49 protein-coding genes and 3 pseudogenes (2 of these 52 running past the window's edge) are annotated in these 56,262 nt (G+C 72.2%); 36 read left to right on the top strand and 16 right to left on the bottom strand.

Annotated elements, in window-relative coordinates; genetic code table 11:
- The 3 genes from IPZ69_RS08015 to IPZ69_RS08005 all read left to right on the top strand — a co-directional run.
- Positions 1-2,424: the 3' portion of a sensor histidine kinase gene (locus IPZ69_RS08015; RefSeq protein WP_235453300.1), read on the top strand. The gene continues 90 nt to the left of window position 1, outside the view; 2,424 of the gene's 2,514 nt are visible here — the last part of the coding sequence; its start codon lies off the left edge, out of view; it ends in the stop codon at positions 2,422-2,424.
- Complete coding sequence (locus tag IPZ69_RS08010; RefSeq protein WP_308407435.1) at positions 2,421-3,218, top strand: DUF4118 domain-containing protein; 798 nt, start codon at positions 2,421-2,423, stop codon at positions 3,216-3,218. The genes IPZ69_RS08015 and IPZ69_RS08010 overlap by 4 nt, the downstream gene beginning before the upstream one ends.
- Before the next feature lie 81 nt (positions 3,219-3,299).
- Positions 3,300-5,213 carry an NAD-binding protein gene (locus IPZ69_RS08005; RefSeq protein ID WP_235453299.1) on the top strand — a complete coding sequence of 638 codons (1,914 nt, stop codon included), beginning with the start codon at positions 3,300-3,302 and terminating at the stop codon, positions 5,211-5,213.
- Between the two features lie 21 nt (positions 5,214-5,234).
- On the opposite strand, the gene IPZ69_RS08000 is transcribed toward IPZ69_RS08005, so the two are convergent.
- Positions 5,235-5,741 carry a hypothetical protein gene (locus IPZ69_RS08000; RefSeq protein ID WP_235453298.1) on the bottom strand — a complete coding sequence of 169 codons (507 nt, stop codon included), beginning with the start codon at positions 5,739-5,741 and terminating at the stop codon, positions 5,235-5,237.
- 276 nt (positions 5,742-6,017) lie between these two features.
- Between IPZ69_RS08000 and IPZ69_RS07995 the strand changes: the two genes are divergently transcribed.
- From IPZ69_RS07995 to IPZ69_RS07965, 7 genes and pseudogenes are all read left to right on the top strand, one after another.
- A complete protein-coding gene (locus IPZ69_RS07995; RefSeq protein WP_235453297.1) occupies positions 6,018-7,859 on the top strand; it encodes an APC family permease in 1,842 nt (613 codons plus the stop codon).
- Between the two features lie 234 nt (positions 7,860-8,093).
- On the top strand, positions 8,094-8,183 hold the full coding sequence (gene kdpF, locus IPZ69_RS07990) for a K(+)-transporting ATPase subunit F (RefSeq protein ID WP_016434100.1): 90 nt from the start codon (positions 8,094-8,096) through the stop codon (positions 8,181-8,183).
- A gap of 32 nt (positions 8,184-8,215) precedes the next feature.
- Entirely contained in the window at positions 8,216-9,895 is a 1,680-nt protein-coding gene (gene kdpA / locus IPZ69_RS07985; RefSeq protein ID WP_235453318.1) for a potassium-transporting ATPase subunit KdpA, read from the top strand.
- The gene (kdpB, locus tag IPZ69_RS07980) at positions 9,892-12,024 is read left to right on the top strand and encodes a potassium-transporting ATPase subunit KdpB (RefSeq protein ID WP_235453296.1); all 2,133 of its coding nucleotides are present in this window, start codon (positions 9,892-9,894) and stop codon (positions 12,022-12,024) included. The genes kdpA and kdpB overlap by 4 nt, the downstream gene beginning before the upstream one ends.
- 5 nt (positions 12,025-12,029) lie before the next feature.
- Positions 12,030-12,698, top strand: coding sequence for a potassium-transporting ATPase subunit C (locus tag IPZ69_RS07975; protein WP_235453295.1), 669 nt, complete (start codon positions 12,030-12,032; stop codon positions 12,696-12,698).
- Positions 12,698-13,380 (top strand): annotated as a pseudogene (locus IPZ69_RS07970) (response regulator). The gene IPZ69_RS07975 and the pseudogene IPZ69_RS07970 overlap by 1 nt, the downstream one beginning before the upstream one ends.
- A gap of 1 nt (position 13,381) precedes the next feature.
- Positions 13,382-15,925: a sensor histidine kinase gene (locus tag IPZ69_RS07965; protein ID WP_235453294.1), complete on the top strand. Its 2,544-nt coding sequence runs from the start codon at positions 13,382-13,384 to the stop codon at positions 15,923-15,925.
- Between the two features lie 200 nt (positions 15,926-16,125).
- Here the strand turns inward: IPZ69_RS07965 and IPZ69_RS07960 are convergent, their stop codons facing one another.
- Entirely contained in the window at positions 16,126-16,689 is a 564-nt protein-coding gene (locus IPZ69_RS07960) for a universal stress protein (RefSeq protein WP_235453293.1), read from the bottom strand.
- A gap of 325 nt (positions 16,690-17,014) precedes the next feature.
- On the opposite strand from IPZ69_RS07960, the gene IPZ69_RS07955 reads away from it, so the two are divergent.
- The 3 genes from IPZ69_RS07955 to IPZ69_RS07945 all read left to right on the top strand — a co-directional run bounded on the left by IPZ69_RS07955 (position 17,015) and on the right by IPZ69_RS07945 (position 20,729).
- Entirely contained in the window at positions 17,015-17,359 is a 345-nt protein-coding gene (locus IPZ69_RS07955) for an SAV_915 family protein (protein WP_235453292.1), read from the top strand.
- A gap of 16 nt (positions 17,360-17,375) precedes the next feature.
- Positions 17,376-18,710: a diaminopimelate decarboxylase gene (gene lysA / locus IPZ69_RS07950; protein WP_235453291.1), complete on the top strand. Its 1,335-nt coding sequence runs from the start codon at positions 17,376-17,378 to the stop codon at positions 18,708-18,710.
- Between the two features lie 201 nt (positions 18,711-18,911).
- Complete coding sequence (locus IPZ69_RS07945) at positions 18,912-20,729, top strand: APC family permease (protein ID WP_235453290.1); 1,818 nt, start codon at positions 18,912-18,914, stop codon at positions 20,727-20,729.
- Between the two features lie 126 nt (positions 20,730-20,855).
- Here IPZ69_RS07945 and IPZ69_RS07940 read toward each other — a convergent pair whose 3' ends face one another.
- Both IPZ69_RS07940 and IPZ69_RS07935 read right to left on the bottom strand, forming a co-directional pair.
- The gene (locus IPZ69_RS07940; protein ID WP_235453317.1) at positions 20,856-21,062 is read right to left on the bottom strand and encodes a DUF5999 family protein; all 207 of its coding nucleotides are present in this window, start codon (positions 21,060-21,062) and stop codon (positions 20,856-20,858) included.
- A gap of 327 nt (positions 21,063-21,389) precedes the next feature.
- Positions 21,390-21,974 carry a hypothetical protein gene (locus IPZ69_RS07935; protein WP_235453289.1) on the bottom strand — a complete coding sequence of 195 codons (585 nt, stop codon included), beginning with the start codon at positions 21,972-21,974 and terminating at the stop codon, positions 21,390-21,392.
- Positions 21,975-22,528: 554 nt separating this feature from the next.
- Between IPZ69_RS07935 and IPZ69_RS07930 the strand changes: the two genes are divergently transcribed.
- Entirely contained in the window at positions 22,529-24,046 is a 1,518-nt protein-coding gene (locus IPZ69_RS07930) for a glutamate--cysteine ligase (RefSeq protein ID WP_235453288.1), read from the top strand.
- Positions 24,047-24,248: 202 nt separating this feature from the next.
- Positions 24,249-25,049 carry a CPBP family intramembrane glutamic endopeptidase gene (locus IPZ69_RS07925; protein WP_235453287.1) on the top strand — a complete coding sequence of 267 codons (801 nt, stop codon included), beginning with the start codon at positions 24,249-24,251 and terminating at the stop codon, positions 25,047-25,049.
- On the opposite strand, the gene IPZ69_RS07920 is transcribed toward IPZ69_RS07925, so the two are convergent.
- From IPZ69_RS07920 to IPZ69_RS07905, 4 genes are all read right to left on the bottom strand, one after another.
- On the bottom strand, positions 25,039-25,851 hold the full coding sequence (locus tag IPZ69_RS07920; RefSeq protein WP_235453286.1) for a PhzF family phenazine biosynthesis protein: 813 nt from the start codon (positions 25,849-25,851) through the stop codon (positions 25,039-25,041). The two genes, IPZ69_RS07925 and IPZ69_RS07920, sit on opposite strands and share 11 nt — an antisense overlap.
- A 101-nt stretch (positions 25,852-25,952) precedes the next feature.
- Positions 25,953-26,654: a response regulator gene (locus IPZ69_RS07915; RefSeq protein ID WP_235453285.1), complete on the bottom strand. Its 702-nt coding sequence runs from the start codon at positions 26,652-26,654 to the stop codon at positions 25,953-25,955.
- A 102-nt stretch (positions 26,655-26,756) separates the two neighbouring features.
- Positions 26,757-27,428, bottom strand: a complete 672-nt coding sequence (locus IPZ69_RS07910; RefSeq protein ID WP_235453284.1) for a CBS domain-containing protein — start codon at positions 27,426-27,428, stop codon at positions 26,757-26,759.
- A 35-nt stretch (positions 27,429-27,463) separates the two neighbouring features.
- Positions 27,464-27,928, bottom strand: a complete 465-nt coding sequence (locus tag IPZ69_RS07905) for a Crp/Fnr family transcriptional regulator (protein WP_235453283.1) — start codon at positions 27,926-27,928, stop codon at positions 27,464-27,466.
- Positions 27,929-28,292: 364 nt separating this feature from the next.
- On the opposite strand from IPZ69_RS07905, the pseudogene IPZ69_RS07900 reads away from it, so the two are divergent.
- From IPZ69_RS07900 to IPZ69_RS07885, 4 genes and pseudogenes are all read left to right on the top strand, one after another.
- A pseudogene (locus IPZ69_RS07900) lies at positions 28,293-29,678 on the top strand (APC family permease); the annotation flags it as partial.
- A gap of 50 nt (positions 29,679-29,728) precedes the next feature.
- Positions 29,729-30,403: pseudogene (locus tag IPZ69_RS07895) on the top strand (arginine deiminase family protein); the annotation flags it as partial.
- 20 nt (positions 30,404-30,423) lie between these two features.
- Complete coding sequence (argF, locus tag IPZ69_RS07890) at positions 30,424-31,425, top strand: ornithine carbamoyltransferase (protein WP_235453281.1); 1,002 nt, start codon at positions 30,424-30,426, stop codon at positions 31,423-31,425.
- A gap of 3 nt (positions 31,426-31,428) precedes the next feature.
- A complete protein-coding gene (locus tag IPZ69_RS07885) occupies positions 31,429-32,352 on the top strand; it encodes a carbamate kinase (RefSeq protein ID WP_235453280.1) in 924 nt (307 codons plus the stop codon).
- Positions 32,353-32,380: 28 nt separating this feature from the next.
- Here the strand turns inward: IPZ69_RS07885 and IPZ69_RS07880 are convergent, their stop codons facing one another.
- Entirely contained in the window at positions 32,381-34,099 is a 1,719-nt protein-coding gene (locus IPZ69_RS07880) for a SulP family inorganic anion transporter (RefSeq protein ID WP_235453279.1), read from the bottom strand.
- 220 nt (positions 34,100-34,319) lie between these two features.
- Here IPZ69_RS07880 and IPZ69_RS07875 point away from each other — a divergent pair, with 220 nt between their 5' ends.
- Both IPZ69_RS07875 and IPZ69_RS07870 read left to right on the top strand, forming a co-directional pair.
- A complete protein-coding gene (locus tag IPZ69_RS07875; protein ID WP_235453278.1) occupies positions 34,320-35,225 on the top strand; it encodes a universal stress protein in 906 nt (301 codons plus the stop codon).
- Between the two features lie 35 nt (positions 35,226-35,260).
- On the top strand, positions 35,261-36,157 hold the full coding sequence (locus IPZ69_RS07870; protein WP_235453277.1) for a universal stress protein: 897 nt from the start codon (positions 35,261-35,263) through the stop codon (positions 36,155-36,157).
- A gap of 17 nt (positions 36,158-36,174) precedes the next feature.
- Here the strand turns inward: IPZ69_RS07870 and ppk2 are convergent, their stop codons facing one another.
- On the bottom strand, positions 36,175-36,978 hold the full coding sequence (ppk2, locus tag IPZ69_RS07865; protein WP_235453276.1) for a polyphosphate kinase 2: 804 nt from the start codon (positions 36,976-36,978) through the stop codon (positions 36,175-36,177).
- A 53-nt stretch (positions 36,979-37,031) separates the two neighbouring features.
- Between ppk2 and IPZ69_RS07860 the strand changes: the two genes are divergently transcribed.
- Together IPZ69_RS07860 and IPZ69_RS07855 are read left to right on the top strand one after the other, a co-directional pair.
- Positions 37,032-39,413: a phosphoketolase family protein gene (locus tag IPZ69_RS07860; protein ID WP_235453275.1), complete on the top strand. Its 2,382-nt coding sequence runs from the start codon at positions 37,032-37,034 to the stop codon at positions 39,411-39,413.
- A 99-nt stretch (positions 39,414-39,512) separates the two neighbouring features.
- Positions 39,513-40,136 carry a PadR family transcriptional regulator gene (locus IPZ69_RS07855; RefSeq protein WP_235453274.1) on the top strand — a complete coding sequence of 208 codons (624 nt, stop codon included), beginning with the start codon at positions 39,513-39,515 and terminating at the stop codon, positions 40,134-40,136.
- A 67-nt stretch (positions 40,137-40,203) separates the two neighbouring features.
- Here IPZ69_RS07855 and IPZ69_RS07850 read toward each other — a convergent pair whose 3' ends face one another.
- Positions 40,204-40,632, bottom strand: a complete 429-nt coding sequence (locus IPZ69_RS07850; RefSeq protein ID WP_235453273.1) for a type II toxin-antitoxin system Rv0910 family toxin — start codon at positions 40,630-40,632, stop codon at positions 40,204-40,206.
- A 260-nt stretch (positions 40,633-40,892) separates the two neighbouring features.
- On the opposite strand from IPZ69_RS07850, the gene IPZ69_RS07845 reads away from it, so the two are divergent.
- The 3 genes from IPZ69_RS07845 (at position 40,893) to IPZ69_RS07835 (ending at position 43,707) form a co-directional block, all read left to right on the top strand.
- The gene (locus tag IPZ69_RS07845; RefSeq protein ID WP_235453272.1) at positions 40,893-41,444 is read left to right on the top strand and encodes a Clp protease N-terminal domain-containing protein; all 552 of its coding nucleotides are present in this window, start codon (positions 40,893-40,895) and stop codon (positions 41,442-41,444) included.
- Between the two features lie 103 nt (positions 41,445-41,547).
- Positions 41,548-42,552 (top strand): EamA family transporter, encoded by a 1,005-nt coding sequence (locus IPZ69_RS07840; RefSeq protein ID WP_235453271.1) that lies wholly within the window; start codon positions 41,548-41,550, stop codon positions 42,550-42,552.
- 177 nt (positions 42,553-42,729) lie between these two features.
- Complete coding sequence (locus IPZ69_RS07835; RefSeq protein WP_235453270.1) at positions 42,730-43,707, top strand: DMT family transporter; 978 nt, start codon at positions 42,730-42,732, stop codon at positions 43,705-43,707.
- On the opposite strand, the gene IPZ69_RS07830 is transcribed toward IPZ69_RS07835, so the two are convergent.
- On the bottom strand, positions 43,689-44,372 hold the full coding sequence (locus IPZ69_RS07830; protein ID WP_235453269.1) for a pyridoxamine 5'-phosphate oxidase family protein: 684 nt from the start codon (positions 44,370-44,372) through the stop codon (positions 43,689-43,691). The genes IPZ69_RS07835 and IPZ69_RS07830 overlap by 19 nt on opposite strands.
- Before the next feature lie 82 nt (positions 44,373-44,454).
- Between IPZ69_RS07830 and IPZ69_RS07825 the strand changes: the two genes are divergently transcribed.
- The gene (locus IPZ69_RS07825) at positions 44,455-45,783 is read left to right on the top strand and encodes an aminotransferase class I/II-fold pyridoxal phosphate-dependent enzyme (protein WP_235453268.1); all 1,329 of its coding nucleotides are present in this window, start codon (positions 44,455-44,457) and stop codon (positions 45,781-45,783) included.
- A gap of 18 nt (positions 45,784-45,801) precedes the next feature.
- Here the strand turns inward: IPZ69_RS07825 and IPZ69_RS07820 are convergent, their stop codons facing one another.
- Positions 45,802-46,737, bottom strand: coding sequence for a DMT family transporter (locus tag IPZ69_RS07820; RefSeq protein ID WP_235453267.1), 936 nt, complete (start codon positions 46,735-46,737; stop codon positions 45,802-45,804).
- Between the two features lie 74 nt (positions 46,738-46,811).
- On the opposite strand from IPZ69_RS07820, the gene IPZ69_RS07815 reads away from it, so the two are divergent.
- Positions 46,812-47,714 carry a LysR family transcriptional regulator gene (locus IPZ69_RS07815; protein ID WP_235453266.1) on the top strand — a complete coding sequence of 301 codons (903 nt, stop codon included), beginning with the start codon at positions 46,812-46,814 and terminating at the stop codon, positions 47,712-47,714.
- Between the two features lie 297 nt (positions 47,715-48,011).
- On the opposite strand, the gene IPZ69_RS07810 is transcribed toward IPZ69_RS07815, so the two are convergent.
- The gene (locus tag IPZ69_RS07810) at positions 48,012-48,482 is read right to left on the bottom strand and encodes a pyridoxamine 5'-phosphate oxidase family protein (protein ID WP_235453265.1); all 471 of its coding nucleotides are present in this window, start codon (positions 48,480-48,482) and stop codon (positions 48,012-48,014) included.
- 76 nt (positions 48,483-48,558) lie between these two features.
- Here IPZ69_RS07810 and IPZ69_RS07805 point away from each other — a divergent pair, with 76 nt between their 5' ends.
- On the top strand, positions 48,559-49,203 hold the full coding sequence (locus tag IPZ69_RS07805; protein ID WP_235453264.1) for a cysteine hydrolase: 645 nt from the start codon (positions 48,559-48,561) through the stop codon (positions 49,201-49,203).
- A 3-nt stretch (positions 49,204-49,206) separates the two neighbouring features.
- On the opposite strand, the gene IPZ69_RS07800 is transcribed toward IPZ69_RS07805, so the two are convergent.
- The gene (locus IPZ69_RS07800) at positions 49,207-49,707 is read right to left on the bottom strand and encodes a Rieske (2Fe-2S) protein (RefSeq protein WP_235453263.1); all 501 of its coding nucleotides are present in this window, start codon (positions 49,705-49,707) and stop codon (positions 49,207-49,209) included.
- A gap of 186 nt (positions 49,708-49,893) precedes the next feature.
- On the opposite strand from IPZ69_RS07800, the gene IPZ69_RS07795 reads away from it, so the two are divergent.
- The 7 genes from IPZ69_RS07795 to IPZ69_RS07765 all read left to right on the top strand — a co-directional run bounded on the left by IPZ69_RS07795 (position 49,894) and on the right by IPZ69_RS07765 (position 55,955).
- The gene (locus IPZ69_RS07795) at positions 49,894-50,658 is read left to right on the top strand and encodes a HipA family kinase (protein WP_235453262.1); all 765 of its coding nucleotides are present in this window, start codon (positions 49,894-49,896) and stop codon (positions 50,656-50,658) included.
- Complete coding sequence (locus IPZ69_RS07790) at positions 50,655-51,104, top strand: DUF3037 domain-containing protein (protein ID WP_235453261.1); 450 nt, start codon at positions 50,655-50,657, stop codon at positions 51,102-51,104. The genes IPZ69_RS07795 and IPZ69_RS07790 overlap by 4 nt, the downstream gene beginning before the upstream one ends.
- 125 nt (positions 51,105-51,229) lie before the next feature.
- Entirely contained in the window at positions 51,230-51,991 is a 762-nt protein-coding gene (gene fabG, locus IPZ69_RS07785; RefSeq protein ID WP_235453260.1) for a 3-oxoacyl-ACP reductase FabG, read from the top strand.
- A gap of 11 nt (positions 51,992-52,002) precedes the next feature.
- On the top strand, positions 52,003-52,755 hold the full coding sequence (locus IPZ69_RS07780; protein ID WP_235453259.1) for an SDR family oxidoreductase: 753 nt from the start codon (positions 52,003-52,005) through the stop codon (positions 52,753-52,755).
- 223 nt (positions 52,756-52,978) lie between these two features.
- Positions 52,979-54,553, top strand: a complete 1,575-nt coding sequence (locus IPZ69_RS07775; RefSeq protein ID WP_235453258.1) for an ABC transporter substrate-binding protein — start codon at positions 52,979-52,981, stop codon at positions 54,551-54,553.
- A 100-nt stretch (positions 54,554-54,653) separates the two neighbouring features.
- Positions 54,654-55,337: a uracil-DNA glycosylase gene (locus IPZ69_RS07770; protein WP_235453257.1), complete on the top strand. Its 684-nt coding sequence runs from the start codon at positions 54,654-54,656 to the stop codon at positions 55,335-55,337.
- Between the two features lie 108 nt (positions 55,338-55,445).
- Positions 55,446-55,955 (top strand): hypothetical protein, encoded by a 510-nt coding sequence (locus IPZ69_RS07765; RefSeq protein ID WP_235453256.1) that lies wholly within the window; start codon positions 55,446-55,448, stop codon positions 55,953-55,955.
- Between the two features lie 54 nt (positions 55,956-56,009).
- Here IPZ69_RS07765 and IPZ69_RS07760 read toward each other — a convergent pair whose 3' ends face one another.
- Positions 56,010-56,262 carry the 3' portion of a hypothetical protein gene (locus IPZ69_RS07760; protein ID WP_235453255.1) on the bottom strand. It continues 215 nt past the right edge of the window, so 253 of the gene's 468 nt are visible here — the last part of the coding sequence; the start codon falls outside the window, past its right edge; its stop codon occupies positions 56,010-56,012.

Genomic DNA, 56,262 nt, shown 5'->3' with positions numbered 1-56,262 from the left:
CGCCGCGCGTCCCGGGGCGCCGACGTGGTGATCGGGTTCGTGGAGTGCCACGGCCGCCGCTGGACGCAGGCCATGTGCGACGACCTGGAGGTCGTGCCGCGCACCCGGTGCGGCTACCGCGGCGGCGAGTTCGAGGAGATGGACCTCGGCGCGGTCCTGGAACGCCGGCCGCGGATCGCGATCGTCGACGAGTTCGCCCACACCAACATCCCGGGCGGCGGCCGCAGCCCCAAGCGCTGGCAGGACGTCGAGGCGCTGCTCGCCGCGGGCATCGACGTCATCACGGCGGTCAACATCCAGCACCTGGAGTCCCTCAAGGACGTCGTCGAGAAGATCACCGGGGTGCCGCAGCACGAGACGGTGCCCGACGAGATCGTCCGGCGGGCCCAGCAGATCGAACTGGTCGACATCCCGCCCGAGGGGCTGCGCCGCCGGATGGCGCACGGCAACATCTACGCCCCCGAGAAGATCGACGCGGCCCTCGCCAACTACTTCCGCCCCGGCAACCTGACCGCGCTGCGTCAACTGGCGCTGCTGTGGGTGGCCGACCGGGTCGACGAGGCGCTCCAGTCGTACCGGGCCGAGCACGCCATCGCAAAGGTCTGGGAGACCCGGGAGCGGGTCGTGGTGGCGCTGACCGGCGGTCCCGAGGGCGACACGCTGGTACGGCGGGCCGCCCGCATCGCCGACCGGTCCGCGGGCGGCGACCTGCTCGCCGTGCACGTGGCCCGCAGCGACGGCCTCGCCGCGGGGGTCTCGCACGCCTCCCTGGCCCGGCAGCGCCGGCTCGTCGAGGACCTCGGCGGCAGCTACCACTCGGTCGTCGGGGACGACGTGGCCACCGCCCTGGTGGAGTTCGCCCGCACCGAGAACGCCACCCAGCTCGTCCTCGGCACCAGCCGCCGCGGCCGCCTGGAACGCTTCCTGACCGGACCCGGCACGGGGGAGACGGTCACCGAGCTGAGCGGTGACATCGACGTGCACCGGGTCACCCACGAGCGGGCCGGACGCGGCACCCTGCTGCCGTCCCGGCGGCGCACGCTGTCGACGGCCCGGCTGATCGCGGGGCCGGTCGCGGGCCTGGTGCTGCCGGTGCTGATGACCGTCGCCCTCGCCCAGGCGCGCGGCACCGTGAACCTCACCAGCGAGGCCCTGCTGTTCCTGCTCGCGGTGGTCGGCGTGGCCTGCATAGGCGGGGTCGCCTCCGCCGTCGTCGCGTCCGTCACCGCGTCCCTGCTGCTCAACTACTGGTTCATCCCGCCCATCGGGGCGTTCACCCTCGACGACCCCAACGCGCTGGTGGCGGTGGGGGTGTTCGCGGTGGTGGCCGCCACCGTGGCCGCCGTCGTCGACCGTTCCCTGCGGCTGTCGCGGCGGGCGGCGCGGGCGACCGCCGAGGCGGAGACCATGTCCTCGCTGGCGGGCAGCATCGTGCGCGGCGGCCAGACGATCCCGGCCCTGCTGGAACGCACCCGCGAGACCTTCGGCATGGACTCCGTGGAACTCGTCGACGAGGTGCCCGACACCGATTCGGCATCCACCGTGGTCCCCGCGGGCCCCGGCAACCACCTGGTGCTGCGCGGCCGTACCCCGTCCTCCTCCGAGCGGCGGGTGCTGGCCGCGTTCGCCGCGCACGTCGGCTCCGCCGTCGAGCGGGCCCGGCTCGCCGAGGCAGCCGCCGAGGTCGAGCCGGTCCGGGCCGCCGACCGGATGCGCACCGCGCTGCTGCGGGCCGTGGGCCACGACCTGCGCACCCCGCTCGCCGCCGGCTGGGCCGCGGTGACCTCGCTGCGCAGCCGCGACGTCCAGTTCTCCGCCGAGGACCGCGACGAACTCCTCGCCACCGCCGACGAGTCCATGGCCAAGCTGAGCCGCCTGGTGGAGAACCTCCTCGACCTCAGCCGCCTGGAGGCGGGCGTGCTCACCCTCAATCTGCGGTCCACCGCGCTGGAGGAGGTCCTGCCGGCCGCGCTCGCGGACGTCCCCGACGTCGATGTGCGCGACCTGGAGGACCTGCCGCCCGTGCTCGCCGACCCGCCCCTGCTGGAGCGCGTGATCGCCAACCTGGCGGGCAACGCGGCCCGGCACAGCCCGTCCGGCACGCCGGTGCTGGTGACCGCGAGTGTCCTGGCGGGGCGCGCCGAACTCCGCGTCGTGGACCGGGGTCCCGGGCTTCCGCCGACGGGCCGGGACCGGCTCTTCGAGCCCTTCCAACGGCTCGGCGACACCGACAACACCACCGGACTCGGGCTGGGCCTCGCGCTGGCCCGGGGGCTGACCGAGGCCATGGACGGCACGCTGACCCCCGAGGACACGCCGGGCGGAGGCCTGACGATGGTCGTGTCCCTGCCGCTCGCCGAGCGTGCCCGACCCGCACCGGACCCGCACCCCCGTGGTGCGCAGAGCGTAGGAGGTGCCCCATGAGCACCCTGACCGGCATCCGGAGCCCGCACCGCGTCACGCGCCGGCCCCGGGCGACCGCCCGGCCGCCCCGGGACCTACTCGCCCTCGCGGCGGGCATGGTCCTTCCGCTTCTGGTGGCACTCGCCCTCGTGCCCTTCCGCACCGGCCTGTCGCACACCAACGCCGCCCTGGTCCTCGTCGTGGCGGTCGTCGCGGTCGCCGCGCTGGGCAGCCGTACGGCGGGCGTCGTCGCGGCGCTGTCGGCGGCGGCCTGGTTCGACTTCTTCCTGGCCAGCCCGTACGGCACGTTCGACATCGGCGCCGGCGCCGACATCGAGACGGCGGTGCTGCTGCTCGTCGTCGGCCTGATCGTGTCCCAACTCGCCGCACGCGCCCGCCGGCTGGAGGTCGTCACGGTGACCGACGCGGGCTACCTCGCCCGCATCCACGCCACGGCCGACCTCGTCCGGTCCGCCAAGTCCACCGACACCGTGGTCGACCACGTCCGCGGTGAACTGACCGGACTCCTCGGCCTGCGCTGCTGCCGCTTCGAGTACGGCACGCTCCTCGGGCAGCCGCAGCGGCTGCGCCAGGACGGCGGCGTCACGGTGGGGCGCAGGCCGTACGACATCGACGCGCACGGCTGGCCGGCGGGTGAGACCGAGCTGCGGGCGTACGGCAACGGGCACTACCTCGGCCGCTTCATGCTCACCCCCGGGCCGGGCCCGGTGCCGCCGCCGCAGGCCCGCCTGGTCGCGGTGACCCTGGCCGACCAGACCGGGGCCGCGCTGGACACGGCGGGGCCGGTGCGCTGACCGACGCACTTGGCGTGATCTTGACATAACGGGAGGGTGGTCGGCGGAACCGCCCGCGCCCCGGCCACCGTTCCCTCTGGTGTGACGTCACCTCCCCCTCCCCGTACGGAACCCGGCCCGCGCTCCCAGCACATGGTGATCTGCGGCGACGACGGGCTCGCCCACCGGCTCGCCGTCGAACTGGACGCCGTGTGCGGCGAGGCGGTCACCGTCGTGCTGCCGTCCGGGCACGACGAGCACGGCGCGGAGATCGCCGCGCTGCACCGCGACCCGGACTCGTCCGTCGAACTGCTGGTCGCCGCCCGGCCGGACGAGCGGACGCTGCGGGCCGCGGGCGTCGAACGGGCCGCGGCGCTCGCCCTCACCTACGGCGACGACCAGGTCAACATGACCGCCGCCCTGGTGGCCCGCGCGCTCAACCCCACCGTCCGGCTCGTCGTCCGGATGTACGACCGCGAGCGGGGCCGGCACCTGGAGCGGCTGCTCGACCGAGCGGCCCAGCTGTGCGACGACGCGGCACGGGACATGTCCACCACCGTGCTCTCCGACGCCGACACCGCCGTACCGGAACTCGTGGCGGCCGCCGCCGTCGGCCACGGACACACCCTCCAGGTCGAGGGCAAGGTCTTCCGCGGCGTGGTACGGCCCGCGGGGACGCCGCCGCAGCCCACCGACCTGGCCACCCTCGCCGTGCTGTCCGGCGCCCACCAGGACGACCCGGCGAGCCAGGACAGCGCGGAGACACCCGGCGAGGACGGCACCCAGCTGCTGCCGGACACCCGGACCGCGTACCACCGGCAGTTCACGCACGGGCGGCTGCTGCTGGAGGAGATCACGCACCACCACCCGACCGAACCGGCCGCCCGCGCCCGGCGCGGCCGCGCCCGGAGCTGGCTGCGGGCCCGCCTGGCCCACCTGCCGTGGCGGGTCTTCCTCTCCCACCAACTGGCCGCCGTCTACGGCACGCTGGCGGCGATCGTCGTCGCGCTCTCGACCGCCACCGCGCTCTTCGCCGACGAGCACCCCTGGTGGAAGAACACCTACCTGCCCCTGCTCGACATCTTCACCATGGGCGACCCGGCCACCGACGAGTCGGTCGCCCGGCGGGTGCTCCAGCTGATCGCCGGCTTCGTGGGCCTGGCCATCCTGCCGATGGTCGTCGCCGCGACGATGAACGCCACCGAGGCCTTCCGCGCGGCCTCCGCCGGCCATCCGCCCGACGACGACGTGACCGGCCACATCGTGCTGGTCGGGCTCGGGAAGGTTGGCACCCGGGTGCTCGTCCGGCTGCACACCACGGGCCACCAGGTGGTGGTGATCGAACGCGACCCGCACGCCCGCGGCATCGCCCTGGCCCGGGAACTCGGCGTCCCGCTGATCCTGGAGGACGCCACCGCCCCGGGCGTGCTCGACCGCGCGCGGGTCCGAGAGTGCGGCTCGCTGCTCGTCCTCACCCGCGACGACGGGCAGAACCTCGACATCGTCATGGCCGTCCGTGAGCAGAATCCCGCCGTGCGGGTGGTGACCCGGCTCTACGACGACGACTTCGCCGCGACCGTGCAGCGCACCCTGCGCGCCTCCTACCCCGACGCGCTGACCCGCAGCCGCAGCGTCTCGGCGCTGGCCGCGCCCTCCTTCGCCGCCGCCATGATGGGCCGCCATGTGCTCGGGGTGATGCCGGTGGAGCGGGGCTCGCTGCTGTTCACCTGCGTGGACGTGGCCGGGCATGCCGAGCTGGAGGGGCGGTCCGTGCACGAGGCGTTCCGGGAGAACGAGTGGCGGGTGCTGGCGGTGGGGGCCGCCGCCGGGCCCGTGCCGTCGTCGGAGTCGGACACCCTCGCCGGGCTCCGCCTCGACCGGCAGGGCTTCGACTGGCGGCCGGTGCAGGGGCGGGTGCTGCGGTCCGGCGACCGCGTGGTCCTCGCGACGACCCGGCGGGGCCTGGACATCCTGATGACGGGGGTGCAGCCGCATCCGACGGGGCGGCGGGGCTGACGGGACCGAGCGGCCGGGGGACTACCCCAGGCCGGACGCCCGGAACACGCTCAGTGCCGTCTCCCGGTCGACGCGCTCCGCGACGCGGCGCAGCGCGGTCGTCCCGCACATCAGGAACCCGGCCTCCGAGGACCTGCGGGCGTCCTCGTCGAGCCGGAACCAGAGGTCCGGGTTGTTCACGAAGACCTCGGGGTCGAGCTCGACCCGGTCGCCGAAGGCGTCCCGCAGGACGAGACGCCGGGAGACCCCGTCCAGACAGCGCACGGACACGAGTATGTCGGTGCGGACCCGCCGGGTGCGCAGCAGACGGCGGGAGGCGAGCCAGCCCTCGCCCGCCGAGACCCGGGCCGGGAACAGCACCACGAACAGCAGCAGCGCGAGCGTGGCCCACAGGGTGCCGCGCCACCAGCTCAGGTCGCCCGTGCCCCAGTCGATCAGGAACAGCAGGCCCAGCAGCACGCCGGAACAGCGGACCGAGCTGTACAGATCCTCGGCCCAACGGCGGTCGTACAGCACGCGGCGCTCCATGCGGGCGAGCGTAGAGACCCCGGCAGCCGGGACGGCACGGCTGCGCCGCGCATTGACGGGACTCTGACGAGCCCGCCTCCGTTCTTGACGCGACCGGAGCGAAGACGGGCCGTTGCCCGCGTCACACACCCGTCAAGGACACGTCAAGGTCATCGGGTTCGGCGCGAAGAACGCGCAAGGAGCCGCGGGGGCCGGCCGGAACGGGACAGAACCTTGGTGCACCGCGCGCGGTCCTCGGCGCGCGGCCGTTCGTCCCGTACTAAGGAGCAGCCGCTCATGTCCCAACTCACCGTCGAACCGGGCGCCGTCCCCTCCGGCGAGGAGCCGCCCGATACCGGCGAGCGGCACCGTCTGACCGCCGTCACCGGCCTCGCCGCCCTGTCCCTGGACGCGATGGCCTCGGTGGCGTACGGCCCCGAGGCCATCGTGCTCGTCCTGGCGGCGGCGGGCGCCCACGGCCTGGGCTTCACGCTCCCCGTCACCCTGGCGATCGCCGCCCTGCTCGCGGTGCTGGTCGCCTCCTACCGCCAGGTGATCGCGGCCTTCCCGGACGGCGGCGGCTCCTACGCGGTCGCCAGGACCCACCTGGGTGCGCGGACCAGTCTGGTGGCGGCCGCCTCCCTGGTCCTGGACTACGTCCTCAATGTCGCCGTCGCCGTCACGGCCGGCGTGGCCGCGCTGACCTCCGCCTTCCCGGCCCTGTACGACGACCGCCTGTGGCTGTGCCTGGCGGTCCTCGTCCTGATCACGGCGGTCAACCTGCGCGGCATAGTCGAGTCGGCCAGGGCATTCATCGTGCCGACCGTCGTCTTCGTCGGCTCCATCTTCGTGCTGATCGTCGTGGGCCTGTTCCGGTCCGCGCCGGCGAGCACCGCCACCGCGGCCGGACACGCCTCGGTCGTCGCGGACAACGCCACCACCGTCGGCGCGCTGCTCCTGCTGAAGGCCTTCGCCTCCGGATGCAGCGCCCTGACCGGGGTCGAGGCCATCGCCAACGCCGTCCCCTCCTTCCGGGTGCCGCGGGCCAGGCGCGCCCAGCGCGCGGAGGTCGCCCTCGGCGCCGTGCTCGGCGCGATGCTCGTCGGCCTGTCGGTGCTGATCTCCCGCTTCCACCTCCAGCCGGTCGCGGGCGTCACCGTCCTCGCCCAGCTCGCGGACGCCTCGCTCGGCCACAACTGGGCCTTCTACGTGATCCAGTTCGCCACCATGATCCTGCTGGCGCTGTCCGCGAACACCTCCTTCGGCGGCCTCCCGGTCCTGCTGAAGCTGCTCGCCCGGGACAACTCCGCGCCGCACGTCTTCGCCCTGAAGGCCGACCGCCAGGTCCACCGGCACGGTGTGCTGGCCCTTGCCGCGGTCTCCGCCGCGCTGCTCGTCTTCTCCGGCGGCGACACCAACACCCTCGTGCCGCTCTTCGCCATCGGCGTGTTCGTCGGCTTCACCATCGCCCAGGTCGGCATGGTCCGGCACTGGCGCCTGGAACGTACCTCCGGTTGGCGCGGAAAGGCGCTGCTCAACGGCTTCGGCGCCGTTCTGACCGGCGTTTCGACCGTCGTCGTCACGGCGAGCAAGTTCACCGCGGGCGCCTGGCTGATCGTGGTCGCGCTGCCGCTGCTGGTGGCGGCCTTCGTCGCCGTCCACCGGGCCTACGCACGCATCGGACAGCGCCTGGGCCTGGGCAGGATCCCCGACGTCCCGCACCGCGAGCGCTCGGTCGTGATCGTGCCCGTCTCGTCCCTGTCCCGCCTCACCTCCGAGGCCCTGAGCGCAGCCAGCTCCCTGGGCGACGAGGTCCGCGCCGTCACCGTCTGCCACCCCGACCCTGAAGACCGGGCCCAGCTGCACGCACTGGAGCGCGCCTGGGCCGAGTGGAACCCCGGCGTGCCGCTGGTCCGGCTGGCGTGCGAGCGCCGCAGCCTGGGGCGCCCCATCGCCGCGTACGTCCGTGAGGTCGCGGCGACGGAGCCGGCCACCCAGGTCACGGTGCTGATCCCGGAGACCGAGCCGGAGCGGCTGTGGCAGCGGCTGCTGCAGAACCAGCGGGGTGCCGTCGTCGCCCACGCGGTGCGGCGGGAGACCGACGCGGAGATCTGCCGACTCCGGTTCCGGCTGTTCTGAGGCGCCGGTCACGGTCTCCGTATGGGTCCCGTCAAAGCCGTATCGGCCGCCGTAAGGGACCCGTCAACGGCGCTCGAATCCAGCCGGTCAGGCGGTTTCCTCTAAGCGTCCGGACTTCCCCGTCCTCATCCGCACCTCATCCCAGGAGTTCACGATGGCCGATCTGGCCTTCGTCGTCACCACGCTCGCGGTCTTCGCGCTGGTGGCCCTCGTCGCCAAGGGGGTGACGAAGCTGTGACCGCCGAGAACATCGTCGGCCTCGTCGTGGCCGTCGCCCTGCTGGGCTATCTCGTCCTCGCCCTGATCTTCCCGGAGAGGTTCTGACCGTGACATCAGCTGCTACCGCAGCGGGCGACATGGGTCCCGTACTCGCAGGCGTGCTCCAGCTGCTCGCCCTCATAGGCGCCCTGGCGCTCTGCTACATCCCCCTCGGCAACTACATGGCCAAGGTCTACACCTCCGACAAGCACTGGCGCGTCGAGAAGTGGATCTACAAGGGCATCGGTGCCAACCCCGACACCGAGATGCGCTGGCCCGCCTATCTGCGCGGCGTCCTCGCCTTCTCCGCCGTCGGCGTCCTCTTCCTCTACCTGCTGCAGCGGATCCAGGGCTCTCTGCCCGGCTCGCTCGGCTTCAAGGCCATCGACCCGGACCAGGCGTTCAACACCGCCGCGTCCTTCGTGACCAACACGAACTGGCAGTCCTACTACGGCGAGCAGGCCATGGGCCACGTCGTGCAGACCGCCGGTCTGGCCGTCCAGAACTTCGTCTCCGCGGCTGTCGGCATCGCCGTCGCGGTGGCGCTGGTGCGCGGCTTCGCGCGCTCGCGCACCGGTGAGCTCGGCAACTTCTGGTCGGACCTGGTGCGCGGCACGATCCGCATCCTGGTGCCGGGCGCCGTGATCGCCGCGGTCGTCCTGGTCGCCTGCGGCGCGATCCAGAACTTCTCCGGCATCCACGAGGTCGGTCAGTTCTTCAATGGGCACAGCATGGGCGGCTCGCAGCAGTGGAACGGCGGCGCGGTCGCCTCTCAGGAGGCCATCAAGGAGCTGGGCACCAACGGCGGCGGTTACTTCAACGCCAACAGTGCCCACCCGTTCGAGAACCCCACCCCGTTCACGAACCTCTTCGAGATCTTCCTGCTGTTGGTGATCCCGTTCGCGCTGACCCGCACCTTCGGCATCCTGGTCGGCTCGGTCAAGCAGGGCTACGCGATCCTCGCGACCATGGCCACGATCTGGCTCGGCTTCACGGCCCTGATGATGTGGACCGAGTTCGCCCACCACGGCCCGGCGTTCCAGATCGCCGGCGGCGCGATGGAGGGCAAGGAGACCCGCTTCGGGGTCGGCGGCTCGTCGATCTTCGCGGTGGCGACCACGCTCACCTCGACCGGCGCGGTGGACTCCTTCCACTCCTCGTTCACCGGGCTCGGCGGCGGCATCACCATGCTCAGCATGATGCTGGGCGAGATCGCGCCCGGTGGTACCGGCTCCGGTCTCTACGGCATCCTGATCATGGCGATCATCGCGGTGTTCATCGCCGGTCTGATGGTCGGCCGTACGCCGGAGTACCTGGGCAAGAAGATCGGTACCCGTGAGATCAAGCTGGCGGCCTGCTACATCCTGATCACGCCGGCGCTGGTGCTCATCTTCACCGCGTTCGCGATGGCCCTGCCGACGCCGGCGAACTCGATGACCAACAGCGGGGCGCACGGGTTCGGCGAGATCCTGTACGCCTACACGTCCGCCGCCAACAACAACGGCTCGGCCTTCGCCGGCCTGAACGCGGACACCCAGTGGTTCAACAGCACCCTGGGCCTGGCCATGCTGCTCGGCCGCTTCCTGCCGATGGTGTTCGTGCTGGCGCTGGCCGGCTCGCTCGCCGAGCAGAAGCCGGTCCCGGTCACCGCGGGCACCCTGCGCACCGAGAAGCCGCTGTTCACCGGTCTGCTGGTGGGCGCGATCCTGATCATCACCGGTCTGACCTACTTCCCGGCCCTCGCGCTGGGTCCGCTGGCCGAGGGGCTGGCGTCATGACCACTCGCACAGAGAAGCAAGAGGACTCGATGTCCACAGCCACCCCGACCCGGGCGCCGCACAGCGACGTGCCCACCGGTCACAAGCCCGCCGAGGGACGTGTCGGCGCGGGCCTCTTCGACCCCAAGCAGCTGCTCAAGTCGCTGCCGGACGCCGTCCGCAAGCTCGACCCGCGGGTGATGATCAAGTCCCCCGTGATGTTCGTGGTGTGGATCGGGTCGGTGCTGACCACGGTCTTCTCCTTCAAGGACCCGGGCGACTGGTTCGGCTGGGCGATCAGTGCCTGGCTGTGGCTGACCGTGATCTTCGCCAACCTGGCGGAGGCCGTCGCCGAGGGCCGCGGCAAGGCGCAGGCCGACACCCTGCGCAAGGCCAAGACGGACACGGTGGCCCGGCGTCTGGTCGGCGACCGCGAGGAGCAGGTGCCCGGCACCGACCTGAAGATCGGTGACCTGGTCGTCTGCGAGGCGGGCGACATCATCCCCGGCGACGGTGACGTCATCGAGGGTGTCGCCTCGGTCGACGAGTCGGCGATCACCGGCGAGTCGGCCCCGGTCATCCGCGAGTCCGGCGGCGACCGCTCGGCCGTCACCGGCGGTACGAAGGTCCTCTCCGACCGCATCGTCATCAAGATCACGACGAAGCCGGGCGAGACGTTCATCGACCGGATGATCAACCTCGTCGAGGGCGCGGCCCGGCAGAAGACGCCGAACGAGATCGCGCTGAACATCCTGCTCGCGTCGCTGACGATCGTCTTCCTGCTGGCCTGCGCCACGCTGCCGCCGTTCGCCGACTACGCGGGCACCCACCTGACGATGGTCGTGCTGGTGGCCCTGCTGGTCTGTCTGATCCCGACCACGATCGGCGCGCTGCTCTCGGCGATCGGTATCGCGGGCATGGACCGTCTGGTCCAGCGCAACGTCCTGGCGATGTCCGGCCGCGCGGTCGAGGCCGCCGGTGACGTCTCCACGCTGCTGCTCGACAAGACCGGCACCATCACCCTCGGCAACCGTCAGGCCGCCGAGTTCGTGCCGGTGCGCGGCACGACGGAGGCCGAGGTCGCCGACGCCGCCCAGCTCTCCTCGCTCGCCGACGAGACGCCCGAGGGCCGCTCCATCGTCGTCCTGGCGAAGGAGAAGTACGGCCTGCGCGAGCGCCACCAGGGCGAGCTGGCGCACGCCGAGTGGATCGCCTTCACCGCCCAGACCCGTATGTCGGGTGTGGACGTGGACGGCAGGAAGATCCGCAAGGGTGCGGCCGGTTCGGTCATCGCCTGGGTCAAGGAGCAGGGCGGGGCCGTCGCCGACGACGCGGACGCGATCGCCGACCGGATCTCCGAGTCCGGCGGTACCCCGCTGCTCGTCGCGATCCACGACGAGGAGGGCGCCCGGATCCTGGGCGTCATCCACCTCAAGGACGTCGTCAAGGAGGGCATGCGGGAGCGGTTCGACGAGCTGCGCCGCATGGGCATCAAGACCGTCATGATCACGGGTGACAACCCGCTGACCGCCAAGGCGATCGCCGAGGAGGCGGGCGTCGACGACTTCCTCGCGGAGGCCACTCCCGAGGACAAGATGGCCCTCATCAAGCGGGAGCAGGCAGGCGGCAAGCTCGTCGCGATGACCGGTGACGGCACCAACGACGCGCCCGCGCTCGCGCAGGCGGACGTCGGTGTGGCGATGAACACGGGTACGTCGGCCGCCAAGGAGGCCGGCAACATGGTCGACCTCGACTCCAACCCGACCAAGCTCATCGAGATCGTCGAGATCGGCAAGCAGCTCCTGATCACGCGCGGCGCGCTGACCACGTTCTCCATCGCCAACGACGTCGCGAAGTACTTCGCGATCATCCCGGCGCTGTTCGCGGCGGTCTACCCGGGCCTGGACAAGCTCAACATCATGGGGCTGTCCTCGCCGGACTCGGCGATCCTGTCCGCCGTCATCTTCAACGCGCTGATCATCATCGCGCTGGTGCCGCTGTCCCTGAAGGGCGTGCAGTACCGGCCGGTGAGCGCCGACAGGATGCTCCGCCGCAACCTCACGATCTACGGCATCGGCGGACTGATCGCCCCCTTCATCGGAATCAAGATCATCGACATGATCATCTCCATCGTCCCCGGGATCGGCTGAACGCCATGAACAACTCCGCTATCAACACGGCCCGGTTGCTCTGGGCGGGCCTGCGTGCCCTGCTCGTGCTCACCCTGGTGACCGGCGTCGTCTACCCGCTGGTCGTCACCGGCATCGCCCAGGGGCTGTTCAACGACAAGGCGAACGGCTCCGAGATCAAGGCGGACGGCAAGGTCGTCGGCTCCTCGCTCATCGGCCAGGCCTACAACCTGCCGCTGAAGAAGGGCCAGGAGACCCCGGAGCCCGACCTGAAGTGGTTCCAGGGCCGCCCGCAGAACGGCCTCGGCACGAACTCCGTCAACACCCAGTACAAGCTGATCCTGTCCGGCGCCACCAACCGTTCCGGTGACAACGCCGACCTGATCGAGTGGGTCAAGGACGCCAAGGCCGCGGTGATCAAGGACAACTCGGTGGCCGGCTACACGGTCAAGCCCTCGGACGTCCCCGCCGACGCGGTGACCTCCTCCGGCTCCGGCCTGGACCCGGACATCTCCCCGCGGTACGCGCAGATCCAGGTCCACCGGATCGCCGACAAGAACGGCCTGCCCGTGGCCGAGGTGGACAAGCTCGTGAAGGACCACACCGAGGGCCGCACCCTCGGCTTCATGGGCGAGCCCCGCGTGAACGTCCTCGAACTCAACATCGCGCTCAAGGAACTGATCAAGGGCAACTGATGACCCGGGTGCTGGTCGTGGAAGACGACCCACAGCTCGTACGGGCACTCGTGATCAACATGCAGGCACGCCAGTACGGAGTGGACGCGGCGCCCGACGGCGCCACGGCCCTCCGGCTGGCGGCCGCGCTTCAGCCGGACGTGGTGATGCTCGAGCTCGGGCTCCCCGACATGGACGGGGTCGACGTCATCAAGGCACTACGCGGCTGGACCCGCGTACCGATCCTGGTGCTGTCGGCGCGTCAGGCGTCCGACGAGAAGGTCGCTGCGCTCGACGCGGGCGCGGACGACTACATCACCAAGCCGTTCAGCATGGACGAACTCCTGGCCCGGCTGCGGGCCGCCGTGCGCCGGACCGAGGACGCGCCCGTCGCCCCCGGCACGACGCTGGGGAGACGGCCGACTTCACGATCGACCTGCTCGCCAAGAAGGCCGTGCGGGGCGGACGCGACATCCGTCTCACCCCCACCGAGTGGCATCTGCTGGAGATCCTGGTCACCAACCCGGGCCGGCTCATCACCCAGAAACACCTGCTGCGCGAGGTCTGGGGCGTGTCGCAGAGCAACAAGACCAACTACCTGCGGGTCTACATGGCCCAACTCCGCCGCAAACTGGAGGCGGACCCCGCACACCCCAGGTATCTGATCACCGAGCCCGGCATGGGCTACCGCTTCGAAGGATGACATGGCACGCGGCAGACTCCGGATCTACCTCGGTGCGGCGCCCGGCGTCGGCAAGACCTACGCGATGCTGTCCGAGGCGCACCGCCGAGTGGAGCGGGGCACCGACTGCGTGGTGGCCTTCGTGGAGCACCACAACCGGCCACGGACCGAAGTGATGCTCCACGGGCTGGAGATGATCCCGCGCAAGGAACTGGAATACCGCGACGCCGTCTTCACCGAGATGGACATCGACGCCGTCCTCGCGCGCCGCCCGCAGGTCGCCCTCGTCGACGAGCTGCCGCACACGAACATCCCCGGTTCCCGCAACGCCAAGCGCTGGCAGGACGTGGAGGAGCTGCTGGCGGCCGGGATCGACGTGATCTCGACCGTCAACATCCAGCACCTGGAGTCGCTGGGTGACGTCGTCGAGTCGATCACCGGGGTGCGCCAGCAGGAGACCGTCCCGGACGAGGTCGTACGCCGTGCGGACCAGATAGAGCTGGTCGACATGTCGCCACAGGCGCTGCGCCGCCGCATGGCCCACGGCAACATCTACAAGCCCGACAAGGTCGACGCGGCCCTGTCCAACTACTTCCGGCCCGGCAACCTCACCGCCCTGCGCGAGCTGGCGCTGCTGTGGGTGGCCGACCGCGTCGACGAGTACCTCAACGAGTACCGCAGTGAGCACCGCGTCTCGGCGATCTGGGGTTCGCGCGAGCGGATCGTGGTGGGCCTGACGGGTGGCCCGGAGGGCCGGACGCTGATACGGCGGGCCGCCCGCCTCGCCGAGAAGGGCGCCGGCGGCGAGGTGCTCGCCGTCTACATAGCCCGCAGCGACGGCCTGACCTCCGCCTCCCCGAAGGAACTCGCTGTCCAGCGCACCCTCGTCGAGGACCTGGGCGGCACCTATCACCACGTCGTCGGCGACGACATACCCGCCGCCCTCCTCGACTTCGCGCGCGGCGTCAACGCCACCCAGATCGTCCTCGGTGTCTCCCGCCGCAAGACCTGGCAGTACGCCTTCGGGCCCGGCGTCGGCGCCACCGTCGCCCGCGAATCCGGCCCCGACCTCGACGTCCACCTGATCACGCACGACGAGGCGGGCAAGGGGCGGGGCCTGCCCGTGGCGCGCGGCGCGCGGCTCGGCCGGTCGCGGATCATCGGCGGCTGGCTCGCCGGCGTGCTCGGCCCGGTCCTGCTCACGCTGCTGCTCACCGGCGCGGCGCCCGAAGTGGGCCTGGCCAACGACATGTTGCTGTATCTGTCGCTGACGGTGGCGGCCGCCCTGGTCGGTGGCCTCCTCCCGGCGCTCACCTCGGCGGTCGTGGGCTCGCTGCTGCTCAACTGGTACTTCACCCCGCCCGTCCACACGCTCACGATCGCCGACCCCAAGAACATCGTCGCCATAGCGATCTTCGTCGGGGTCGCGGTGTCCGTGGCCTCCGTGGTGGACCTCGCGGCCAGGCGCACCCACCAGGCCGCCCGGCTGCGCGCCGAGTCGGAGATCCTGTCGTTCCTCGCCGGCAGTGTGCTGCGCGGCGAGACCAGCCTGGAGGAACTCCTGGAGCGGGTCCGGGAGACGTTCGGGATGGAGTCCGTCGCCCTCCTGGAGCGGGACGGCGACGTGGCGCCGTGGACCTGCGCGGGCAGCGTCGGGCCCCGGCCGTGCCGGACGCCCGAGGACGCGGACGTCGACATGCCGGTGGGCGACCACCTGGCGCTCGCGCTGTCGGGACGGGTGCTGCCCGCCTCCGACCGGCGGGTGCTGGCGGCCTTCGCCGCGCAGGCGGCGGTCGTGCTGGACCGGCAGCGGTTGCGGCAGGAGGCGGACCAGGCCAAGGAGCTCGCCGAGGGCAACCGCATCCGCACGGCGCTGCTCGCCGCCGTCAGCCATGACCTGCGTACGCCCCTGGCGGGCATCAAGGCCTCGGTGTCGTCGCTGCGTTCGGACGACGTCGAGTGGTCGGAGGAGGACCGGGCCGCACTGCTGGAGGCGATCGAGGCGGGCGCCGACCGGCTGGACCACCTGGTCGGGAACCTGCTCGACATGTCCCGGCTGCAGACCGGCACCGTCACGCCGATCGTCCGCGAGGCCGACCTCGACGAGGTGGTGCCGATGGCGCTGGGCGGGGTGCCCGAGGACAGCGTCGAGCTCGACATCCCCGAGACCCTGCCCATGGTCCACGTGGACAAGGGGCTGTTGGAGCGGGTCGTCGCCAACATCGTCGAGAACGCGGTCAAGTACAGCCCCGCGGACACGCCCGTGCTGGTGCGGGCGAGTTCCATCGCCGAGCGGGTGGAGGTCCGGGTGATCGACCGCGGGCCGGGCGTCCCCGACGAGGCCAAGGACCGCATCTTCGAGCCCTTCCAGCGCTACGGCGACTCCCCGCGCGGCGCCGGCGTCGGCCTCGGCCTCGCGGTGGCCCGTGGGTTCGCCGAGGCGATGGGCGGCACGCTGAACGCCGAGGACACCCCGGGCGGCGGCCTCACCATGGTGCTGAGCCTCAACCTGGCACCGGGCCGCCGACCGGAACGCCCGGACCTGTCGGCCGCGGTGACGTCCTGACACTGCCGCGGGCTTCGGGGGCGTACGGAGTACGGACGCGAGCGAGGCCTTCGGCATCGTACGGACGCGAGTGAAGTCGCCGGCATCGTACGGACGCGAGTGAAGCCTTCGGCGTCGTACGGACGCGAAAGCCGGCGCCGTACGGACATGCGCCGGCCTGCCTCCGTCCCGGACGTGCGCTAGGCCCGCCCCGCCCGGTCTCACACGCCGGGCGGTACCGGCTCCTCCCTCAGCAGCTGCCGGGGGTCCAAGCGCATGCGCCACGCGTTGCGCCGGTGCACCGCGGCCAGTTGGGTCTCCAGCGGTGACGGGGGAACCGCGAGGACCGGGCAGGCGGCGTGGGTGAGGCAGTAGCGGGAGACCCAGCCGGAGAACGCGCGCGGGCGGTGGCCGCGCCGGCCCGCGCCGACGACCAGGATGTCGTGCTCGCGGGACGCGGTCTCCACCAGCGCCGGGCCGGGGACGCCGCGCACGACGAGCGCGCGCATCGGCAGCCCCGGGCCGTCGTCGCCGAAGACCTCGTCCAGGACCGAGACCAGCCGCTGCCCCGCGAGGCGCTGCCACTCGTCCACCATCAGGCACGCGGCCGGCGAGCGACGGGCCGCGAGCTCTCCGCCGGGCGGCTCCCAGGCCAGCACCGGCCAGAGCTCGGCCCCCCTGGTCCTGGCCTCCGCCGCGGCCCGGCGCAGGGCCGTGACGCTGCCGAGGGATCCGCTCACGCCGACCACGACACGAGCGGTCGCCGAGGCGTCGTCACCGGACATCACTCCACCGTTCGTCGCGCGTGCCCCCGAGGTCCGTCGAGGGCGGCACCAGATGTGGGACCGCTTCCATCACACTCCCGGCCGGACCCCACGACCAGCCCCGCGACCACTTTTTGGCACGCCTCTGACGGCCCGCGCCGGTGCTCGCGGCCCGGCCGTCAGCATCCCGTCAGCGTCGACCCGATCGCCGTCAGCATCGCGTCATGAGGCGTCGGAAACCCCGGGGGCCCGGGCATAGCGTCGAGGACGAGTCCCGGTCCGCCTCCCCGCGTCCGGGGCCTCAGATCCAGTTCACGTATCACCCGGATCCTCCAGGAGGCATCCCATGGCAGAACTCTTGTGCGGTGAAGACCCGGAGCCTTCCGATCGCTCCCCGGCCGGGCCACTGTTCGTCCCCGTCCGGCCGGGACCAGCGGGATGTGCGGCCCGACTCTTCCGCACCCCGCTCGGCGAACGCACCGCCGTCGGTTTCACCTCCGCCCGCAGGCTCGCCGAGACCCTCGGCCCCGACCAGGCGTGGATCCGGCTCGCCGAGCCCGCGCTGCGCGCGCTGACCGCACCGCTCGGCGTCACCCGCGTCACGGTCGACCCTCCGTTCTCGGCGCCGGCCCCCGCGCCGGTCACGCCCGTCCCGTCCGTCACGCCCGCCGTGGCCCTGCGGATCGCATGAGAGAGGGAAGCCCGCGATGACGACCCTGCACGAACCCACCGTCACCACCACCCCGGACGAGCTGTCGGTGTGGCCCGCGTCCACCACCGAACTCCGTCCGGGCGACCTGGCCGTGGGCGGCGTACCGCTCGCCGAGGTCGCGGAGCGCTTCGGCACCCCCGTCTACGTCCTCGACGAGGCCGAGGTCCGCGAACGCTGCCGCACCTACCGGCACGTCTTCCCCGACGCCGAAGTCCTCTACGCGGCCAAGGCGTTCCTGTGCCGGGCCATGGTCCACTGGGTGGAGGAGGAAGGCCTCGGCCTCGACGTCTGCTCGGCCGGCGAGCTGGAACTCGCGGTCACCACCGGGTTCCCGCCCGAGAAGATCGTGCTGCACGGGAACGCCAAGTCCCCGCGCGACCTGGAGACCGCCCTGCGCCTGGGCGTGGGCCGCATCGTGATCGACAGCCCGTCCGAGATCGCCCGGCTGGCCGCCGCCGTCGGCCCCGACGGCCACCAGAAGGTCATGGTCCGCGTGGTGCCCGGCATCAGCGCCGGCGGCCACGACAAGATCCGCACCGGCACCGAGGACCAGAAGTTCGGCCTGTCCATCCGCGACGGCTACGCCCAGCACGCCATCGCCCGGATCCTGGACCAGCCGCAGCTCGAACTCACCGGCCTGCACTGCCACCTGGGCTCGCAGATCACCAGCGTCAAGCCGTACCTCGCCGCCGTGCGCCGCGTGGTCGGCCTGATGGCCCGCCTGCACGAGCAGCACGGACTGGTGCTGCCCGAACTCGACCTGGGCGGCGGCCACGGCATCGCCTACCGCCCCGGCGAGGAGGCGCTCGACCTCACCGCCCTGGCCCGCAAGGTCCGCACGGAGCTGACCGAGGCGTGCGGAGCGGCCGGGATTCCCGTGCCCCGCCTGGTCGTCGAGCCGGGCCGGGCCATCGCGGGACCGGCCGGCATCGCCCTGTACCACGTGCTCGCCGTCAAGCGCACGGGCGACCACATCTTCGTGGCCGTCGACGGCGGCATGAGCGACAACCCGCGGCCCGCGCTGTACGGCGTCCGCTACGCGCCCCGTCTGATCGGCAGGGCCAGTGCGGAGCCGATGGCCCCGGTGACCGTGGTGGGCCGGCACTGCGAGGCGGGCGACGTCCTCGCCGCCGACGTCGAGCTCCCCGCCGACGTACGCCCCGGCGACCTGCTCGCCGTCCCCGTGGCCGGTGCCTACCACCTGTCCATGGCCTCCGGCTACAACCTGGTCGGCCGCCCGCCGGTGGCCGCCGTGCGCGCGGGCCACGCCCGCCTCCTGGTGCGCCGCGAGTCGCTGGACGACATCCGCAGCCGGGACGTGGGTCTGTAGCCCGTCCCCTCTTTTCTGCCGGCCGCCCCTGGGCCCGCCGGCGGAGGGGCTGCTGCAGAGACTCCCGGGCGGGCCGGCTCATCTCCCTCACTCACGCGGGGCCGGCCCGCCCGGGCCACCAACGGACGCGCAGGGCCGCGCCGGGGCGGACAGACTGGTGCAGATCGTCCGATCCGTTCGACCGACCCTGGTGAGGTCCCGATGGCTTATGGCCTGGCGCATCGTGAGCTGCGACCCAGAGTTCCGCTGCGCCCCGGTGAGGGGGAGAAACACCATCTCACCAGCCTGGAGGGCCTGGCCGCCCTCTCCTTGGACGCGCTCAGTTCGGTCGCGTACGGTCCCGAGGCGATCGTGCTGGTGCTGGTGGTCGCGGGCACCGGAGCGCTGACGGCGACCCTGCCGATCACCCTGGCGATCGTCTTCCTGCTCGCGGCGCTCGTCGTGTCGTACACCCAAGTGATCGCCGTACACCCGGACGGCGGCGGCGCCTACGCCGTGGCCAAGAAGGACCTCGGCCCGACCGCCAGCCTGCTCGCCGCGGCCAGTCTGGTCGTCGACTACGTCCTCACCGTGGCCGTCAGTCTCACCGCCGGGGCCGACGCCCTCGTCTCCGCGTTTCCCTCCCTCGCCGGGGACAAGCTCTGGGTCTGTCTGATCGGCCTGGTCCTGCTGGCGGCCGTGAACCTGCGGGGCATCACCGACAGCGCCCGGGTGCTCATGCTGCCCACCGCGCTGTTCATCGTGGCCATCCTCGGCATCGTCGTCCTCGGACTCCTGCGCGGGCACCCGGTGGCGGTCGTCGGCACCGCGGAGTCCTTCCCGGCGCAGGAGTCGCTCGGCCTGCTGCTGATCCTCAAGGCGTTCTCGTCCGGCTGTTCCGCCCTGACCGGCGTCGAGGCCATCGCCAACGCCGTGCCCACCTTCCGCACCCCGCGCGTCAAGCGGGCCCAGCGCACCGAACTCATGCTCGGCGCGCTGCTGGGCCTGATGCTGATCGGCATCGCCGTACTGATCCGCCGCGACCACGTGGCCCCGCGCGGAAACGTCACGGTGCTCGCCCAGCTGACGGCGGGCGCCTACGGCGACGGCTGGGCCTACTACGCCACCAACATCATCGTCACCCTGGTCCTGCTCCTCGCCGCCAACACCAGCTTCGGCGGACTGCCGGTCCTGATGAGCCTGCTCGCCCGCGACCACCGGCTGCCGCACCTGTTCGGGCTGCGCGCCGAGCGCCCCGTCTACCGGTACGGCGTGCTGGCCCTGGCCCTGCTCGCCACGCTGCTGCTCATCGCCACCGGCGCCGACACCCACCGGCTGATCCCGCTGTTCGCGATCGGCGTGTTCATCGGTTTCACCCTCAGCCAGGTCGGCCTCGTCCGGCACTGGGCCACCCAGCGGCCGGACGGCTGGGTGCACCGGGCCCTGATCAACGGCACCGGCGCGGTGCTGACCACCCTGGCCGGGCTCATCCTGCTCACCACCAAGTTCCTGGAGGGAGCCTGGGTGGTGGTGGTCGCCGTACCGCTGATGATGCTGATGTTCGCCCGCATCGAGCGCTACTACCGGGCCGTCGGCGCGGAGCTCGGCCTGGGCCGGATCCCGGAACCGCCCGACCGGCGCGCCGGCAGCCTGGTGATCGTCCCGCTCGGCGAGGTCAGCAAACTCGCCCGGCACGCCATCACCGCCGCCCTCGCGCTGGGCGACGAGGTGGTCGCGGTCGCGGTGCACGCGGACCCGGCCAAGACCCGTGCGCTGGAGGAGGACTGGGACCGCTGGAACCCCGGGGTACGCCTCGTCGTCATCGACAGCCCGCACCGCTCCCTGGTCCAGCCGATCGTCGACTACGTGCAGCGGGTCGCCCGGGACGGACGCCAGGTCGCCGTACTCATTCCCGAGGTGGAACCGCGGCACCGCCGCTACGAGATCCTCCAGAACCAGCGCGGCCTGCTCCTCGCGACCGTGCTGCGGGCCCGCACGGACGTGGTGGTCTGCATGCTGCCGTACCGGCTCCACGTCTGAGGCGACTCGACCGACTACGGGGAGTAGCCGCCCTCACTCGTGCGTCGGGGCCGGAGCGCACCGTGTGCGTGCGAGCCGGCCCCTTGGATCGCCGGGCGGAGCGGCGGAGCCGCCCGGGGGTGGTGCTCAGGCGGCGGTCATCACCCGGGCGGCGCCCACCGGGCGGTGCGGGGCGATGATCTGGCCGTCCGGCAGGAGCTCACCGGTGTCCTCGAAGAGCAGAACGCCGTTGCACAGCAGGCTCCATCCCTGCTCCGGGTGGTGCGCCATGAGTCGGGCGGACTCCCGGTCGGCGGATTCGGCTGTCGGGCACGGTGGCTGGTGCTGGCACATGGGTGGGATCTTTCGCTGTGTCGTGGTCATGGCCGTCCCCCGTTGTGATTCGTCGGTCGGAACCCAGTGTTGCTCTCCGGGCGTCAATCCGCAGGGATTTCGCGGCACCGCTTCTTCACAGATTGATGACGCGTCGGCCACGCGGATGGTTCATCCCAACTGGGCGGCCACTTCGGGTGGTTCGTGATGGCCGGATGGGGCTAGTCCGGCCGGTACCAGCCGTTTTTCGGCTCGTCGGAGCAGTGAATTGCTCGTACGAGCGGAATGCTTCCGGAAATACGAGGTACCCCGTCTCCGAAAAGGGAGACGGGGTACGAAAGGGTCGGATCAGGCGGGCGAGCCGAGCAGGGGCAGGGGTGTCGCGCGATGGGTCAGGACCGGGAGCAGTTCGGCGACCCGGAGCGGGCGGTGCGCCGCGATGCCGGGCGGTGCCGGGGCCAGCGGGACGAGCAGGTCGGTGGCCGCGGGATGTCCCTCGGAGCCGTCCGCCGCGCAGTCGCCGTGCAGCCACAGCGTCAGCATGTACAGGCCGGGCACGGACAGCAGGCGCGGCTGGTACGCCTGCGGCATCGCCTCGGCCTGGCGCAGGGCGCGTTCGGTCGAGGAGACGTAGGGGCCCTCGAAGAAGTGCGAGAACGCCCAGCCGTCGGGGGTGAGCATGGTCTCGGCCGCGGCCACCGCGCGGTCGCCGCAGCGGATCAGGAAACGCCAGCCGGCCAGCCGGGTGGCCGACACGCCCTTGGCGGTGATCCGGTCCAGCACATGGACGGGGAGCGGGAGTTCGGGAGTGGCGGGTCCCTGAGCGGCACGCAGGGAGGGAGTTCGGGCCTCGCGGACCGCGGTGGGGGAACCGAGGGCCGTGAGGACGGAGCGCAGGGCAGGCGCGGGGGCAGGGGGGACTTGCAGCGGCATGGTGGGTCGCCTCTCGTTCGACAGGCGCGGTGGCGCGAGGGAGGGGGCGGACGACGCTGTCAGCTCATGTGGTCAGGGAGGCGGGGGCCCGAGGCGGTGAACGAGGGTGCGGACGAGGCCTGCCGTACGTCACCTTGACGGCAGGAACCAGGACCATGGGCGCCAACCTTCTGCCTTGGTAGCGGAGTTTATACGACGCGTGTTCAGACGTTGTTTCCACTAGCCGTTTCCGGCGAACAAAACAAGGCGCTATTCGGCCGCTGATTCGCGGGAATCATCCCGATTTCCCGGCCGGCGGGACCGTGCTGACCTCGAAATACGCTCCGGTGGCGGTCGGCCGATTGTCGTCGGCGTTTTTCACGAGGCCATCGGGGCACCCGAAGTTGCGTGATGCCCCATGCCCCGTGAATGTGCCCCGGGACACATTCCAACAGAGTATCGGGCGACGGGTCGGCGCGGGACGTTATCGATCGCTTCGGCTGGGCATCATCCCACCTGACCCGGGACACCGGCGGCCGGATCTTCGGCCCGCCCATCCGAGGAGGGACACTTCGATGGGGGAGAAGGTCGTGGCGGGGCCGTTCGACCTGTCCGATCGCCAGCGCTACCGTGAGAAGCTCCGTATGTGCCTGACGGGGCTGGAGCGGTTGCTGGTCGAGAAGCGGTTCGACCGCCCGAAGAACCTCATGGGAGTCGAGATCGAATTGAATCTCGCGGGCTCCGACGGCATGCCGAGAATGCTGAACGGACAAGTACTGGAACGCATCGCGAGCCGCGATTTCCAAACAGAACTCGCCATGTTCAACCTGGAAGTGAACATCGCCCCACACCGGTTGGGCGGCCGGGTATTCGACCGGCTCGCCGAGGAACTGCGGACCTCGCTGGCCTACGCCGACCGCAAGGCGCAGGAGGTGGACGCCGGCATCGTGATGATCGGCATTCTGCCCACGCTGGAGCGGGACGACCTGGTCTCCGCCAACCTCTCCGAGGTGGACCGCTACACGCTGCTCAACGACCAGATCGTGGCGGCCCGGGGCGAGGACTTCGTCGTCGACATCGAGGGCGTGGAACACCTCACCTGCACATCGAAGTCCATCGTGCCGGAGGCCGCGTGCACCTCCCTGCAACTGCACCTCCAGGTCACCCCGGGCCGCTTCGCCGACGTGTGGAACGCGGCACAGGCGGCCTGCGCGGCGCAGATCGCCGTGGGCGCCAACTCGCCCTTCCTCTTCGGACATGAGCTGTGGCGCGAGTCCAGGCCGCCCCTGTTCCTGCAGTCCACCGACACGCGCCCGCCCGAGCTCCAGGCCCAGGGGGTGCGGCCGCGCACCTGGTTCGGCGAGCGCTGGATCTCCTCGGCGTACGAGCTGTTCGAGGAGAACCTGCGCTTCTTCCCGGCGCTGCTGCCGATCTGCGACGAGGAGAACCCGCTCGCGGTCCTCGACGCGGGCGGCGTGCCCAAGCTCGCCGAACTCGTCCTGCACAACGGCACGGTCTACCGCTGGAACCGGCCCGTGTACGGCATCGCGGACGGTGTCCCGCACCTGCGCGTGGAGAACCGGGTCCTGCCGGCCGGACCCACCATCGCCGACGTCATCGCCAACGCGGCGTTCTACTACGGCCTGGTCCGCGCCCTGGCCGAGGAGTCCCGGCCGGTGTGGACGCGCCTGCCCTTCGAGACGGCCGCCGCCAACTTCGACGCGGCCTGCCGGTACGGCATCGACGCCCGCTTCGTGTGGCCGCGGCGCGGACGCTACTCCGGTACCGCCGAGGTCGACGCGGTCTCGCTCGTACGCGACGAACTGCTGCCGCTTGCCGCGGCCGGACTGGACGCCTGGGGCGTGGAGTCCGCCGACCGCGACCTCTATCTGGGGATCATCGAGGAGCGCTGCCGCCGTCGCACCAACGGGGCGAGCTGGCAGGCGGCGACCTTCCACCGTGCCCTGGAACAGGGCATGAGCCGCCCGGCCGCCCTCGCGGCCACGACCCGCCGCTACCGCGAGCTGATGACCCTCGGCGAGCCGGTGCACACCTGGCCGGTGGGCCTGCCCGAACCGGTGCCACTGGGCTGAGCGCCGGTCACCGGGTCCGCCGTCGGCCTCGGACCGGGGTCGGTCACGCATGTCCCGCACCGATCGGGCAAGCTGTGACGACCCATGACCGTGGCGCACCTCCCTGTCCCGCGACAGCCTGTGGCGCACGATCCCCGTCACGTCCTACGGGATGCCGACGGGCGAAGATGTGCATGGGGCGGGACTACCCAAGGAGGCAGGTGTGCACGTGGAGGCGGACTCGGTGGCCGATTCACAGCCGCTGGAGCGGCCCTCGCGACGGATCTTCCGGGACGAGACGCTGCTCGTTCTGGGGCTCTCGCTCGGCGCGAGCGGAGTCTCCGCCCTGATCAGCTTCGTCGGATCGGTCACGAAACCGGGCGGCCTCAAGGACCAGGCGGCCACCCTCAACGCCTCGGCCGCGCCCGGCCGCCCCTGGCTGGACCTCGCCTGGCAGCTGTTCGGCATCGCCTCGGCGCTCGTGCCCGTCCTGCTCGTCGCGCACCTCCTGATGCGCGAGGGCCACAGCATGCGCACGCTCGGCTTCGACCGCACCCGGCCCTGGCCCGACCTCGGCCGCGGAGCCGCCATCGCGGCCGTGATCGGCAGCACCGGCATCGCCTTCTACCTGGCCGCACGCGGCCTCGGCTTCAACCTCACCGTGGTGCCCGAGGCCCTGCCCGACGTGTGGTGGAAGTACCCCGTGCTGATCCTGTCGGCGCTGCAGAACGCGATCCTCGAAGAGGTGATCGTGGTCGGCTATCTGCTGCGCCGACTGGGTCAGTTGGGCTGGACACCCGGCACCGCCCTGGTGGCGAGTGCGGTGCTGCGCGGCTCGTACCACCTCTACCAGGGCGTCGGCGGCTTCGTCGGCAACATGGTGATGGGCGTGGTGTTCGTCCTGCTGTACCGGCGCTGGGGCCGGGTGGGTCCCCTCGTGGTCGCGCACTCCCTGCTCGACATCGGGGCGTTCGTCGGCTACGCCCTGCTGGCCGGCAAGGTGGGCTGGCTGCCTACGGCGTGAGCAGCTCACCGTCGATCACGGTGACCGCGCGGCCGGTGAGCAGGGTGCGGTCGCCGCGCAGCCCCGTACGGACGAGACCGGAGCGGCGCGAGGCCTGCAGACCGGTGAGGTCGGCGCGGTCCAGACGCCCGGACCAGAACGGGGCCAGCGCGGTGTGGGCGCTGCCGGTGACCGGGTCCTCGTCGATGCCGACGTTGGGGAAGAAACAGCGGGAGACGAAGTCGTAGCCCCGGGACGGGTCCTCGGCGCGGGCGGTGGCGATGATGCCGCGCGCGGAGTGGACACCGAGCGCCTTGTGGTCGGGGGAGAGGCCGAGCACGGTCTTCTCGTCGGAGAGCTCCACGATCAGGTCGCCCACGTTCGGCCCGGTGTCGAAGGCGACGAGCGGCTCGGCGCCCAGCGCCTCGGAGATCCCGGCCGGGATCTCGACGGGGGTCAGCGGGGCGGTCGGGAAGTCCAGGGTGATCCAGCCGTCAGCGCCGGGCGTCGCGACGAGCACGCCGCTGCGGGTGGCGAACCGCACCGGGCCCTCGTGCGCGCCCGTGGTGTGCAGGACGTGGGCCGTGGCGAGCGTGGCGTGCCCGCACATGGCGACCTCGGTGGCGGGCGTGAACCAGCGCAGCGCCCAGTCCGCCTCGCCGCCCTCGGGCAGGCGGTGCGCGAACGCCGTCTCGGCGTGGTTGACCTCCAGCGCGACGCTCTGGAGCCAGTCGTCGTCCGGGAACGCGTCGAGGAGCAGGACCCCGGCCGGGTTGCCGGCGAAGGGGCGGTCGGTGAAGGCGTCGACGATACGAATCCGCATGCGCCGACGCTAGACGTCGTGCCGCCCGCCCGGCCAAGGCCAATTCCGGGTGACTGGCCCGATTCCTCCTACCGGCGGCCGATGCTCGCCGCGCGGGGCGCTCACCGCGCGGGGCGGTCCCCAGGGCTCGGCTGGTCCAGGTGGGAGGCGAGCACCGCGGCCTGGACCCGGCGCTGGACACCGAGCTTGGCCAGCAGACGGGAGATGTGGTTCTTGACCGTCTTCTCGGAGAGGTAGAGCTTCTTGCCGATCTCGCGGTTGGTCAGCCCGTCCCCGATCAGCGCGAGGATGTCCCGCTCACGGGGCGACAGGCTCGCCAGTTCGGGCGCGACCTCCGGCGTTTCCGCGGGATCGGCGCGCAGCGAGCGCATCAGCCGGGCGGTGGTCGCGGGGTCCAGCATCGACTGGCCGGAGGCGACCGTGCGGACCGCCGAGATCAGGTCGGAGCCCTTGATCTGCTTCAGGACGTAGCCGGAGGCCCCGGCCATGATGGCGTCGAGCAGGGCCTCCTCGTCGTCGAACGAGGTGAGCATCAGGCAGGACAGCTCCGGCATCCGGCTGCGCAGCTCACGGCAGACCGTGATGCCGTCGCCGTCCGGCAGACGTACGTCGAGGACGGCGACGTGCGGGCGCAGGGCGGGGCCGCGCACCAGCGCCTGCTCGACGCTGTCCGCGTCGCCGACCACGGAGATGTCCGGCTCGGCGTCGAGCAGGTCGGTCAGACCACGCCGGACGACCTCGTGGTCGTCGAGCAGGAACACGCGGATGGGATGGTGCTCCGTGAAAGTGCCGGTGTCGGCCATGACGACCTCTCGCTCCCCGATGACGGACGGACTGCGGGTTGTCCGCGACGACGATCATCACCCGCCCGGGGCCGGACGCACTAGGGCCGACCGGCCCAACCCTCAGCTCGCCGGGCGCGCGGTCGAGGCGCCGTCCAGGTCGAACTCGACGTCGACGACTCCCTCGATCGCCCGGATCAGGCGGGCGGCGACGGGCACCAGCGAGGTGTCCCGTACCCGTCCGGAGAGTTTCACGACGCCGTTGCCGACGTCCACCCGGACGGCCGAATCCGGCCTGGGGAACAGATAGGACACCAGCTCGCGCCGGACCTGCTCGGCGATGTCCTCGTCGTCGCGCAGGAACACCTTCAGCAGGTCCGCCCGGCTGACGATGCCCTCCAGCACACCCTGTTCGTCGACCACCGGCAGCCGCTTGACCTTGGACTGGGCCATGATCCGCGCGGCCTGCGCGAGGGTCGTGTCCGCCTGGACGGTCAGGGCGGGCGCGTTCATCAGCTCCTCCGCGGTGACGGCGTCGGCCTTCGCGCTGCCGGGCAGGTCGCGCAGCCGCCGGGCGCGCTCGGGGTCGCTGTCGCCGTCCCGGAACGCCTCCTTGCGCAGCAGATCGGCCTCGGTCACCACACCGACGACCCGGCCCCCGCCCGCCAGGACCGGAACGCCGCTGACCTTCCGGTCCTGCATCAGCCGCACGATGTCCTTGAAGGCGGCCCCGCGGTCCACGGAGGCGACCGTCCGGCTCATGACGTCGCCGACGATGTGCGGAGTGCCGTGCATCGTGACTCCTTCCTCGCTCGGGTCCGCCGGACGGCTCAGGCGACCGATCCGGCCCCGTACGGGGCGTACAGGTCCAGGAGCCGGGTCCGGGCGGCGCGGAGGCGGTGGGCCAGGACCTCGCCGACCCACTGGGTGACCGCGTGGCCCAGTGCCGGGTCCTCCTCGCACATCAGGCGGACGGCCGTGGCGTCGAACTCGTACGCCCGTACCGGTGTCGTCGCCTCGGCGCCCAGGTACCAGACGCGCGGCGGGAACAGCCAGGAGCAGCCGACGAGCTCGTTGTGCCGCAGGGTCTCGATGACGGCGGCCCGCCGGCCCGGCACGTGCATGTCGAGCTCGATCGTGCCGGTGCGGATGACCCAGAACCGGTCGGCGCGCGCGCCCTCGTCGAAGATGCGCGTCCCTTGCGGGAAGGACACCTCGCGGGCGATCCGCAGCAGCCGCTCCCGGTGCTCGGCGGGAAGGGCCTGCAGCATGTTGCGGGTGGGGGTGATCGGCATGGCGTGCCTCCCGGCGGCGAGTAGGAAGTGCCGAGACCAGCGTGTGCCCGTCCCGGTCCGCCCGACCAGGGGCCACCCGGCCCCCCGCCCGGGCCACTCGGCTCTCGCCCGGCGCGGGCCGGCCCAGGGCCGCGAGGCGGCCCGCTGCCGCCCTGGGCCGAACGGGACGTCCGCGGTGGGGACCATCGGTCCGGACCGGGACCTTCGGCCGCTGACCCCGCCCGGCCGGCGCGCTGAATGATCGCTGCGCATCGCCCCATCCACAGCGATCCGCACCAGGAGCACAGCCATGTCCAAGGCCGCCAGGAGCGGGGGAAGAGCGGCGCCGTCGGCGTCGCTCGGCCTCCCCGCCGCCTCCGCGCTCGTGATCGGCAGCATCATCGGGACCGGCGTCTTCGCCCTCCCGTCCGCGCTCGCCCCCTACGGTCCCGTCGCCCTCGTCGCGTTCGTCGTCGTGACCCTCGGCGCGCTCGCGCTGGCGCTGACCTTCGGCGCCCTGTCCGGGCGCGTCCCGGCGAGCGGCGGACCGTACGTCTACGCCCGCGAGGCATTCGGCGAGTTCGCCGGATTCCTCACCGCCTGGTCGTACTGGATCACCGCCTGGGCCGGGAACGCGGCCATCGTGGTCGCGTGGGTCGGCTACGTCGAGGTCTTCGTCAACACCGGCCACCGGACCGGGGTCTCCCTGCTGATCGCGCTGATCGGGCTGTGGATCCCCGCCGGGATCAATCTCACCGGGGCGCGGAACACGGGCGCGTTCCAGGTGATCACCACGGTGCTGAAGTTCGTCCCGCTGGTCTTCATGGCCACCGTCGGGCTGCTGTTCGTCGACCCGTCCAATTTCGGCGCCTTCAACGCGAGCGGGCAGTCGGACCTCGGCGCGATCTCGGCCGCGGCCGCCATCGCCCTGTTCAGCTACCTCGGCCTGGAGGCCGCCTCGGTGGTCGCCGGCCGGGTCCGGGACCCGCGACGGAGCGTGCCGCGCGCCACCGTCTACGGCACCCTCGCCTGCGCCGTCATCTACATCCTGGGCACCCTCGCCGTCTTCGGCACCGTCTCGCACGCCGACCTCGGCTCGTCCACGGCGCCGTTCACCGACGCCGCCAACAACATCTTCGGCGGCACCTGGGCCGGTGACCTCGTCGCCGTCGCGGCCGTCGTCTCCGGCATCGGCGCCCTCAACGGCTGGACCATGCTGTGCGCCGAGATGCCGTACGCCGCCGCCCGCGACGGCCTCTTCCCGGCCGCCTTCGCCCGGCTGCGCGGACGGGGCGGGGTGCCCGCCTTCGGCATCGTCGCCTCGACCGTGCCGGCCTCGCTGATCACCGTGTTCAGCTACACGCGCTTCGACGACGTCTTCACCAAGATCGTGCTGCTCAGCGTGCTCACGGCCGTGATCCCCTACCTGTTCTCGGCCGCCGCGCAGCTGTACTGGCTGCTGGTGCGCGGCCGCGAGAGCCTCACCCCGCGCCGCCTGGCCCGGGACGTCACCGTCGCCGGCCTGGCGCTCGTCTTCTCGTACTGGTCGATCCAGGGCAGCGGCTACCAGACCGTCTACTACGGACTGTTCGTGCTGCTCCTCGGCCTGCCGGTCTACGTCTGGCTGAAGCGCGGCCAAGGCGCCTACGGCGACCAGGCCCCGGTCGTCCCCGGCCCCCGCGGCGCGGACGAACCGCGGGCCCCCGAGACCCCGGCCCCGGCCCGGCGGACCTCCCGCGGAGCGCGCCCCGGCCCGTTCGGCGGGAGCCGGCTGCCGCACATCTCGCGGCGGCGGGCGGGCTTGGCCATGGGGTTGATGGACAGCGGCTGCACGCCGAGGCCATCTACCGCTTCCACCCGATGTTCGCCGACGCCGCCACCGAACCGCTCTTCGACGGCGCGGTCGGCACCCTCGAAGGCGGCGACGTGCACGTCCTCGGCAACGGCGCCGTCATGGTCGGCATGGGGGAGCGCACCACCGCCCAGGCGGTGGAGAACCTGGCCGCGCGGCTGTTCGCCACCGGCACGGCGCGGCGGCTGATCGCCGTCCAACTGCCCGCCCTGCGCGCCTACATGCACCTCGACACCGTGCTGACCATGGTCGACCACGACGCCTTCACCATCTACCCGGGCCTGGCCGACTCCCTGCGCTCGTGGACGCTGCTGCCCAGCACCGCCCGCGCGACCGGCTTCGACGTCGTACCCGACTCCGACCTGGCCACGGCGCTGGCCGAGGCCCTCGACCTGGACAAGGTGCGCATGCTGTCCGCCCCGCAGGACAACCGGGGCGCGGAGCGCGAGCAGTGGGACGACGGCAGCAACTTCCTCGCCCTGGCCCCCGGTGTCGTCGTCGGCTACGAGCGCAACGTCACCACCAACACCTACCTGCGCAAGCAGGGCATCGAGGTCGTCACCGTGGCCGGCGCCGAACTCGGCCGCGGCCGTGGCGGCCCGCGCTGCATGAGCTGCCCGATCGAACGCGGCCCGGCCGCCTGAGCCGAGAAGGGCGAACCACCATGACCGTCGACCTGCGAGGCCGCTCCTACTTGAGCGAACTCGACTTCACCGCCGCCGAGATGCACCACCTCCTCGATCTGGCGGCCCACCTCAAGGCGGCCAAGCGCGCCGGCACCGAACGGCCGCGGCTGACCGGCCGGAACCTCGCGCTGATCTTCGAGAAGACCTCCACCCGCACCCGCTGCGCCTTCGAGGTCGCCGCCGCCGACCAGGGCGTGAACACCACCTGCCTCGGCCCCGGCGACACCCACCTCGGCCGCAAGGAGTCCCTCCCCGACACCGCCCGCGTCCTCGGCCGCATGTTCGACGCCATCGAGTACCGGGGCTCGGCCCAGACCCTCGTCACCGAACTCGCCGCCCACGCCGGCGTCCCCGTCTACAACGGGCTCACCGACACCGCGCACCCCACCCAGAGCCTGTGCGACGTCCTCACCATGCACGAGCACAGCCCCAAGCCACTGCCGGACATCGCCTACTGCTACCTCGGCGACGCCCGTAACAACATGGGCAACTCCCTGCTGTCCATGGGCACCCTCCTCGGCATGGACGTCCGTATCGCCGCCCCCAAAGCCCTGTGGCCCGACCCCGCGCTCGTCGCCACCTGCCGCACCCTGGCCGAGCGCAGCGGCGCCCGCCTCACCCTCACCGAGGACGTCGAGACCGCCGTACGCGGCGCCGACTTCCTGCACACCGACGTGTGGGTCTCCATGGGCGAGCCCGCCGACACCTGGGCCGAGCGGATCGAACTGCTGCTCCCGTACCAGGTCAGTGACAAGACACTGGCGCTCACCGGCAACCCGGACGTCCGGTTCATGCACTGCCTGCCGTCCCTGCACGACCGGCGCACCCGCCTGGGCCAGGACCTCTTCGACACCTACGGCCTGGACGGTCTGGAGGTCACCGACGAGGTCTTCGCCTCGCCCGCCTCGATCGTCTTCGACCAGGCCGAGAACCGGCTGCACACCATCAAGGCCGTGCTCGTCGCCACCCTGGAGGACTGACCCATGCGCATCGTCGCCGCCCTCGGCGGCAACGCCCTGCTGCACCGCGGCGAACGCCCCGACGCGGCCGTCCAGCAGGCCAACATCGACCGGGTGGCCACCGCCCTGGCCGCCCTCGCCCGCGACCACGACCTCGTCATCACGCACGGCAACGGCCCCCAGATCGGCCTCCTCGCCATGGAGAGCGCGGCCGACCCCGCCCTGAGCGCCCCCTACCCGCTGGACCTGCTCGGCGCGCAGACCCAGGGCATGATCGGCTCCCTGCTGGCTCGCACCCTGCACGACGCCCTGCCCGGCCGCCGGGTCGCCGCGCTCGTCACGCACACCCTCGTCCGCGCCGACGACCCGGCCCTCGCCCGGCCCACCAAGTTCGTCGGCCAGGTCTATCCCCGGGACGTGGCCCAGGCGCTGGCCCGCGAGCGCGGCTGGCACATCGCCCGGGACACCGGCGGCTGGCGGCGGGTGGTGCCCTCCCCGGTGCCGGAGCACGTCGTCGAGACCGACACCATCCAGGCGCTGCTGTCCGGCGGCACGCTGGTCGTGTGCGCCGGGGGCGGCGGCGTCCCCGTCACCGCCGACCGCGACACCGGGGCGCTCGGCGGCCTCGAAGCCGTCATCGACAAGGACCTCACCGCCGCCCTGCTCGCCGAGGACCTCAAGGCGGACTTCCTGCTCATCCTCACCGACGTGCCCCATGTGTACGAGGCCTTCGGCACCCCCGGGCAGCGCGCTCTGCTGGACGCCACGCCCGCCGAGCTGCGCCGCGGACGCTTCCCCGAGGGCTCCATGGGGCCCAAGGCCGAGGCGGCGGCCCGGTTCGTCGAGCGCACCGGAGGCCTGGCCGCGATCGGCGCCCTGGACGCGGCGTACGAGATCGTCCACGGCAGGTCGGGCACGCTGATCCGCCCCGACCTGATGGGCGGCTGACCTCGGGCCGGAGTCGGTCGGGCCGGAGTCAGTCGGGCCGGGTCCCGGTCCAGCGGCGGTAGGCGGCCACCGCCGTCGGCAGCGTCGGGAAGACGAGATCCGGTCCGACGGAGTTCATGAGGCCGTATGCCGTCAGGTCGTCCAGCAGGTCCTGCTTGACCCGGGCGAGCGCGAACACGATGCCGCGGCCGGTGAGTTCGCGGCGCAGCTCGTCGACCGCGTCGAGGGCGGTGATGTCGACCTCCACATTGGCCTCGGTGTTCAGCACGAACCAGCGGACCGGTTCGGTCTGTTCGTCGACGGCGGCCAGGGCCCGGCGCCGGAAGTCCTCCGCGTTGGCGAAGAACAGCGGCGAGTCGTAGCGGTAGACCAGCAGCCCGGGGATCGTACGGGCCTGGGGGTAGTCGTCCACGTCGTGCATGCCCGCCATCCCGGGCACCAGCCCCTCGACCGCGTCGTGCGGGCGGGCCACCCGGGCCAGCAGCTCCGCCACCGACAGACCGACGGCGACCAGCACGCCGTACAGGATGCCGAGGACCAGCACCCCGGCCAGGCAGCCCAGCGCGAGCAGGAGTTCGCGACGGCGGAAGGACGCGAGCCGGCGGAAGCCCGCGACGTCGATCATGCGGGCGGCGGCGTAGATCACGAGCGCGCCGAGGACGGCCGAGGGCGTACGGCTCATCAGCGGGCTGAGAAAGAGCAGGACGGCGAGCACCGCGGCGCCCGCGACCAGGGAGTACGCCTGGCTGCGCGCGCCCGCCGAGGAGGCGAGCGCGGTGCGGCTGGCGCTGCTGCTCACCGGGAAGCCGTGCAGCAGACTCGCGCCGAGATTGGCCGTTCCGAGCGCGAGGAACTCCTGGTTGGCGCGGAGGGTGGGCCCCTCGTCCTCGTGCCCGGCGAACGCCCGCGCGGTGAGGATGAAGTCCGTGTAGCCGACGATGAGCACGCCCAGCGCGGGCAGGACCAGCCGGGGCAGCTCGCTCAGCTCCGGGACGGCGAGGTCGGGCAGCCCCGACGGGATCTCACCGATGACCTTGATGCCGTACCGCCCGTCCAGGTCGAAGGCCACCACGGCGGCCGTGCCGAGGACCACGGCGAGCAGCGGTCCCGGTACGGCGGGGAGGTACCGGGCCACCACGAAGAGGAACACCAGCGCGACGGCGGACAGGACGACCGTGGCCGGATCGGCGTCGGACAGGTGCGTGACGAAGGACCACAGTTGCGGGAAGAACTCGGCGCCCGTCGTCTCGACGCCGGTGAGCTTGGGCAGCTGGTCCACCGCCATGATGAGGGCCACGCCCGCGAGATAGCCGATCAGCACCGGCCGGGACAGCAGGTCCGCGAGGAAGCCGAGCCGGACGGCCCACGACACCACGCACAGCAGGCCGACCGTGATCGCGAGGGCGGCCGCCAGCGAGGCGTACCGCCCGGGGTCGCCCGCCGCGAGCGGGGCGACCACGGTGGCGGTCATCAGGGCGGTCGTGGACTCGGGGCCCACCGACAGCAGCCGCGAGGAGCCGAACAGCGCGTACAGCCCGAGCGCCGGCAGGATCGCCCACAGCCCGGCGACCGGCGGCAGCCCGGCCACCCCGGCGTACGCCATGACCTGCGGCACGAGGTAGGCGGCCACCGTCACGCCGGCCAGCAGGTCGCCCCGCAGCCAGGAGCGGCGGTAACCGAGCAGGACGCCGAGCCCGGGCGCCAGGCGGTGCCACCCCGCGACGCGCTCGGCCGAACCCTGGGTCATGAGCCGCCTCTCTCCGTGCCTGACCTCATGATCCACCGAGGTACGGCGCCGTCGCCAGCCGTGCGACGGGCTTCGCGCCCGGCACATGGCCCCTGTGCCGCGGAGCGTCCAAGGGCCGGTCGGGCCCCTTCGGGGACCTGCGGCCCCTGCCCCCAACTCCGTTCGCGCAAGAGGCTCGTAGCAGATCCCCGATGCAGCCCGACTCAGGAGGTTGGAGATCATGACCCGGACCGTCACGGTGGGCCTCGACGGCTCGCCCGAGAGCCGTGCCGCCGCAGAGTGGGCGGCCCGCGAGGCCGAGCTGCTCGGGCTGCCGCTGACGCTGCTGCACATATGGGAGCCGGTGCCGGAGCCCATGGCCCAGGCGCCGCTCCTCGGGGCCGAGACCCAGCAGCACTGGAGCGAGAGGATTCCGCGCGAGGCGGCCGAGGGCCTCGCCCTGCGCCATCCCGGCCTCGACGTCAGGACCGAGCAGCGGCCCGGCCGCCCCGCCGACCTCCTGGCCGCCGCGGCCCGCGACACCGAACTGCTGGTCCTCGGCTCGCGCGGACTGAGCGGCATCGGCGGGTTCCTCGTCGGCTCGGTCGGACTCGCGGTCGTCGCCCACGCCGAGCGGCCGGTCGTCCTGGTCCGCGCGGGCGAACAGGCCGCCGACGAGCACCGGATGGACCCGGCCGGTATCCCGTCCGCCGCGACCCCCTTCCGGCCGGTCGTCCTCGGCCTCGACGCCGACTCCCCGAGCGCCGAGCTGATCGAGTTCGCGTTCACCGCGGCCGCCCGCCGGGGTACGGCCCTGCGCGTCGTCCACGGCTGGAACCCGCCGCCGTCCTACGCTTACGGCCTCTCCGTGGACCTCGAACTCCACGGGGCCCTGGCGCTGCGGGAGACCACCCTGGTGACCGAGGTGCTGCGCCCGTGGCGGCAGAAGTTCCCGGACATCGAGGTCACCGAGGAGTCCCACTGCGGCACCCCCGCCGACCACCTCGTCGACGCCGCCCGCGCGGCCTCGCTGGTCGTCGTGGGCCGCCGGGTCCGCCGCGCTCCGCTCGGCACCCGCATCGGGCCCGTCACCCACGCCGTCCTGCACCACTCCACCGCCCCGGTCGCGGTCGTCCCGCACGACTGAGCCCCCGTCGGCCCACCCCCTGAGGAGCAGCCACCATGACGAACCCTCCGGACCGCCCGCTGGTCGTCGGCGTCGACGGGTCCGAGCCCAGCCTGCGGGCCGTGGACTGGGCGGCCGACGAGGCCGCCCTGCGCGGCGTACCGCTGCGGCTGGTGTACGCCTCGCTGTGGGAGCGGTACGAGGGTGTCGCCCTCGGCCAGGACCGGGGCAAGCCGTCCGAGCAGGTCCTGGCCGAGGACATCGTCGCGACCGCCGCGCGGCGCGCCGAGCGCCGCCACGCCGACCTGAAGACCTCCACCGACATCCTGCCCGAGGAACCGGAGTACGCGCTGGTGCGGGCCGGCCGCGACGCCGCTGCGCTGGTGGTGGGCAGCCGCGGGCGCGGCACCCTCGCCGAACTGCTGCTCGGCTCCGTCAGCCTGGCCGTGGCCGCCCACGCGGACTGCCCGGTGATCGTCCTGCGCGGCAGCCACGACAACCGGGCCGCGCCCGCCACGCGCGGCCGCGTCGTCGTGGGCGTCGGCGAGGAGCCCGGCGTCTCGGCGGCGGCGGTGCGCTTCGCCGCGCGGGAGGCCGCACTGCGCGGGGTGCCGCTGGAAGCGGTACGGGCCTGGCGGTGCCCCGCGCACGAGAGCGCCGGCCGTCCCCCGCTCACGGGCGAGCCCGCCCGGTTGCACGAGCGGCGGGCCGCCGAGACGCTGGAAGCGGCCGTGCGCGAGGCGGCCGAGCGGTACCCGGACGTCGACCTGCGGCGGCGCACCGTCGAGGGCCAGGCCCGCCGGGCGCTGCTGGACGCCTCGCTCGACGCCGACCTGCTGGTCGTGGGTGCCCGGCGCGATCCGGGGCACCACGGACTCCAGCTGGGACGCGTCACGCACGGCGTACTGCACCACTCCGCCTGTCCCGTCGCGGTCGTACCCCACCGGGTGTGAACGCGACGGCCGGCCGCTCAGAGGCTCGCCGCGTGATCGGGGACGTATGTCTGCAGATCCCGCGGCGGACGCTCGTAGCCGGTCGACTGCGGCCGCTCGGGCAGGGCGAGCACGTTCGGGGTCACCTCGTGGTACGGAACGGAGCCGAGCAGGTGGGCGATCATGTTCAGCCGGGCACGGCGCTTGTCGTCGCTCTCGACGACGTACCAGGGCGCGTCGGAGACATCGGTGTGCACCAGCATCTCGTCCTTGGCCCGGGAGTAGGCCTCCCAGCGGGTGATCGACTCCAGGTCCATGGGCGACAGCTTCCAGCGCCGCACCGGATCGTCGAGGCGCCGCCGGAACCGCTCCTGCTGCTCGGTGTCGCTCACCGAGAACCAGTACTTGCGCAGCAGGATCCCGTCCTCCACCAGCATCCGCTCGAAGATCGGGCACTGGCGCAGGAAACGCTGGTACTCCTGCTGCGTACAGAAGCCCATCACATGCTCGACGCCGGCCCGGTTGTACCAGGACCGGTCGAACAGCACCATCTCCCCGGCGGCCGGCAGGTGCTCCACATACCGCTGGAAGTACCACTGCGTGCGCTCGCGCTCGGTCGGCCTGGGCAGCGCCGCGACGCGTGCCACACGGGGATTGAGGAACTGGGTCACCCGCTTGATCGCGCCGCCCTTGCCCGCCGCGTCCCGCCCCTCGAAGACGACGACCAGCCGGGCGCCCTCCGCCCGCACCCACTCCTGCATCTTCACCAACTCGGTCTGCAGGCGCAGCAGTTCCTTCTCGTACACCTTCCGCGGCAGCTCCGCCGCCTGTTTGTCGGCCATGCCGCCTCCACCGCCCGATGACCCCTACGTCGACGACTTCCGGAGTCTCACCCATGTCCAAGGTCGAACACCAGGACGCCACCGTACTTTCCGACGCCGAACTGCGCACCCTGGACGCGCACTGGCGCGCCGCCAACTACCTGGCGGCCGGTCAGATCTATCTGATGGCCAACCCGCTGCTGACCGAGCCGCTGAGGCCGGAGCACATCAAGCCGCGGCTGCTCGGCCACTGGGGCACCTCGCCCGGCCTCAACCTCGTGTACACCCACCTCAACCGTGTCATCAGGGCGCGGGGCCTGGACGCGCTGTGCGTCTGGGGGCCGGGGCACGGCGGGCCGTCGGTGGTCGCCAACTCCTGGCTGGAGGGCAGCTACAGCGAGACCTACCCGGACGTCTCGCGCGACGCGGCGGGCATGGAGCGGCTGTTCCGTCAGTTCTCGTTCCCCGGCGGGGTGCCCAGCCACGTGGCCCCGGAGACGCCCGGTTCGATCCACGAGGGCGGTGAGCTCGGCTACTCGCTCGCCCACGCCTACGGCGCCGCCCTGGACAACCCGGACCTGGTGGTCGCCTGCGTGATCGGCGACGGCGAGGCGGAGACCGGGCCGCTGGCCGCCTCCTGGCACTCCAACAAGTTCCTCGACCCGGTGAACGACGGCGCCGTCCTGCCGATCCTGCACCTCAACGGCTACAAGATCGCCAACCCGACCGTGCTGGCCCGGCTGCCCGAGGCCGAACTCGACGCGCTCCTGAGGGGATACGGCCACCACCCGATCCAGGTGAGCGGCGACGACCCGCACCAGGTGCACCGCGCGATGGCCGCGGCGCTCGACGAGGCGCTGGACCGCATCGCGGTGATGCAGCGCACCGCCCGGGAGGAGGGGGTCGGCGAGCGCGTGCACTGGCCGGTCATCGTCCTGCGCACGCCGAAGGGCTGGACCGGTCCGGCCGTGGTGGACGGCGAGCCGGTCGAGGGCACCTGGCGGGCGCACCAGGTGCCGCTGGCCGGCGTCCGGGAAAACCCGGAGCACCTGCGGCAGTTGGAGGCGTGGCTGCGCTCGTACCGGCCCGACGAGCTCTTCGACCCGTCCGGCCGCCCCGTGGCCGACGTCCTGGCCTGCGTGCCCGAGGGCCGCAAGCGGCTCGGCGCCACCCCGCACGCCAACGGCGGTGTGCTGGTACGGGACCTGCCGATCCGGTCCCTCGACGACTTCGCCGTACCGGTCGACAAGCCGGGCGCGACGCTGCACGAACCGACCCGGGTCCTCGGCTCCCTGCTCGAACAGGTCATGAAGGACACCGCAGGGCGCCGCGACTTCCGTCTGGTCGGACCCGACGAGACCGCCTCCAACCGGCTGCAGGCCGTCTTCGACGCCAGCGGCAAGGCCTGGCAGGCCGAGACCCTGCCGGTGGACGAGCATCTGGACCGGCACGGCCGGGTGATGGAGATCCTCTCCGAACACCTCTGCCAGGGCTGGCTGGAGGGGTATCTGCTGACCGGCCGGCACGGGCTGTTCTCGTGCTACGAGGCGTTCGTGCACATCGTCGACTCGATGGTCAACCAGCACATCAAGTGGCTGAAGACCTCGCGCGAGCTGACCTGGCGGGCCCCGATCGCCTCCCTCAACTACCTGCTGACCTCGCACGTGTGGCGCCAGGACCACAACGGCTTCTCCCACCAGGACCCCGGCTTCGTCGACCACGTCCTCAACAAGAGTCCGCAGGTCGTCCGCGTCTATCTGCCGCCGGACGCCAACACCCTGCTGTCCGTCGCGGACCACGCCCTGCGCAGCCGGGACTACGTCAACGTGATCGTGGCCGGGAAGCAGCCGTGCTTCGACTGGCTCTCCATGGACCAGGCCCGCGTCCACTGCGCGCGGGGCGCCGGGATCTGGGAGTGGGCCGGCACCGAGAACGGCGGCGAACCGGACGTGGTGCTGGCCTGCGCCGGCGACGTGCCGACCCAGGAGGTGCTGGCCGCCGCGCAGTTGCTGCGCCGGCATCTGCCGCGGCTGGCGGTGCGGGTGGTGAACGTCGTCGACATGACCACGCTGCTGCCGCGCGAGGACCATCCGCACGGGATGACCGACGCCGAGTTCGACGGCCTCTTCACCACCGACAAGCCGGTCATCTTCGCCTACCACGGCTACCCGTGGCTGATCCACCGCCTCGCCTACCGCCGCACCGGTCACCACAACCTGCACGTCCGCGGCTACAAGGAGTCGGGCACCACGACCACACCGTTCGACATGGTCGTCCGCAACGACCTCGACCGCTACCGGCTCGTCATGGACGTCGTCGACCGCGTCCCCGGCCTCGCGGTGCGCGCCGCCGCCGTACGCCAGGAGATGGCCGACGCCCGCACCCGCCACCACGCCTGGATCCGCGAACACGGCGTCGACCTGCCCGAAGTCGCGGACTGGAGCTGGCACGGCTGAGTCCCACGGCCACGGTCGTCGAAGAGGGTTGTCATCCGAACAGTTCCGATATATCGTTGACGCATCGCGACAGATCAACGATGGAATGGAGTGATGGCGATGCGTTCCCACGGACACGAGCGTGGACATCGACACGAGGGCTTCTCCCGGCGCGACCGGGGCGACTTCGAGGGGCTCCGCGCCGCCTTCGGACCCTTCGGTCCGGGCGGCCCCGGTGGTCCCGGCGGTCCCGGTTTCGGACCGGGCCCCTGGGGGCATCGAGGGCGCGGCGGCCCGAGGGGGAGGGCGCGGCGCGGTGACGTACGGGCCTCGATCCTGGCCCTGCTCAAGGACCGGCCGATGCACGGCTACGAGATGATCCAGGAGATTGCCGAGCGCAGCGGCGGCGCGTGGAAGCCGAGCCCCGGCTCGGTCTACCCCACGCTCCAGCTGCTGGAGGACGAGGGCCTGATCGCCAGCGCGAGCGAGGGCGGCAAGAAGCTGTTCTCGCTCACCGAGGCGGGCCGCGCCGCGGCCGACGAGGGTCCCGAAGCCCCCTGGGAGGAGGCCTCGCGCGGGGTCGACTGGGAGGCCCTCGGTGAGATCCGCCAGGCCGGCTTCGGCCTGATGGAGGCCTTCGGCCAGGTCTGGAAGACCGGCAGCAAGGAGCAGCGCGACAAGGCGGTGACCGTCATCAACGAGGCCCGCAAGAAGCTGTACCTGATCCTCGCCGACGAGGACTGACCGTACGAACAGGGCGCCCCGCGGACTCGTCCGCGGGGCGCCCTGTTCGTGGGTGAGGGGTGGTCCGTCAGGCCACCAGCCCGGCCAGCTTGCGCAACGACTCGTTCAGCGCGGCCGTGGCCGAGTCCTTGAGCTTGCCCGCCATCAGGGAGACCGCCGCGCCCGTGAACTCCCCGTCGATGCGCACCGTCGTCGCGTCGCCGTCCGGGGTGAGCGTGTAGCGCGTGAGGAGGCTCACCGCCATCGGACCCTTGCCGCGGATCACGAACAACCGGGCCGGCTCCAGCTCGTCGATGGTCCACTCGACCTCGGCCGGGAAGCCCATCAGCTTCATGTTCTCCTGGAAGGTGCCGCCCGCCGCCAGGGTCTCGGGGCCGCCCTTGGGGAAGCTGGTGTGGGTCGCGTTCCACTCCCCGTACGCCGACCAGTCCGTGAGCCGGGCCCACACCTTCTCGGCCGGTGCCTGGATGCGTGCCTCCGCGCTGACTTCGGCCATGCGACCACCTCTTCGTGTCGGGCTGACGTGTCGCGGAACGTAGCCGCAGGGCCCCGAACATTCAATACTGATGAACCGTCAGGAAATGTGGAGAGGTGTGGACGGGCATCGACGGCCGTGGAGCGGCGCGGAGGGCCCTGTCTCGGCCTGATCTCCTCCGCAAGGAGGATATTCCGATCGGTGATGTCCACTTCTCGTGGGACGTGAAAATGCTTCCCCCCGTGGATGACCGGCGCCGGTGAGGCTGATGAGCTGGGAGCGTGCCACCGCGTATTCCCCACCAGTCCGCCGAGGACCAGGGCAGCCGCCGCGCGGACGACGTCGCCGGGCTCAGTGCCGAGCTGGCGGCGGTGGTCGCCGGTGCCCGCCGCCGGGCCGTACGGGACGGGGACCGGCAGATCGACACCGCCCACCTCCTGCACTCCCTGCTGGAGTCCGACCCCGACGTGCGCGCCGTCGTCGGTGACGTCCCGCAGCTCGCCCGCCTGCTCGGCTATCTCGTGCAGCGCAGCATCGGCTACGGCCTGCGCTGGCAGGGCTCGGTGGAGGACTCGGGCGCGCTGTCCGTCCTGAAGGGCGTCGACGGCTGGTCGCCGCTGGCCGCGGCCGCCATGCGGCAGGCCGCCGAGCGCGCCGGACTGCGCGGGGACGACGAGGCGCGGGGCACCGATCTGCTCGCGGCCATCGTCGTGGACCCCGAGGCGCGCGCCGTCGAGGTGCTCGACCGCGCCGGAGTCGCGGTGCCCGAGCTGCTCGCCCGGATCGCCGGCCACTCGGGGGAGTTCGCGGGGGACGGCGGCGCGGCCTGCTGAGTGCTCGGGCCCGGCGGGTCGAGCGCGGGCGCGGGCCCGGCCCCGTCCAGCCGATGAGACAGGTGTCATCGGGGGTGACGGTCATGTCGTCGCCTGTCATCATGTGCCGGTGCATACGTCAGACAGCAGTCACAGCGGTCGCGGCAAGGGCGTCGGGCTCGGTCTCGCGCTCGTCTCGTCGCTGGCCTTCGGGGGATCCGGTGTCGCGGCCAAGCCGCTGATCGAGGCGGGGCTCGACCCGCTCCATGTGGTGTGGCTGCGGGTGGCCGGCGCCGCCCTGGTGATGCTGCCGCTCGCCGTGCGCCACCGCGGCCTGCTGCGCCGGCGTCCCGCGCTGCTCGTCGGGTTCGGACTGCTCGGTGTGGCCGGTGTCCAGGCCTGCTACTTCGCCGCGATATCGCGGCTCCCGGTCGGCGTCGCGCTGCTCGTGGAGTACCTCGCCCCCGCCCTGGTGCTCGGCTGGGTGCGGTTCGTGCAGCGGCGGCCGGTGACCCGGGCCGCCGCGCTCGGCGTGGTCCTCGCGGTCGGCGGCCTCGCCTGCGTCGTGGAGGTGTGGTCGGGGCTCGGCTTCGACGCCCTGGGACTGCTGCTCGCGCTCGGCGCGGCGGGCTGCCAGGTCGGCTACTTCGTCCTGGCCGACCAGGGCAGCGAGTCGGGGGAGGAGGCGCCGGACCCGCTCGGCGTCATCGCCTACGGACTGCTCGTCGGCGCGGTCGTCCTGACCGCCGTCGCCCGCCCCTGGACCATGGACTTCTCCGTCCTGGCCGGCACCGCGCACATGGACGGCACCCCGGTCCCGGCGGCCGCGCTGCTGGCCTGGATCGTCCTGGTCGCCACGGTGATCGCGTACGTCACCGGTGTGGTGTCCGTGCGGCGGCTGTCTCCGCAGGTCGCCGGTGTCGTGGCCTGTCTGGAGGCGGTCGTGGCGACCGTGCTGGCCTGGGTGCTGCTCGGCGAGCACCTCTCGGCGCCGCAGGTCGTCGGCGGCGCGGTCGTCCTGGCGGGCGCGTTCATCGCGCAGTCCTCGACCCCCGCCAAGGGCTCCGCCCAGCCGGTGGCGAGCGGTGCCCCGGAACGCGAATTGTCCGCCCGTGAAACCATCGCCTAAGCTCACGTCCATGCCGTCGAACGCACTCGTCCTTCCGCCTCCGGCCGCCTGAGGCGGGCCTCCGGCGACACGCCCGGCCAGTGGCCGGGCAAGACGGTGCTGCCCGCAGAAGAAGTCCGCGCGCCCCGCTGATCCGGGGTCGCCTTCCGAACTTCTGCACATCTGCGGAGACAATTCGTGTCGAATGCTTCTTTCGGTCTGCCCGTCGGGCGTGGCCTCCTGTATCTGATCGTCGCCGGTGCCGCCTGGGGCACCGCGGGCGCCGCCGCCTCGCTGGTCTACCGCGCCGGCGACATGGGTGCCGTCACCCTCTCCTTCTGGCGCTGCGCGGCCGGGCTCGTGCTGCTGCTGGCCGGCCGCCTGCTGCGCCCCCGGGTCCGTCCAGCGGCCACGCCCGAACCGCTCGGCCGCAGGACCTGGAAGGCGGTGGCCACCGGCCTCGCGCTCGCCGTCTTCCAGACGGCGTACTTCGCGGCCGTGTCCACCACCGGTCTCGCCGTCGCGACCGTCGTCACGCTCGGCGCCGGACCGGTCCTCATCGCCCTGGGCGCCCGGCTGGCCCTGGGCGAGCACCTCGGCCGGGGCGGGGCCGCCGCCGTCACCGGGGCGCTCGCCGGGCTGGCGGTGCTGACGCTCGGCGGCTCGGGCGCGACCGTCCGGCCCTCGGGCGTGCTGCTCGCGCTGCTGTCCGCGGCCGGCTACTCCGTCATGACGCTGCTCACCCGCTGGTGGGGGCGCCACGGCGGCACGGACTCCTCGGGTACGACCGTGGGGGCGTTCGCGGTCACCAGCCTCTGCCTGCTGCCGTTCGCCCTGGCCGAGGGCCTGCTCCCGCACACCGACCACCCCGGCCGGATCCTGGTGCTGCTGATCTACATCGCGGCGGTTCCCACCGCCCTCGCCTACGCGCTCTACTTCGCCGGTGCCGCCGTCGTACGGTCCGCCACCGTCTCCGTGATCATGCTTCTGGAGCCGGTGAGCGCGGCCGGCCTGGCCGTCGCCCTCCTCGGTGAACACCTCACCGCCTCCACCGTGGCAGGCACCCTGCTGATGCTGGGCTCGGTCGCGGGGCTGGCGGCGGCGGAGGCCCGTGCGGCACGGGCCGTCGCCGTACCTCGGCCGGTGTCGGACCGGCCTCAGAGCGCCTTGAGGTAGCCCGGCAGTTCGACACCGGCGGAGAGGTCGGCGTTGTAGACCGGGGCCTCGTACCCCTTGCGGAGCGGCAGGACGCCCGCCCAGTGGGGGAGGTCGAGGTCCTCGGGCTCGTCGATCGCGCCGCCGGTGCGGACCTTGGCCGAGACCTCCTCCAGGTCGAGGCGGATCACCGAGGTGGCGGCCAGTTCCTTCCGGTTGGCGGGCCGGGAGTCGGCGGAGCGGCCCGGTACGGCCTGGTCCACCAGGGCGTCCAGGGCCAGCCGCCGCTCCTCGGGGTCGGTGACCTGGTGGGCGGTGCCGTGCACCACCACGGAGCGGTAGTTGACCGAGTGGTGGAAGGCCGAGCGGGCCAGGACCAGGCCGTCGAGGTGGGTGACCGTCAGACAGACGGCGAGCCCCGGGTTCGCCTCACCGGTCATCCGCAGCGGGCGCGACCCGGTGGAGCCGTGCACGTACAGCCGCTCGCCGACCCGGGCGTACAGCGTGGGCAGCACCACCGGCGCGCCGTCGCGCACGAAGCCGAGGTGGCAGACGAAGCCCTCGTCGAGTATCGCGTGCACCAGTTCCTTGTCGTACGACGCCTTGTGCGCGGCGCGCGTGGGGACGGTGCGGTCGGTGGGGGCGTAGGCGGCGGGCTGCGACGGCGTCGGCTCGGTGTCCTGCATGGTGCTCTCCTGGCGGTCTGGCCGGCGAGATGGCTGGCGTGCTGACTGGCGTTGTGTATTGCACTAGTGCATAATGTGCTTTGTGCTAGGAGAGTATCCGATTCAAGGGCGTGGTGCGGCGGAGATCGCGGCCAGCGTCGAGTGCGCGGTGAGCGCCGGGGACCTGGAGCCGGGGCAACTGCTGCCGCCGATGCGGGAGTTGGCGACCCGGCTGGGGGTGAATCCCAATACCGTCGCGGCCGCCTACCGCAGCCTGCGCGAGCGCGGGGTCATCGAGACCGCCGGCCGCCGAGGCAGCCGTATCCGGTCGAAACCTGCCACGACGGGCCGCGAGCGGCCGCACGTCGTGCCCGTCGGGGTGCGGGACCTGTCCAGCGGCAACCCCGACCCCGCCCTGCTCCCGGCGCTCGCGTCCGCCCTGGCCGCCGTGGCGAAGGAGGGGGACCGGGAGCCGATCCTGTACGGCGCGGAGCCCGTGGAGCCCGAGCTGGCCCGGATCGTGCGGGCCGAACTCGACGCCGACGGGGTGCCCGACGGCCCGCTCACCGCGACCTCCGGCTCGCTGGACGCCGTCGAGCGCGTCCTCGCGGCCCATCTCAGGCCGGGGGACGCCGTCGCCGTGGAGGACCCCGGCTGGGGCCGGACCCTCGACCTGATTCCGGCGCTCGGGCTGCGCACGGTCCCCGTGGGCGTCGACGACGACGGGCCGCGCCCCGAGGACCTGCGGCGCGCGCTGGAGTCCGGCGCCCGCGCCTTCGTCGTCACGGACCGCGCGCAGAACCCCACCGGCGCCTCGGTGAGCGGCCCCCGCGCGCGGGCCCTGCGCGCCGCCCTGCGCGAGCACCCGCACACGCTCCTCGTCGAGGACGACTACGGCCACGGCACCGTCGACCTGCCCCTGCACCCCCTGGCGGGCGTCACCCACCACTGGGCCTTCGTCCGCTCCGTCGCCAAGACCTACGGCCCCGACCTGCGCCTCGCCGTCCTCACCGGCGACCCCGTCTCCGTCGACCGGGTCCGCGGACGGCAGCGGCTGGGCCCGGGATGGGTGAGCCGGCTGCTCCAGCGCACCGTGGTCCGGCTGTGGACGGACGGCGCGGTGGACGCGGCGGAGGTGGCGGCGGCCTATCGCGGCCGCCGGGAGCTCCTCGCCGGGGCCCTGGCCGAGCGCGGTGTCCGCTCCCACGGCCGCAGCGGCATGAACCTGTGGGTGCCGGTCCCCGACGAGACCGCCACGGTCGCCGCCCTGCTGCACGCCGGCTGGGCCGTCGCCCCCGGCGCCCGCTTCCGGCTGAGCTCCCCGCCCGCCGTTCGGATCACGGTCTCGACCCTGACCGAGCCGGAGGCCGTGCCCCTGGCGGAGGCGGTGGCCGCGGCGGTGGGCCCGGGACCGGCGCGGAGTTACGTGTAGTCGAGGGGGTCCGTGCGCTCACGCACCCCGCTTCGGCCGGGCCTGGGTGAGCGCCGCCCCCGCCAGCACGATCACCGCGCCCACCGGTGTGGTCCAGCGCAGCGACTCCCCGAGGATCGCGACGCCCGACGCCGTCGCGATGACCGGGATGAAGTACGTGACCATCTGGGCCGTCGTGGGGCCGACCTCGGCCACCAGCCCGTACTGGATCAGCACCGCAAGCCCCGTGCCGAGGGTGCCCAGGGCGGCGATCGCCAGCAGCGGGACGAGCGAGACATGGGCGGGAAAGTCGGTGAACAGCGGGGTCACGAAGGCCAGTTGGACCGTGGCCAGCAGGAGCTGCGCGCCCGTCATGGACAGGTGGGAGCGGCCCGAGCCGGCCAGGGTGCGGCGCACGTAGATCCAGCCGACCGGGTAGCTGAGCGAGGCCAGGAGGGCCATCGCCGTGCCCGTGGCGTCCAGGCCGCTGAAGCCCTGCCAGGCGCCGAGGACCGTCAGCACGCCCAGGAAGCCGAGGCCGAGCCCGGCCACCCGCAGTCGCGTCGGCCGGTCCTCGGACAGCGCCACCAGCGACAGGGCCATGCCCCACAGCGGGGAGGTGGCGTTGCAGATGCCGGCCAGCGTGGACGGGATCGTCAGCTCCGCGTAGGCGAAGAGCGAGAAGGGCAGGGCGTTCAGCAGGAACGCGGCGACGGTCAGATGGCCCCAGGTGCGGGCGCCGCGCGGGAGCCGTTCCCGCTTCACCGCCATCGCCGCCGCGAGCACCGCCGTACCGAACACCAGCCGGCCCAGGGTGACCTGGAACGGCGCGTACCCGTCCGTGCCCACCTTGATCAGCAGGAAGCTGAAGCCCCAGATCAGGGAGAGCGCGCCGAACCGCAGTCGCCAGTCGAGGCGCGGGCGGGTGTGCGGGGCGGTGGGGGACTCGGTGCGGGTCGCGGCGACGGTCGTCATGACCCCAACGATGCGGGACCCGACCTCGTAGCACAATCGAGAATTCGCACGCGATACCTCGTAGTATCGCTTACATGTTGAACCTGGAGCGCCTGCGCACCCTCGACGCCCTCGCCCGGCACGGTTCGGTCAGCGGCGCGGCCGAGGCCCTGCACGTCACCACCTCCGCGGTCTCGCAGCAGCTGGGCAAGCTGGAGCGGGAGGTGGGCCAGCAGCTCCTCGCCAAGAACGGGCGCGGTGTGCGCCTTACCGACGCCGGGCGGCTGCTGTCCGAGCACGCGGCGCGGATCCTGTCCCAGGTGGAGCTCGCCCGGTCGGAGCTGGAGGCGCACCGGGGCCAGGTCGTCGGCGAACTCAGGCTGTCCGCGTTCCCCACCGCCGCCCGCGGCCTCTTCCCCACCGCGCTCGCTGCCCTGCGCGCCCAGCACCCGGCGCTGCGCGTGCGCTCCAGCGAGCTGGAACCGGAGAGCGGGATCGCCTCGGTGGTGCGCGGCGACCTCGACCTCGCGGTCGTCCTCGACTGGTACAACAAGCCGATGCCGGTACCCGACGGCCTGGTCAAGGCGTCCCTGCTGGACGACCCGGCCGACGTGGCCATGCCCGCCGGTCACCGGCTGGCCGGCCGGGACGAGGTGGACCTCGGGGAGTTCGCCGAGGACGAGTGGATCACCTGGGGCGAGGGCGAGTTCTGCCACGAGTGGCTGATGTTCACGCTCCGCTCGCGCGGCGTCGAGCCGATCGTCGGCCACCGCGCCGCCGAGACCCACACCCAACTCGGCCTCGTCGCTGCCGGGTTGGGCGTGTGCATCGCGCCCCTGCTGGGCCGCTACCCGGTACCGCCCGGAATCGTCACCGTCCCGCTGAAGCAGGGCGTACGCCGTCATGTGTACGTCGTCTGGCGCGCGGACGCCGACCGCCGCCCGTCGATCCGGGCGGCGGTGGAGGCCCTGCGCGCGGCGGCCGCGGCGGTCGGCTGACCGTCGAGCGGCCCGTCGGGCCGTCCGTAGGCTGCGCCGCCGCGCCGCTGGCTGCGCTGATCCCCCGTCAACTGCCCTACGGTGCACCGTCCTGTTCAAGCAGGCGTATGCCGCCATGTGTACGTCGTCTGGCGCGCCAACGCCGACGCCGCCGCCGACCGCGCCCGTCCATCCGGGCCGCGGTTGAGGCACTGCGCGCGGCGGCCGCGGCGATCGGCTGATCGTCGAGCGGTCCGCCGGGCTATCCGTCGGCTGTGGCGCCGCGCGGCCTGCCGCGCCGAGACACCGTCAACTGCCCTATGGCGCACCCAGTTTGCGGAAGTCCCAGGAGACGATCTTGTCCGGCCTGAGCCGTGCCCAGGCGTGGCGCCCGTCGTGCGGCATCTCGTCCAGGCCGAAGTTCTTGCGGGCGAACAGCGTCTCCGCGGTGTCGAGTTCGGCGCACAGCTGCCCGGTGCGCGGGATCTCGCCCACGAACTCCACGGAGCCGGACAGCTCGACGCCGCGCAACTGGTCGTACTCCTCACCGGAGTCGACCACGATCGCCACCCGTGGATCCCGGCGCAGGTCGGTCCACCGCTTGCTGCGCACCACCGAGTAGAGCCACATCGCGCTGCCGTCCCAGGCGAACCACAGGGCGCTGACGTGCGGGGCGCCGCCCGTGGTCACGGTGGCCACCCGGCAGGTCCGCTGGGTGGTCAGGAACTCGTCCAGCTCGCCCGGCGTCATCATGATCTTCCGGCCCCGGCGCTGCTGAGTGACTGTCATGCGGCCCCCTCTTCTTCCCCTCGCACGCAATGCTGGTTAGTCTCGCCCGCTCCGCATCCCGGCGAAAGGGGGCGTCATGGCGTCGCACGAACAGCTCACCGAACTCCTCGACCCCGCGAGCACCGTTCTACTCACCGTGGAGTGCCAGCAGGGGGTCGTCGGGCCCGAGAGCGCGCTGCCCGAACTCGCCCAGGAGGCCCGCGCCTCGGGCGCCCTGGGCAATGTCGCCCGGCTGGTCGCCGCCGCGCACGAGACGGGCGTCCAGGTGATGCACGCGATCGCCGAGCGCCGCCCGGACGGCCTGGGCGCGAACCGCAACGCCCGGCTGTTCCGCGCCGCCGAGCGCCTTCCCGTCCAGCAGTTGACCGGCACCACCGCGGTGCGCGTCGCACCGCCCATCGAGGTCGCCGACGAGGACCTGGTCGTACGCCGGCTCCACGGCCTGTCGCCCGTCCAAGGCACCGACGTCGACGCGCTGCTGCGCAACCTCGGCTGCCGCACGCTGATCGTCACCGGGGTCTCGGCCAACGTGGCGATCCCCAACACGGTGTTCGACGCCGTGAACCGCGGCTACGGCGTCGTCGTGCCGAGGGACGCCATCGCGGGGGTGCCCTCGGACTACACCCCCGCGATGATCCGTCACACCCTCGCGTTGGTCGCCACGGTCGCGACCACGGACGAGGTGCTCGGCTGCCTCAAGCGGCCGCGCCGCCGGGCCTGACGGTCAGGCGAGCTTGATGTCTTCGCCCGACACCGTGATGTTCGCGGCCGGCAGCGGCTTCGTCGCGGGCCCCTTCTTCACGCTGCCGTCCTCGGCGGAGAAGTGGCTGTTGTGGCAGGGACAGACGATCACGCCGTCGGCGACGCTGCCCACCGCGCAGCCCTGATGCGTGCACTTGGACGAGAACGCCTTGTAGGTGCCCGCCTTCGGCTGCGTGACGACCACGCCCTGGTCCTTGAAGATCTTCCCGCCGCCCTCCGGGATCTCGGAGGTCTTCGCGAGCGCGGTGCCCCCGGCCGCGGCGTTGTCGCCGCCGCCCGAGCCACCGGCGCTCGACGCGTTGCCGTCCTGCGAGCCGCCGGAACCGGAGACCGAGGAGGAGTCGGACGAGTCGTCGCCCGACCCGCAGGCGGTCAGCGCGGCGGCGAGCCCCGCCGCTCCGGCCGCCGCCACGACGGTGCGGCGGGCCGGTCCCGTTGCGGGCCTGAACGATGCGCTGCTCATGAGGGGTTTCCCTTCCGCGAAGCTTTCCTGATCCGTCCAGGGGTACGGGCCGCGGGCACCACCCGTTCAGACGGCGTCGAGATCTTGTCGACTTCGAGATGGTGTCGCCTTCGAGATCAGGCGACCGTAAGCCAGAGCTGTCGTTCCGCTGTCGGACACCCGCCGACTCCCCAGTAACCTGGGGCGATGCTCAAGGAAGTCATCGCGACCCGCTACATCACGCCCCTGCGTGAGGGCGGCTCGCTGCCGGGACTCGTCGAGGCCGACGACTTCGGGACGTACGTCATGAAGTTCACCGGCGCCGGACAGGGCCGCAAGACGCTGGTCGCCGAGGTGGTCTGCGGCGAGCTGGCCCGCCGGCTCGGATTCCGGATGCCGCGCCTGGTGACCATCGAACTCGACCCGGTCCTCGGGCTCGGCGAGCCGGAGCAGCAGGTGCAGGAACTGCTGCGGTCCAGCGGCGGCACCAATCTCGGCATGGACTTCCTCTCCGGCGCCCTCGGCTTCGATCCGCTCGCCTTCCCGGTGAGCCCCGAAGAGGCCGGGCGGATCGTCTGGTTCGACGCGCTGGTGAACAACGTCGACCGGTCCTGGCGCAACCCCAACCTGCTGATGCACCAGGGCGAGTTGTGGCTCATCGACCACGGGGCGACCATGATCTGGCACCACAACTGGCCCGGCGCCGAGGCCTCCGCCGCCCGCCCGTACGACGCCTCGGACCACGCCCTCGCCCGCTTCGGCCCCGATGTCGCGGGCGCCGCCGCCGACCTCGGCCCGCGCGTCACCGAGGACCTCCTCGCCGAGGTCACCGCCGAGATCCCGGACGCCTGGCTGGCCGACGAGCCCGGCTTCGACACCCCGGACGACCTGCGGCGGGCGTACGCGCGGCCGCTGCTGGCGCGGGCCGGCACCGTCCACGAACGCGTCACCGGCATCGAGGAGGGCAAGTGAGCGAGCGGCTCATCCACATGGCCGGCCATGTGACCGAGCGTCACATCACCCGGACGGATCAGGGCGGCGACCGGGACGTGTTCGAGTACGCCCTGCTGAAGGTCGTCCCGCGCGTCGAGCGCGGCGAGTGCATCAACGCGGGCGTGATCGTGTACTGCCGCGCCCAGGCGTACCTCGGCGCCCGCACCCATCTGGACGAGGCCAGGCTGCTGGCCCTGGACCCGGACGCGGACGTGGCCGGTGTGCGCGCCGCGCTGGGTGCCGTCGAGGGTGTCTGCGGCGGCGGGGCGGCGGCCGGTCAGGCGGCCGACGACGACGCCGGGCGGCGTTTCCGCTGGCTGATCGCGCCCCGCTCGACCGTCGTGCAGCCCGGTCCGGTGCACACCGGGCTCACCGCCGACCCGGCGGCCGAGACGCGACGGTTGCTCGACCTCCTGGTGAGGTAATGGATCACATGCACCGGGTGTGCCGTTGACACCGGGTGCCAGGGCTTCTAGCGTCACGTCTGCTGAAGGTACTAAGCGGTCGCTCACCGCAGATCAGGCTTTCTCAAGGGCGAGGAGAAACAGCAATGTCCACCACTGAGCAGCGGGTCGCCGTCGTCACCGGTGCCGCGCGCGGCATCGGCGCCGCCACCGCCGTACGACTGGCAGCCGAGGGCCGCGCCGTCGCCGTCATCGATCTCGACGAGGCCGCCTGCAAGGACACCGTCGAGAAGATCACCGCGGCCGGCGGCCGGGCCGTCGCGATCGGCGCCGACGTCTCCGACGAGACCCAGGTCGAGGCCGCCATCGCCCGGGTCGTCGAGGAGCTCGGCGCGCCGACGATCCTCGTCAACAACGCGGGCGTGCTCCGCGACAACCTGCTGTTCAAGATGACCGCGTCCGACTGGGACATGGTCATGAACGTGCACCTGCGCGGCTCGTTCCTGATGACCAAGGCCATCCAGAAGCACATGGTCGACGCCGGTTTCGGCCGCGTCGTCAACCTGTCCTCCTCCTCGGCGCTGGGCAACCGCGGCCAGGCCAACTACTCGGCCGCCAAGGCCGGTCTGCAGGGCTTCACCAAGACCCTCGCCATCGAACTCGGCAAGTTCGGCATCACCGCCAACGCCGTCGCCCCGGGCTTCATCGCCACCGAGATGACCAAGGCCACGGCCGAGCGCGTCAAGATGGGCTTCGAGGAGTTCAAGGCCGCCGCCGCCACCCAGATCCCCGTCCAGCGCGTCGGCGAGCCCGAGGACATCGCCAACGCCATCGCCTTCTTCACCGGCGAGGCCGCCGGCTTCGTCTCCGGCCAGGTGCTGTACGTCGCCGGCGGACCGCTCGACTAGGGATCACGGACATGACTGAACTCTCCGGCAAGGTCGCGCTCGTCACGGGCGCCAGCCGAGGCATCGGCTACGGCGTCGCCGAGGCGCTCGTCGCGCGCGGCGACCGCGTCTGCATCACCGGCCGCAACGAGGAAGCCCTCAAGGAGGCCGTCGACCGGCTCGGCGCCGACCGGGTCATCGGTGTCGCCGGCAAGGCCCACGACCTGGACCACCAGGCCGAGGCCGTCGAACGCACCATGGAGGCCTTCGGACGCGTCGACTTCCTGGTCAACAACGCCGGTACCAACCCGGTGTTCGGACCGATCGCCGACCTCGACCTCGGCGTCGCCCGCAAGGTCTTCGAGACCAACGTGATCTCCGCGCTCGGCTTCGCCCAGAAGACCTGGCACGCCTGGCAGAAGGACAACGGCGGCGCGATCGTCAACATCGCCTCGATCGCGGGCCTCGCCCCGTCGCCGTTCATCGGCGCGTACGGCGTCAGCAAGGCCGCGATGATCAACCTGACCCAGCAGCTGGCGCACGAGTTCGCGCCCAAGGTGCGGGTCAACGCGATCGCCCCGGCCGTGGTGAAGACCAAGTTCGCCCAGGCCCTGTACGAGGGCCGCGAGGAGGAGGCCGCCTCGGCCTACCCGCTCGCCCGGCTCGGCGTGCCCTCCGACATCGGCGGCGCCGCCGCGTTCCTCACCTCGGAGCAGTCCGACTGGATCACCGGCCAGACGCTCGTCGTCGACGGCGGCATCTTCCTGAACGCCGGCGTCGTCTGAGCAACCGCTTGGGCCGACCGCCGCGCGGCATAACGATCGGGCGCACAAGGGCGCCGTTTCCTTGACGGAAACGGCGCCCTTGTCATCGTTTCAGGGGATCACGGCCCCATGACAACGTAGTCAGAAACAAGCTGATCAAGCCCGTGTACGAAGCAGGTTGACCCGGCGTGTTGCTGCGGTATGGTCGGCCGACCCTTGGTATGGCAGATCGAGGAGCGTGCGCGTGTTCAACCGGAACCGATGCCTGCAAAGTGCGGCGGCGGTTGCATCCATAACCCTGGTGGCCGGGTGCAGCGTCTTTTCCGACGGTGGCCCGGACAGCAAGGACCCGATCGTCGTGGGCACCACCAGTGCCCCCAGCACGCTGGATCCTGCCGCCTCCTGGGACCAGTCCTGGGAGCTCTTCCGCAACATTTACCAGACCCTGCTCAGCTACCCCGACGGCGCGACCACCCCGCAGCCCGACGCGGCCGAGAAGTGCAGCTTCTCGCAGTCGAACACCGTCTACACCTGCGAGCTGCGCGACGGCCTGACCTTCTCCAACGGGAACAAGTTGGACGCGCAGGCCGTCAAGTACTCGATCGACCGGATCGAGAAGATCAACGTCAGCACCGGCCCCGCCGGCCTGCTGGGCAGCCTCGACCGGGTCCAGGCGCTGGGCGACCGCCAGGTCGTCTTCCACCTGAACAAGCCGGACGCCACCTTCCCGTTCGTGCTGGCCACACCCGGCATGTCGATCGTGGACCCCGCCGAGTACCCGGCCGACAAGCTGCGCAAGGACGGCAAGGTGCTCGGCTCCGGGCCGTACAACCTGCAGTCCTACCAGGAGGGCAAGCAGGCCGTCCTGGTCGGGAACAAGCACTACAAGGGTTTCGCGGACCGCAAGAACAACGCGGTCACCATCCGCTACTACCAGGACTCGGGCGCGCTGGCCGACGACCTGCGCAACAAGAAGCTCGACCTCACCTTCCGCGGCCTGGCCGCCGACGACGTGATCGCCTTCCAGGGGCAGGGCGCCAAGGACATCGACCTCATCGAGGGTCCGAGCATCGAGATCGAGTACCTGGTGTTCAACCCGAAGGACCCCTGGGTCGGCAAGGCCGCCGTCCGCCGGGCCATCGCGCAGCTGATCAACCGCAGCGAGATCGCGCACCGGATCTACAAGGACACCGTCGAGCCGCTGTACTCCATGGTCCCGGCCGGCCTGACCGGGCACAGCACCGCCTTCTTCGACGACTTCGGCGACCCCAGCGTCACCAAGGCCGCCAAGATCCTCAGCGGCGCGGGCATCCACCAGAAGGTGCCGCTCACCCTCTGGTACACCACCGACCGCTACGGCTCGGCGACCGCGAAGGAGTTCCGGGAGATCAAGCGCCAGCTGGAGGCGTCCGGCCTGTTCACCGTCACGCTGCAGGGCCGCCCCTGGAACAAGTACGTGGTGGGCTACCAGAAGGGCGAGTACCCGGTGTTCGGCCGCGGCTGGTCCCCCGACTTCCCCGACGCCGACAACTTCATCGCGCCGTTCGTCGGCGAGCAGAACGCCGTCGGCACGCCCTACGCGTCGCCCCGGATCACGAACGTCCTGCTGCCCCAGTCCCGCCGGGAGAGCGACCGTGCCCAGGTGGTGAAGGAGTTCCGGGAGGCACAGTCGATCCTGGCGGACGACGCGCGGCTGCTGCCGCTGTGGCAGGGCAAGCAGTATCTGGCCGCGAGCGCCGACATCTCCGGCGCGGAGCGCTCGCTCGACCCGTCGGCCATCATGATGATGTGGGACCTGTCGAGGAAGACCAGCTGGTAGCCGGGCTGTTCCTCGGGCAGGAGGGCGGTTGTCAGTGGTCGCCTGTAGGTTCTGAGACCTGCACCAACCGCAAGTGACCGCACACCGTAAGGACGTTGACGTGACCGACATCGCCATGCTGCCCGAGTCCTGGCGCGGGGTTCTGGGCGACGAACTGCAGCAGCCCTACTTCAAGGAGCTGACGGAGTTCGTCGAGGAGGAGCGGGCGAAGGGTCCCGTCTACCCGCCGCGGGACGAGGTCTTCGCCGCGCTGGACGCCACGCCGTACGACCAGGTCAAGGTCCTCGTCCTCGGCCAGGACCCGTACCACGGCGAGGGCCAGGGCCACGGCCTGTGCTTCTCGGTCCGCCCCGGGGTGAAGACCCCGCCCTCGCTGCGCAACATCTACAAGGAGATGCAGGAGGAGCTCGGCACCCCGATCCCGGACAACGGCTATCTGATGCCGTGGGCCCAGCAGGGTGTCCTGCTCCTCAACGCGGTGCTCACGGTGCGCGCCGGCGAGGCGAACTCGCACAAGGGCAAGGGCTGGGAGAAGTTCACGGACGCGGTGATCCGGGCCGTGGCCGGCCGCCCCGATCCGGCGGTCTTCGTCCTGTGGGGCAACTACGCGCAGAAGAAGCTCCCGCTGATCGACGAGAGCCGGCACGTCGTGGTCAAGGGCGCGCACCCCTCGCCGCTGTCGGCCAAGAAGTTCTTCGGCTCCCGCCCGTTCACCCAGATCAACGAGGCCGTCGCCCGGCAGGGCCACGAGCCGATCGACTGGACCGTTCCGAACCTGGGCTGACCGGCCCTTCGGCGGCGCGGCCTTGTGTCGTACGGGGCCGCCTGACCGGGTTTGCCGGTGCCGCCGGATAGCGTCGGGGGGACAGCCGACGAGGTGGCGGAGGGCGCGGTGGCGGAACGACAGGAGCAGGCGGCACCGGATGCCGTACTGACCCGGATCGGGCAGGTCGTCATGCTGCATCACGCCGGGGACCGCGAGGAGGCCCGGCGCCGTCTGCTGGACCTGTGGGCGGAGATCGGCCACGACGGCGAGCCGCTGCACCGCTGCACCCTGGCGCACTACCTGGCCGACACCCAGGACGACCCCTCGGACGAACTGGCCTGGGACCTGCGGGCGTTGTCGGCGGCACAGGACACGACCGAGGAGCGCACGGCGCAGGAGACCGCCGCGCTGCGCGCCTTCTACCCCTCCCTGCACCTGAACCTCGCCGCCGACTACATGAAGCTCGACCGCCCCGAAGCCGCCCGCAGCCATCTGCACCGGGCCCGCGGCGCGGCCGTGGCCCTGCCCGACGACAGCTACGGCGACGGGGTCCGGGCGGCGATCAGCCGACTGGAACTGCGCCTGGGCGAGGACGGCCCCCAGCCCTGGGGGCCGCCGCGCCAGCGGCCTACGTAGGCACTCACCGCGTGCCCGTCCGCGCGGCCTCGGCGCCCGTACGTCCGCGCGGCCTCAACGCCCGTACGTCCGCGCGCAGATCGCCGCCTCCGGGCTGTCCGGCCGCCAGCCGCCGTACTGCCTGCCCAGCGCGCACACGTCCGACGGCGCGGGCAGCGCGGGGGAGACGTCGGGGATCTCGGCCTGCGGCCGCGGGGACGCCTGCCGGTGCGGCTGCGGACGGGGGTGTGCGCGCGGGGGCGAGAGCCGGTGGGGTGTCGCGCTGGTCGCGGGCCGGCGCGACTGCGGCGTCTCGGCGCGCGTCGGC

The sequence above is a fragment of the Streptomyces olivochromogenes genome (assembly GCF_021538895.1).
GTDB classification, from domain to species: domain Bacteria; phylum Actinomycetota; class Actinomycetes; order Streptomycetales; family Streptomycetaceae; genus Streptomyces; species Streptomyces olivochromogenes_A.
The sequence above is the reverse complement of the archived record's forward strand: the minus strand, read 5'-3'. Positions and strand labels throughout refer to the sequence as shown.

Excerpts from the sequence above, each read along its gene's own strand:
- IPZ69_RS08010 (WP_308407435.1), top strand. The coding sequence starts at position 2,421 with ATGAGCACCCTGACCGGCATCCGGAGCCCGCACCGCGTCACGCGCCGG.
- IPZ69_RS08000 (WP_235453298.1), bottom strand. The coding sequence starts at position 5,741 with ATGGAGCGCCGCGTGCTGTACGACCGCCGTTGGGCCGAGGATCTGTAC.
- IPZ69_RS07995 (WP_235453297.1), top strand. The coding sequence starts at position 6,018 with ATGTCCCAACTCACCGTCGAACCGGGCGCCGTCCCCTCCGGCGAGGAG.
- kdpA (WP_235453318.1), top strand. The coding sequence starts at position 8,216 with ATGGGTCCCGTACTCGCAGGCGTGCTCCAGCTGCTCGCCCTCATAGGC.
- kdpB (WP_235453296.1), top strand. The coding sequence starts at position 9,892 with ATGACCACTCGCACAGAGAAGCAAGAGGACTCGATGTCCACAGCCACC.
- IPZ69_RS07975 (WP_235453295.1), top strand. The coding sequence starts at position 12,030 with ATGAACAACTCCGCTATCAACACGGCCCGGTTGCTCTGGGCGGGCCTG.
- IPZ69_RS07965 (WP_235453294.1), top strand. The coding sequence starts at position 13,382 with ATGGCACGCGGCAGACTCCGGATCTACCTCGGTGCGGCGCCCGGCGTC.
- IPZ69_RS07960 (WP_235453293.1), bottom strand. The coding sequence starts at position 16,689 with ATGTCCGGTGACGACGCCTCGGCGACCGCTCGTGTCGTGGTCGGCGTG.
- IPZ69_RS07955 (WP_235453292.1), top strand. The coding sequence starts at position 17,015 with ATGGCAGAACTCTTGTGCGGTGAAGACCCGGAGCCTTCCGATCGCTCC.
- lysA (WP_235453291.1), top strand. The coding sequence starts at position 17,376 with ATGACGACCCTGCACGAACCCACCGTCACCACCACCCCGGACGAGCTG.
- IPZ69_RS07945 (WP_235453290.1), top strand. The coding sequence starts at position 18,912 with ATGGCTTATGGCCTGGCGCATCGTGAGCTGCGACCCAGAGTTCCGCTG.
- IPZ69_RS07940 (WP_235453317.1), bottom strand. The coding sequence starts at position 21,062 with ATGTGCCAGCACCAGCCACCGTGCCCGACAGCCGAATCCGCCGACCGG.
- IPZ69_RS07935 (WP_235453289.1), bottom strand. The coding sequence starts at position 21,974 with ATGCCGCTGCAAGTCCCCCCTGCCCCCGCGCCTGCCCTGCGCTCCGTC.
- IPZ69_RS07930 (WP_235453288.1), top strand. The coding sequence starts at position 22,529 with ATGGGGGAGAAGGTCGTGGCGGGGCCGTTCGACCTGTCCGATCGCCAG.
- IPZ69_RS07920 (WP_235453286.1), bottom strand. The coding sequence starts at position 25,851 with ATGCGGATTCGTATCGTCGACGCCTTCACCGACCGCCCCTTCGCCGGC.
- IPZ69_RS07915 (WP_235453285.1), bottom strand. The coding sequence starts at position 26,654 with ATGGCCGACACCGGCACTTTCACGGAGCACCATCCCATCCGCGTGTTC.
- IPZ69_RS07910 (WP_235453284.1), bottom strand. The coding sequence starts at position 27,428 with ATGCACGGCACTCCGCACATCGTCGGCGACGTCATGAGCCGGACGGTC.
- IPZ69_RS07905 (WP_235453283.1), bottom strand. The coding sequence starts at position 27,928 with ATGCCGATCACCCCCACCCGCAACATGCTGCAGGCCCTTCCCGCCGAG.
- argF (WP_235453281.1), top strand. The coding sequence starts at position 30,424 with ATGACCGTCGACCTGCGAGGCCGCTCCTACTTGAGCGAACTCGACTTC.
- IPZ69_RS07885 (WP_235453280.1), top strand. The coding sequence starts at position 31,429 with ATGCGCATCGTCGCCGCCCTCGGCGGCAACGCCCTGCTGCACCGCGGC.
- IPZ69_RS07880 (WP_235453279.1), bottom strand. The coding sequence starts at position 34,099 with ATGACCCAGGGTTCGGCCGAGCGCGTCGCGGGGTGGCACCGCCTGGCG.
- IPZ69_RS07875 (WP_235453278.1), top strand. The coding sequence starts at position 34,320 with ATGACCCGGACCGTCACGGTGGGCCTCGACGGCTCGCCCGAGAGCCGT.
- IPZ69_RS07870 (WP_235453277.1), top strand. The coding sequence starts at position 35,261 with ATGACGAACCCTCCGGACCGCCCGCTGGTCGTCGGCGTCGACGGGTCC.
- ppk2 (WP_235453276.1), bottom strand. The coding sequence starts at position 36,978 with ATGGCCGACAAACAGGCGGCGGAGCTGCCGCGGAAGGTGTACGAGAAG.
- IPZ69_RS07860 (WP_235453275.1), top strand. The coding sequence starts at position 37,032 with ATGTCCAAGGTCGAACACCAGGACGCCACCGTACTTTCCGACGCCGAA.
- IPZ69_RS07855 (WP_235453274.1), top strand. The coding sequence starts at position 39,513 with ATGCGTTCCCACGGACACGAGCGTGGACATCGACACGAGGGCTTCTCC.
- IPZ69_RS07850 (WP_235453273.1), bottom strand. The coding sequence starts at position 40,632 with ATGGCCGAAGTCAGCGCGGAGGCACGCATCCAGGCACCGGCCGAGAAG.
- IPZ69_RS07830 (WP_235453269.1), bottom strand. The coding sequence starts at position 44,372 with ATGCAGGACACCGAGCCGACGCCGTCGCAGCCCGCCGCCTACGCCCCC.
- IPZ69_RS07820 (WP_235453267.1), bottom strand. The coding sequence starts at position 46,737 with ATGACGACCGTCGCCGCGACCCGCACCGAGTCCCCCACCGCCCCGCAC.
- IPZ69_RS07815 (WP_235453266.1), top strand. The coding sequence starts at position 46,812 with ATGTTGAACCTGGAGCGCCTGCGCACCCTCGACGCCCTCGCCCGGCAC.
- IPZ69_RS07810 (WP_235453265.1), bottom strand. The coding sequence starts at position 48,482 with ATGACAGTCACTCAGCAGCGCCGGGGCCGGAAGATCATGATGACGCCG.
- IPZ69_RS07805 (WP_235453264.1), top strand. The coding sequence starts at position 48,559 with ATGGCGTCGCACGAACAGCTCACCGAACTCCTCGACCCCGCGAGCACC.
- IPZ69_RS07800 (WP_235453263.1), bottom strand. The coding sequence starts at position 49,707 with ATGAGCAGCGCATCGTTCAGGCCCGCAACGGGACCGGCCCGCCGCACC.
- IPZ69_RS07795 (WP_235453262.1), top strand. The coding sequence starts at position 49,894 with ATGCTCAAGGAAGTCATCGCGACCCGCTACATCACGCCCCTGCGTGAG.
- fabG (WP_235453260.1), top strand. The coding sequence starts at position 51,230 with ATGTCCACCACTGAGCAGCGGGTCGCCGTCGTCACCGGTGCCGCGCGC.
- IPZ69_RS07780 (WP_235453259.1), top strand. The coding sequence starts at position 52,003 with ATGACTGAACTCTCCGGCAAGGTCGCGCTCGTCACGGGCGCCAGCCGA.